Raw genomic sequence first — 56868 nt, 5'->3', positions numbered from 1 at the left:
ATGTGCAGCGCGAAACCATCAACGCGCTCTCCGAGGCCGTGGCGGTGTTTGGCACCAATGGCCGGCTGACCCTTTCCAATCCGCGCCTGTCGGCGCTGTGGAAGCTGCCGGTCAACGAGCTGGGGCAGAACCCCCATATCGACCAGATCGCCGAAGTCAGCGGCCGCGCCATTCCCGAGGATGGCGCCAGTATATGGCGGGATTTGAAGCGGGGGATAATCGATCTCAACCCCACGCGGTCGGACCAGACCGGGCGGCTCAACCGCTCCGACGGGCGGTTGCTCGACTATGCCATCACCCGCCTGCCCGACGGGCAGACTATGATGACCTTTCTCGATGTCACCGAAAGCGCCAGCTATTCCAAGGTGTTGAAGGAACGCAACGATGCGCTGGTGGCGGCCGACCTGCTCAAGGACGCCTTCGTCGAGAATGTGTCCTATGAATTGCGCTCGCCGCTGACCAATATCATCGGCTTTGCCGACCTGCTGGCGGGTAGCGAAGGCGGCTCGCTCAACGAGCGGCAGCGGGCCTATATCGACTATATCCGGGCCTCTTCGGTGACGCTGGGCGTGCTGATCGACAATATTCTCGACCTCGCCTCGGTCGATGCCGGAATTGCCGAATTGCGGCCCGAACTGCTTGATATTCCAACACTTATCGATAAGGCGCGCGCCGGGCTTTCGGCCACCTTCCCCGAGATTTCGGGCGAAAAGCCGATCAACCTGGTGGTCGATATCGAGGACGGCATGCCGCCCTTCATCGCCGACGGCACCCGCATCGTGCAGGTGCTCTACAACCTGCTGTCCAATGCCGCCCGCTTCTCCCCACCGGGCGGCGAAATCAGGCTGGCGGTGAGCCAGCGCCGTGACCGCATGCTCTTCGTCATCGAGGACGAAGGCCCTGGAATCACTGACGAAATGCGTGCCGCCATCCAGACCCGCATCGATACGCCCTCCGGCCGCCAGCGCGGCGCCGGGCTGGGGCTCGCCATCGTCAAGACCTTCGTCAACCTGCATGGCGGGACTATCTCGGCCGAGAAGCGCGAGCCGCGCGGCAGCCGCATCATCGTCAACCTGCCGCGCGACAGCGCCATGGCCGGCGTGGCGGAATAATCTCTTGCCGTGCAGCGCCCCAGGCGCGGCGTCATTCCCGCTTTCGCGGGAATGACGCTGTGTTAGTTAGAGTGTCTCGACGAAAAGGCTGGACATGCAAGACTTCCTCCCCGACGACGACGCCACGGCTGCACTGGGCGCCAGTCTCGCACGGGAACTGGGGGGCGGGGATATCGTGGTGCTGGAGGGCGATCTCGGGGCCGGCAAGACGGCCCTGGCGCGGGCCATTATCCGCGCTCTGGCGGACGATCCGGCGTTGGAAGTGCCCTCGCCCACCTTCGCGCTGGTGCAGCCCTATGAGACGGCGAAGGGCCCGGTGCTGCATGCCGATCTCTACCGGCTGGGCGACCCGCGCGAGGTGGATGAACTGGGGCTGACAGACAATCCCGATGCCATCGTGCTGGTCGAATGGGCCGGGCGCGCGCCCGAAATCGTGGCGGCGGCGACGCTGACGGTGACCCTCGCCATCCCGGCTGACGGGGTGGGGCGCGTGGTGACGGTGACGCGCTAACGCGGCAGCCTTCGCGTTAACACACTGTTAGCATCTGGTGTCACCGATCATCGCTTTGGGTGAGGCAAAGGCGCCTGCCGGGCGGGCAGGCGCCTTGCATTATCCGAACATGATTGCCGTCAGAGCCAGCGGCGTGTCGCGTGGGCATAGGCGGACCATTCGGTCCCGAAACCCTGCGCCAGCCTCGCCTCCTCATGCGGCACGACCAGCCGGTCGAGCAGCAGCCAGAGCAGCGGCAGACCCAGCAGCGCCCATTCGAGGCTGAGCGCCAGGCATGCCCCGGTGAGCACCAGCAGCAGCCCGACATAGAAGGGGTTGCGGCTCCAGGCGAAGGGGCCCGACGTCACCAGCGCCTGCGGCGATGCGTTGGGCTTCGTGGTCGTCCCCGCCGCGGTGAGCGCCCGTGCCGCCCGCATTTCGAGCCCGAAGCCACAGAGCGCCAGGGCGATGCCGGCCCAGGTGAGCGGCGCGGTTGGCCCGGCCGGCGGCAGCAGCGGCAGCGGCACGATGAAATCGAGCAGCAGCACGCCGGCAACCACCATGGCGGCATAGGCATCGGGGATAAGGGGCTGGTGCGCGGTCTCGGGCATGGCTCCATGATAGGCGCGGCGGGGCGTTGCGCGCAAACGGAGTGAGTATGGCATGGCAGCCGGGCGCGGGGATAAGCCGGCGGCCCTGCCTGGCAGGGCCGCTCAGTTCGCGGCGGCAAGGTGGGTTGATGGCTCAGTGGTGCCATGATTGTCTCATGGCATGGGGAAAAGCTACTTCGTCTACTTGGTCGCCAATCGCAGGCGCGGGGCGCTATACACCGGTGTCACCAATGACATCGTTCGGCGCACCTATGAGCACCGCGAGGGCCTGGTCGAGGGGTTTACCAAGACGCATGGCTGCAAGCATCTGGTCTGGTTCGCGGCGCATGAGGATATCGAGGCAGCCATCCGGCACGAGAAGCGCCTCAAGAAATGGCTGCGGCCCTGGAAGGATGCGCTGATCGAGGAGACGAACCCCGATTGGCGGGATTTGTGGTGGGAGATCATCAAGTAGGGCGCCGGACTCAGGGCGGCGACGTGCGGTATGGACACAGAACCTGCCTCACCCTCGATGCCATCCCGGCCTTGAGCCGGGATCCATCCTGAGATGATTGGTTGGATGCGGTGGTCGTTCGATCCACCTTGCGGCAGCGGCGCGATCTCGGGATGGGCCCCGGCTCAAGGCCGGGGTGACACTGTGGGTGGGGAGACGGCAGCGGGACTCGAACCCGCATCACCACAGCCGTGCATATACACGTCGAAACTGAGGGCTCTTTCCAGTTGAGCTATGCCGACACATCCGGGATGCAGGGACGTCTTTACCAGCCTTCAAAACGTCAGTGTTTAGCCAAATTCGTTAGATTGTCGCCTACTTAGCTCAATCGGCCTACGGCCCTCTGCAACTCGCCAATCCGAATTCGCAGTTCTCGCAACTCTTCCTCCCGGGCTCTTGCTTGGGCTTGCCACTCCTCGTTGCGCTTAGAAGGGATGTGGCTTGCCCAGACGATGAACGGGCCGATCTGACTCCGGCGTGACGCGGCTCGCGCCAGGAGCGAATTAGCAACCCGCAACAGTGCCTCAGAAGTCGACGACGTACCCCGGTAACTTCCCGCAGCGTCGTGATACCATCGAGCCGCTTCTATATCTGACTCTGCACCGACTTTCTGATGATAGAAGTTGTCCCCTGCGACATATGCTTTTTCATCACGTTCGATTTCCTCCTGATATTGATCCTCTTCACGGCGCTGCCTGCTTCGAGCGAAGTCTATGATTGCGCCAGCTAAGCCTTCTCCCGTTTTGCCAGTCGCAACTTCGTATATTAAGCTGCAAAGGTAGGAAAAATCGGAGCCGGGCGTGGTTACGAGCGGCGGCCCACTACAGTTAATGTGGAAGTCATAGGCTAGTGCGACCACATCCCGCTTTCCCATCCGATAATCCCGCAGAAACTCTCGTGGAGATTCGCTGGAAAGATCAAAGTGAACAACGTCGAGAGCGACGACCACCAGCCCAAGCATTATTTTAAGGGATTCAGAACTTTGGATTGGCCAATCGTCAGCACGTTCGAGGCCTGCGTCCGCCTGATAATCAAGAGCCCAACTCATCCGATGAAATTCACCCATGAACTCCGGCAGGGCCTCTTCCATCTCTGATAGGGCCACCAAAGCTTCCTCAAAAGCAGCCTTTGCTTTCTGGCTTTGTCGCAGTTTGTCCCTTAGCACCTTGTCGGGCCGACGCTTCTCTGTTGCCGGAACGTCAAAATCATTTGCCAGATCATGAAGCCGTTCAGCGGTGTATCGCAAAACGAAGTTTGTTTTCTTCGCAAATAGTCGAAGAATTTCTGGGTATAGTTCAGAAATCTTCTGGCAGCGATGCAGGCGATTTCGGGACAAGGTCAATGCCTGGTCTTCCGATATATCGGCTGAAATTATTCCGTCAATTTCCCATTTGGTCAGGTAAAGTGGGTCAGCCTGCGTTAGCTTTTTAACTAGCTCGATATCGCGAGCATCTATCCAATTGGATCTTTGAAGGACGAGGGCGATAGTTTCGGCGGGAACGCCTTCATCAAGCAAAAGTTTGTCCCGAAAACGATCTATCCAAGCGTCCATATTCAATCTGCGCTAGCTAATGCGCCCCATCCCAATCCCGCGCAGCATGGGCGTCCACCTGGATCGGCACAGTTAGCCTTACCGCCGGCTCCGCCGCCCCTTCCATCACACGCTTGATGACCGGCATGGCGGTCTCCTCGGTGCCCTCGGGCACTTCGAAGATCAACTCGTCATGCACTTGCAGCAGCATGTCGGCTTCGACGCCCGCCTGTTTCAGTTCCGGCTCCATGCGGATCATGGCGCGGCGGATGATGTCGGCGGCGCTGCCCTGGATGGGGGCGTTGATGGAGGCGCGTTCGACGAAACTGCGTTCGGCGGCGTGGGAGGAGTTGGCGTTGGGGAAATTGATCTTGCGGCCGAAGATGGTCATCACATAGCCATCGACTTTCACCCTTCGGCGCTGCTCGTCCATATAGTCCTTGATGCCGGGGAAGCGCTCGAAATAGGTCTTGATGTAGTCGCCGGCGACGGATCGCTCTATGCCGAGCTGGTTGGCGAGGCCAAAGGCGGAAATGCCGTAGATGATGCCGAAATTGATCGCCTTGGCGCGGCGGCGGACGTCGCTGGGCATACCCTCGACCGGGACGCCGAACATTTCCGATGCCGTCATGGCGTGAATGTCGAGGCCTTCCTCGAAGGCGTCCTTGAGCGCCTGGATGTCGGCGATATGGGCGAGGACGCGCAGCTCGATCTGGCTGTAGTCGGCGCTGATCAGCAGCTTGCCGGGGGCGGCGACGAAGGCGGTGCGGATCTTGCGGCCATCCTCGGTACGAACGGGGATGTTCTGCAGGTTGGGATCGTTGGAGGAGAGGCGCCCGGTCAACACGGAATGCTGGCTATAGGTAGTGTGCACGCGCCCGGTGCGCTGGTTCATGTATTCGGGCAAGGCATTGGTATAGGTGCCCATCAGCTTGGTGAGCTGGCGCCAATCGACGATGGTGCGGGCCAGGGGAATGCCCTTGAGGGCGAGGTCTTCCAGCACATCGGCGCCGGTGGACCAAGCGCCGGTCTTGGTCTTGGTGCCGCCTTCGAGCCCCATGCGGTCGAAGAGGATTTCCCCGAGCTGCTTGGGTGAGCCCAGGTTGAAATTGGAGCCGGCCAGTTCGTAGGCCTCGGCCTCCAAAGCGGCGGCGCGCTGGGAGAAATCGCCCGAGAGGCGGGCGAGAATCTGCCGGTCGACATTGATGCCGCGGCCTTCCATGCGGGCCAGGACCGGGGCGAGGGGGCGCTCAATGGTTTCATAGAGCGTGGTCATGCCCTCGGCGGCGAGGCGCGGCTTGAGGATGCGCCAGAGGCGCATTGTCATGTCGCTGTCTTCGGCGGCATAGCGGGCCGCCTTGTCGATATCGACCTGGGCGAAGGTGATCTGGCTCTTGCCCGAGCCGATCAGATCCTTGATCGACTGGCCGGGCACGCCGAGCCAGTGATCGGCCAGCTCGCTCATGGTGTTGAATTGCGGGCCGTCGAGCGAGTAGCTCAGCAGCAAAGTGTCATCGAGGCTGTTGACCACGATGTCATAGCGGGCAAGCAGGCCAAGATCGTATTTGGCATTGTGGAAAATCTTGAGAATGGATTTGTCGGCAAACAGCGGCCGCAGCATGTCGAGGGCGAGGCGGATATCCATCTGACCCTCGGCCTTGCCGCCGCCGAAAATATCGCCTTCGCCCACCGAATGGCCGAGCGGGAGATAGGCGCCGTTGCCGGGCTGGGTGGAGAAGCTGAGGCCGACGAGATCGGCGGTCTGGTTGTCGAGCCCGGTGCTCTCGGCGTCGGTGGCGACGCGGCCTTCGCGATAGGCCATGTCGATCCAGCTTTGCAGGTGTTCGGCGTCGCGGATGATCTCGTATGTTTCCGGCGTCCACGGAATGGCCTTGGTGGCCTCGTGCATAGCCGCGGCATGCAGCACGACGGGCGACGTGGCGCGGCCTTCGGCCTCCTGCCGGGCGGCGCGGGCTTCGGCACGCGCCTCGTTGTTGAAGCCGACCGGAGAGGCGGGCACTGCGGCAAGGGCCGGATCGGCCTCCCAGGCGTCGGGATCGGCGCCGATCAGCCCGGCAAGGCGCTTGGTGATGGTGGCAAATTCCATCGCCTTGAGGAAGGGAAACAGCTTGCCCGGCTCGACCGGCTGGCGCGCCAGGGCATCGAGATCAAGGCTGACCGGCACGTCCTGCGCCAGGGTCACCAGGCGCTTGGAAATGCGGGCCAGCTCGGCATTGGCGATGAGCTTTTCGCGGCGGGCATTCTGCTTGATCTCGCCGGCGCGGGCGAGCAGGGTTTCGAGGTCGCCATAGGTATTGATCAGCTCGGCCGCGGTCTTGACGCCGATGCCGGGCACGCCGGGGACATTATCGACGCTGTCGCCGCAGAGCGCCTGCACGTCGATGACTTTGTCGGGGGTGACGCCGAACTTGTTGAACACTTCCTCGACGCCGATCCAGCGCAAGGGCGGCTGGCCGGGGCGGGGGATGGTATCGAGCAGGCGGATGGAGCCATCGGGCTCGACCAGCTGCATCAGGTCCTTGTCGGAGGAGACGATGGTGACCTTGCCGCCGGCATTGCGCGCCTGGCAGGCATAGGTGGCGATGATGTCATCGGCCTCCCAGCCCTCCATCTCGATGGATTCGATATTGTAGGCGCGGGTGGCCGAGCGGGTCAGCGGGAATTGCGGCACCAGTTCGGGCGGGGCCGGGGGGCGCTGGGCCTTGTATTCGGCGTAGAATTCGTCGCGGAAGGTCTTGCCGGAATGGTCGAAGATGACGGCCATATGGGTCGGCTCGTCCTCGCCCTTGAGATCCTCCATCAGCTTCCACAGCATGTTGCAGAAGCCCTGCACGCACCCCACCGGCAGCCCGTCGGACTTGCGGTTGAGCGGGGGCAAAGCGTGAAAGGCGCGGAAGATATAGCCCGAGCCATCGACAAGCAGCAGATGCATGAAACCGATTCCGTCGTGAACGAAGCGTGACCTTAAAGCATCGTGCAGAAAAGTGGGAACCGGTTTTGCGGGAACCAAAGCCGGGGCAGGCGGCGGCGCGAAGGGCGGTCTCACTTCCTCCTTGTTTGCAGTCCAAGGATAGGCATCGCGGCCGCAAGGCAATAAGGTGGCTGTGATGGCCCATTTGCCGGTCAGAGCAGGTCGGTCCCAAGCAGATTTGATGGCAGGCGATGACGGCGTTTGTTATTGGCTGGGTTACACCCGTCTTGATGAAGGTCCGAGCATGGACACCCCCGCGATGAAACCCGCAACCGTGCTGGTGGTGGACGACGACGCTTTGATCAATATCGGCACCGTCGATATGGTGCAGGATCTGGGCTACCGGGCGGTGGAGGCCTATTCGGGCTCCGAGGCGCTCGATATTTTGGCCCGCAACAGCGAGGTCGGGGTCATCATCACCGACTATGCCATGCCCGGCATGACCGGGCTGGAACTGGCCGACCGCGCCCGAGCGCTGCGGCCGGGCCTGCCTGTCCTGCTGGCGACCGGCTATGGCGAATTGCCCAATGGCGACGTCAGCGACCTGCCGCGCCTCACCAAGCCCTTCCAGCAGGCCGACCTCGTCACCTATCTCAAATCGGTATTGGCGGGGGCGGGACCCGGCGCCTAGCGCAGGCCTGCGGCGTCGAGCAGGCCGGCCCGTTTGGCGTCGTAATAATAGCCGCGGGCATAAAAGCGGACGGCCTGGTCGGAATTGCCCCTGGCCGTCACATAGGCACCGGCCAGGTAACGCACGGCATAGCGCAGGTTGGTTTCGGCGTCGAGCAGGCCGGCGGGCGAACCGCGATAGCCCATGCCGGTCGCCGTGGCGTGGCTGATCTGCATAAGGCCATAATAGGGGCCGTTGCGGGCGGCGGCATTATAGCCGCTTTCGCGCACGATGACGCGGCGCACCAGCGCTTCGGGCACGCTGTATTGCTGGGCATAATGGGCGATCAGCCCGTCATAGGCGGCGCCGGCATAGCCCAAGGCCATCGGAGCGGCCGGCACCCCCGCCGCATCGGGCACATGCCCGGCCGGGGTGGCGGTTGGCGCGGCGAAGGAGGCCAGGGCCGCCGTGGCCGGACCGGGCGCGGGCTTGAACGAACTCATCGAGCAACCCGAGACCAGCACGGCCAGCATGGTGGCCGCGCCAAGCAGTCTTGCGCCATCGCCTATTGTCGTCGTTCTTGCCATGAAGTCACTCTAGCGGAGAAACCGTGCCCGCGCGATAGGAGCCAATAGCGGCAACCTGATGGCGATTTGGTGGCATCGGCTGTGCATGGCGCCGATTCTGCGTTGCCTTGGCCGGCGTCTGCGTAGACAATTTTCGTCAAAGGCCGGGGAAGCGGGCCGGGGGGACGGGGATGAACCAGCGCAATTCACTGGGCGCGCGCCTGCGCTATGCCTTCGACACATCCATGTCGGCCGGGCCGATCGCGCTGATCGGCTGGCTGGCTGTGCTCTCGCTCATCGTCATCGTGGTCGCCGGCGCGCTGATCGCGCTGTTGCGCATCACCCCGGATGGCGGCGAGGCGCTGGGATTTGTCGAGGCCATGTGGGCGTCCCTGATGCGCACGCTCGACGCCGGCACCATGGGCGGCGATGGCGGCTGGGGCTTCCGCGCCATCATGCTGGCGGTGACCATCGGCGGCATCTTCATCGTCTCGACGCTGATCGGCGTGCTCTCCTCGGGCATCGAGGCCAAGCTCGAACAATTGCGCAAGGGCCGCAGCCAGGTGCTGGAGGAAGACCACACCATCATCCTCAACTGGAGCCCGTCGATCTTCGACATCGTCGCCGAACTGGCGGTGGCCAACAGGAGCCGCCGCCGCCCGCGCATCGTCATCATGGCCGATCGCGACAAGGTGGAAATGGAAGACGAGATCGCGGCCAAGGTGCCCGGGCTGGGCAATACCCGCGTCATCTGCCGCAGCGGCGCCCCCACCGACCTCTACGACCTGAGCCTGGTTTCCCCGCAACAGGCGCGCTCCATCATCGTGCTGTCGCCCGAAGGCGCCGACGACGCCGACAGCCAGGTGATCAAGACCATCCTGGCACTGGTCAACGATCCGCGCCGCCGCGAGGCGCCCTATCGCATCGCCGCCGAAATCCGCGACGCCGCCAATGCCGAGGTGGGCCGCGTGGTCGGTGGCGAGGAAGCGCAGCTGGTGCTGGCCGACGACCTTATCGCCCGCATTATCGCCCATTCCAGCCGCCAGGCGGGGCTGTCGGCGGTCTATTCCGAACTGCTCGATTTCGACGGCTGCGAAATCTATACGCTCGAACAGCCCAGCCTGACCGGCAACAGCTTCGGCGACGCCCTGATGGCCTATGAGGGCTCGACGCTGATCGGGCTGGTGGACCGGACCGGGCAGGTCTGGCTCAACCCGCCGATGGAGACGCTGATCCCCGAAAGCGCCCGCGCCATCCTCATTGCCGAGGACGATGGCGCGATCGCCGTTGCCACCGCCGCCATCGCCATCGATGCCGCCGCCATCCGCACCGGCGCGCCGCGCCCCGATGCGCCCGAGCGCGTGCTGGTGCTGGGGTGGAACCGGCGCGCGCCCGTCATCATCTATGAACTGAGCCGCTACGTGGCGCCGGGCTCGGCCCTGACCATTGCAGCCGACACGCCCGATCTCGACGACGTGGTGGCCCGGCTCTCCATCGCCAGCACCAATCTCGCGGTCGAATACGGCCGCATCGACACCACCAGCCGCATTGCGCTCGAGGCGCTCGACATCCCCCGATATGACCATGTGCTGGTGCTGGGCTATTCGGACCTGCTGGCGCCCCAGCCGACCGATACGAGTACGCTGGTGACGCTGCTGCACCTGCGCAAGATCGCCGATGCGGCCGGCACCCATATCAACGTCGTTTCCGAAATGGTCGATGTGCGCAATCGCGAACTGGCCGAGGTGACCCGCGCCGACGACTTCGTGGTGTCCAACAAGCTGGTCAGCCTGATGCTGGCACAGGCCTCCGAGAACGACGCGCTCGGCGCCATTTTCGACGACCTGCTCGACGAGGAAGGCTCGGAAATCTACATGCGCCCGGCCGCGGACTATGTCGCGCTCGGCATGCCGGTCAATTTCTATACCGTCACCCAGGCGGCGCGGGAGCGCGGCGAAGTGGCGCTCGGCTACCACCGCCCGCGCCCGGGCGCCAAGGCCAACGGCATCGTGGTCAATCCGGGCAAGGCCGCCGCCGTGACCTACGAGGCCGGCGACCGGCTGATCGTCCTGGCGCGCGACTGAGCCGGGCCGGCGTACCATCGACCAAAAACGCCCGTTGCGCGGATCACCCGCTTTGGTTAGGTTGCGCCCTGTTCAGCCCGGGCCAGTCCCGCGCAACGGATGCACCCGTAGCTCAGCTGGATAGAGCGCTGCCCTCCGAAGGCAGAGGTCGGGGGTTCGAATCTCTCCGGGTGCGCCAATTTTTGTGTTATATTTCAATGCATTAGACCGATTTTTGCGAGCTTAATTTTGCCAGAGGCAAGGCGCCCGTAAGCAGTAGAGCTCACTTTAGTGCGAGCTGGCTGCCGCGAACGGGTGCAATTCCCCGTTGGATTCATTCATTTTTTGCGGAAGCGGTCGCGCGATGAGTGCTACCGCGCTGTTGAGCGCTGCCCGCGTAGGCAGCGGTCGGAGTTATGGTTCAAAAGCGGGTTGGACCAGCACAAACTGACGATCTCTGATCCAGTCTAGGGGCCTGGCCACGAGGTTCGCAGCTTCCCTCGCTTGAAGGGTCCATTTCGACGGCTCAGCCGCTCATATCTACGCCATTGCCTAGCGTAAGAGATTGATAATGCAAGATTATCGGTCATTATTGGCTGCCGACAGGCAGGGCGTATTTTTGGCATTATTGTGGCTTTAAGCGCCGTCAGGTGGTAGCCTGCCGACATGAAATCACGCGCTGATTTGCTCATGGCAGCCCCTTCTCCAGTGCCAAAAATACCGGTGTGGGCGCGGCCGCGCGGGCTGATGTTGCACGATGCCGATGCGGCTTACGCGGCGGGTGCGGCCTTGAATTCCTTGGATAATCTGGTGCGCCAGGACTTTTCCTGGGCCGGGGCCTGGCGGCAGCGCCTGGCCCTGCAGTGCGCCGCGGCGGCGGTGAACTTGACCGGGCGCCGCGAGGACGAATCCGCCCTGCGCGACGCCCATTTTCTGCGCGGAATGGGCGACGATCCTGGCCCTTCCGGTCACCTACTGATGGCCTGGCGCCGATTAGCCAGCCGCACGACCAATTGCGATGCGGAATCCGTGCGCCCGGTCGCCGAGCTGCATTTTGGCCTGCACTGGGATCACGCTCTCGCCGAGGTCGTCGCCAATGCCGAAGACATGGGGGTCTCGTCGCGGCCGGGCCCCGTGCTGGCGGCCGAAATTGCCGCTGCCGTCTATCGGGCCCGGCCCGATGCCGAATTGTTGGGCTTTTGGCTTGTCGACATGCTGCTCGCCCAGAAGTTCAGATGGCCCGTTCCGGTGCCGCTGCTGATGGGGCAGGTGTCGTCGGCCGTCTTCAAGTCCGGCGAGAACCGGAAGCGCATCCGGCCGGGAGGAGAAGGCTGGGCTAGGGCCGTGTTCCTGGCCTACGCGACCGCTGCGGCGGAGGCATGCGATCTCGGCGCGGATCTGGCCCAGCGAGCCGCAAAGCTAGCCGCGGTCGCGCCAAAGCTGCGGGCCAAGGGGTCGGCCGACGTCGTCAAACTGCTGCTCTCTGACGACGCCGTTCCGGGGTCCTGGTCGAGTCCCAAACTGTCGGCGCGCGGGGCCCGGCGCCTGTTCGATCGGCTGGGTGAGTTGGGCGCAGTTCGCGAGCTCACTGGCCGGCCTACGTTTCGACTGTACGGGTTGTGAAGGCAAAACAAATGGCCAGGCGCAAACGAACAGATGCTGAACTACCAATCTTCGATGCGGAGTTGGCCGATATGCCGGCCGACCTGCGCTGGCGCGAATGGATGAACCGCATCGAAGCCGTGCTGTTCGCGGCGCCCAGGCCAGTGGAACGTGAGGTCCTGGCGCGAGTGATCGGGCGCGACGCCAGCATTGAACTGCTGATCGATGACATCCGCGAAGCGTTGCGCGGCAAACCCTATGATGTGGTCGGTGTCGCTGGGGGCTGGGCGTTCCGCACCCGAACGGCTTACGCCGATGCGATTGCCACGTCTGCTGCCGTGCCGGACCGTGGAGTTGATCTGACCCAGAACGAGGCCATGGTGCTAGTGTCGATTGCCTATCATCAGCCGGTGACGCGGGCCGGGGTGTCGGAAATCCTGGGGCGGGATGTGTCGCGCGACGTCATCGGGGCGCTGCGGGACAAGAACATGATCACCGCGGGGCCGCGCAGCCCCACACCCGGGGCGCCGTTCACCTATGTGACGACCAAGGGTTTCTTGGAGCATTTCGGGCTGTCGAGTTTGCGTGACCTACCTGAGCTCGAAGCCCTTCAGGATGCTGGACTGTTGAACGGCGGAGCCGATGCAGAGGAGCGGACCCATGGCCAAGAGGCGCATGACATCCCAACCGATTTATGAGTCGGGTCGCTGACCGTTGCGGGCTTACCAACCGCAAGTGCGCCCGACTTCGGCCGTCAATCGTGGTTCCGCGCATCCTTCAAAGGGGCCGTTTGTTTGCGCCGTTGGCACCAAAGTGAGCGTCAGGGTTTGGGTTTCTCGCTAAGGCACGCTGTCGTTTCTCGCGACCGCATCTCTGGCCTCGAGTGGGGACATTCCAGTCTTGACCATTGCCAGAAACTCGTCCCGCATCCGGATGTGCCGGTGAGGGTCCTTACGCAGCGCCTCTGGCATCTCATGACCGTGACGGAACACTGTCTTGGACACGCCGTCATCCAGATAGCGCCACTCGATATGTGGGTCAGGGATGAAATCAAAGCGGCTGGGGGAAGCGACGAATTGGGGCGTAAGGCACAGCCATCTGCCTGCAATCTCCGCTATTGAATGAAGGATCAGGTCCTCACCATAGGGAAGCCAACCTACCACATGCCGGCTCGCAGTCTTAGGGTCGTTAGCAGCCTGGTCTGCGCAATTGCGGTGACAGTCATACGGCACAAATCCCGCCTCCAGTAGATCCTTTGTAGGCGGGCGCCTCGCGACCACGCGCGGCAGGGCAATCACTTCGGCGTAGGTTGCCGCTTCCCTGGCTGATGGCGGGAAGGCCATGAGTTCTATGTTTCTCTGGATAAGGTCCGTGAGATCACCGGGCGCAACGTCCATACCGACTTCGGTCCTCGATTCCGGGAATGAGCGCAATCCGCAATCCACGTATCCATGTCGGTTCATCTTGGTAACGGCAACCTTGAGATGGCCATAACAACCTATGCAATGGGGAAGCATCAGCCAGTTTGAGTGCCTGATTGAGGATTGACTTCGGACGTATCGACGACAGCAACAGTATCGATTGGACCGTTGATCCAGAGGTGAGTCAGACGATCCTCCGCGGGCAACACCTCTGGTTCCCACCGATATCCCAGGACTTCGGAAGAAATGACCGGCAGCCGAAGCTCATAGGCTGCAAGTAGCATCCCGACCGCAGTCGCCCTGGAACCCATTGGCGTCAGCACGATGGAAGATTGCGTCTCCCCAAAGACGTGCCTGCGTGCTTGCGAGAGCCTGATGATGGACCGGTAGATATCGAGCGGATTGTAGTCGGACGCGAGGAGCACGCTTCTGGGGTCCACGCCCCACACGTCGAACTCGGCAGCAAAGCCGGTCGCAATTTGATCGGCCGTTCGCGGATCTCGCGACGGGAAAGGAAGTATGGGACACACGTCGTCGGGATTAACGGCATCAAAGATGCGAGCGCATTCGGCGTTGGTATTCAGTCTGAGTTGAGGCAGCCATAATCTGCCCTCGTTCGGAGGCCGCGCGTCACCAATCATGTCGCTCTCGAATGCCATTCCGTGGGGACTGTCGATACGGTCGGAATAGGTGGGCACGGCGCGACGGTCAGAATTTGGATTGGACGCCAGCAGCAGATGCAGGTTTACCCCCAGGTGAGCCGACTTCTCCAGCAGCAGCGAAAAGACTGGATAATAGACGCCTACGGAGATTGAGCTCACATCGAGAAAGATGTCGCTAAAGCCGGTCAGGTCGACCTTGTTCAGTTCTGCCACGAACTTCCGACCACCGACGACCGCAAGATCGTCCGCGAAGATGGCGGCCTGGATCATCTCAGCACTGCCGAACATGTCCCTGAAGGCTTGCTCGTGCTTGTTGCCGCTCGCGACGAGTTCCTCTGGTGCGTCATCGCGCTCCTCCCGCAATGCTATCGCCTTGGTGCGATCGCCAGCGAGATCTGCGATCTTGCGCGGAAAGATAAGAGAGCGGGGGTCGAAACCTGCCGCTCCGATTAACAATGGCCGGCGTTTGGGATCGGCGAGGTATTCGTTCAGAAAATTGTCTACGGAACCTTCGTCGTGGCGCACACAGGTATTCCAACGCCCCGGCATCAGTCGTTCCCCCGCATGGACGCCTGCAGTTCTTTGAGCGTCTTATGCACGGTGCCTCCGCGGCGCAGCGGGAGCCCGTGCATCAAAACCAACGGCCCCCCAAGTTCGAGGATGGTCCACAACCGGTTCTTGATGGATCTCTTGGTCAGTATCGAGATTGCATTATAGGCAACCCCGTACTTCAGCACCGACAGCAATTTGTCGTTCGACTCCTTGAGAGCGTCGAACTGCTCCTGCGGAATGGCAACCGAGTTCGCGCCCGCAGAAAGCGGTGCGTTCGGCAGCATCGTTCGAGCCAATGCCACCTGGGCGATCCAATCAGTTAGAAGCTTAACCTCTGTACTGAAAGGGAAATTCCATTCGTCCACCAAAGAGCGTGCGACCTTACGAAGGATCTTGTTTTGCTCGGCGGCGTCTAAGATATGGCCGCGGTCACGGATGATCTTGGTCTCGATTGCATCCACTATGGCGGCTGCAAATGTCAGGAACTGTTGGGCGTTTTCCCAGCTACCGTCTGCCAGATCCGAGAACCCGTAGTAGAATGGGGCGCCCGTCTCGTGCATAAGCTGAAGCTTTGCCCCAACAATGACTTCCGGGCCAATACTGAGTTCGCGAGACGGCTCCGGATCCTCGTCGTCGAAAAGCGAGGTCTGGGTCCGGCCTGTATACCTATGTAGCAGGATCGAGGCCACCTTGAGCTTCACACCGTGGGTCATATCTGCCTTATTGGTGGCAAACGTCTCGACCTCGGATAGTATGGCCGTAACGCGATCGAGGTTCACGTTCTTCTCAAAGCGGTGTTTCTCGATGGCTGCTTCTAGGTCCGCCAGCGCTTTTTCTGACAGCTCGGGCATGTTCGTTTCGAGCAGTGAAGACAGGTTGACCAGACCCTTGCGGCTGAAGGTGTCCAGCTGCGTCAAAGCACGTTTTGAGATGTCGGCGGCCATGGACCTGAATTCGGACCGTTCTCCGCCTCGTCCCTTCTTGCCGCCTTGTAGTCTGATATAGGTCAACTCGCGCTGAGCTTCGAAACCAGCCTTGGCATCGGTTTCGTCTTCGTCCCCCAGGACCTCTTGCGAGCCAAGCACATCAAGTCTGGTCAAAATCCACCGGGCTGGGCCAATCTCCCGCTGGCGAAGCCAGCCTTCCATAAACTCGTACTGCTTGGGATGTAGGTCGTGTGCATCGTCCAGCAGAACCAGCGGTTTTATGTCGCGTGGCTTGCTGTCCTTCGGCGAATGTCGAAAGGCTTCGATCGCGCTAAACGGATCATAGGCGTCAAGCTCATCCACCGGCAGATCGGCCTCATTGGGAGGCACAAGGGCGCGCGTAATCTTGAAAATCGACGACTCGACTGATTTGGCGCGCCGGGCCAGTTCGCCAACGGTCTCGCCTCCGATGGATTCGAGGGTCGCCGAACCTGCGGCGCGAGGCACGACCGTCACCGTCTCCAGGTCTAGGCCAGCGTCCTTAAAGCCGCTGACCCATTCCTGAACCGCTCGGGCCTGGATAAGTCGGGCCAAAAACCTGTTCCGTAGTTCAGCGCTGTATGGCAGCTCCCAAATTTCCCGATACCGCGGATCCATGGGCAAGCGACTGCCGGCGATCTGCGGCAAACCATTGGCTGTTGCGCCAATCTGGGACATCGCATCGAGCAGTTCGCGATGTTCGGGTAATGTCGCGAGGCGATTAAGCGTTGCCAATGTGCTGAACCGCAACAGCTTGGCGAACGTGGTTTTTCCACTCCCCGGCGTACCAGTGAAGATCACCAGCCGATCGAACAGAGCCGACATCTTTGGCGCGACATAGGCCCTGACTGGCACGGCGCTGACGGTTGCTAGGAAAGCAACATCATCACGGAGGTGCTCGGAGGCACGTTTCAAAAAGGGATTGAACATTAGGTGTGCCGCTGCCTCCGGCGGAAAAGAGGTCGCATGGCGTGTCCAAGTGTGCCTTCAGACTCGGCCCATAGTATCGGTAGGCTGTTATTGGGCGTGTTGTGATCCAGCACAACCGTCAGCGCACAATCTTTATACCCGGCGTTGATGGCGGTGCTGCCACCGCCAGCCGTGTTATGTCGCGTCTCGATCGCTTTGTCGTAGTATTTGTAAATGAGCGTCTTAAGCGGCTCAGCCTCGACGTCATGCTTGGTCGTCGACGGTAGGAGGTACCCGTAGGACATGTCGAGCACATCCGGCATCTGGATTTTGCCCGCATCCCGACAGTCGGCGACCAGGCGATTCGAAGCTGCGTCGGCCTGGGCAGTGGAGATGTAGTGATGGACGCCTAGCGTCCAGCCCTCTTCGAATATGCTGGATCTACTTTCGGCCATTGCCACACGTTCAAGGAATTTGGGGATTTTGCCCTTCCAATCCCCATTGGCCTCACGTCGGATCAATGTTGTCCCCGATGCGGTGAAATCGTCGACCAGATATGCCCGGGCGAACAGGGCGTTGGGATCTTTTGTGTCTTCCCGCAGGTCCTTCACCAAACCAGCCCACTTTTCGTCGTCAACCTGATGGGAGACGATGATCTGCTCGTTGGAGAGACTAGGGGTTGCGTGTCGCATCGCGTCGGTGTGCGCCCCTTCGCTTAACGCCACAAACAGGGTTTGCCTCAAGAACTTCTTGAGTTCGTCAGGCTGTTGAGTTGAAACCAGCCAATCAGGGATTCCTTTGCGCCGGGCCACTTCGCTGACGGCCCACGGGAAAACGATGTCTGGATAGAAGGATTCGACCAGGCGGCGGATTTCAATCGGCCCGAAATAGACAAGCGTGTCCTTCATCAATGCGTAGGCTGCCGACCGGTCTTCCGGTGCAAACTGCCTGAGCCATCCCGCCAAGCTCTCGAGAAATCGGGCACCGGCAACGAAATCCCGATATCCATCGTATTTAAGCTTGGCCATGAAACCGAGCCACTGGTACTCCTCGCCCGCCGTGAGGTCGTCCCAATTCATGATCTCGCCGAGTAATCGAAGTGCCACCGTTCTATTCATTGGGTAATTTCTTGAACACTCGCCACGGCCTCATGCAGGTGGATGACAACATTAAGATGTTCACGTATTGTTCGCGTCGAACCAGCCGGCAGCACGATTCATAACTCAAGTTCGGACCACGAGATGACTGTCTTATCTAGCAAGATCGACAATCTTGGCGCTACCCTGGCGCTCGTCGTTTGCAATGATCTGACAGATTTCACCAAGTTTTTTCAGAACGGCCTTGATCGCACTGCTGTCGTTGTAGGTTCGGGCGGTTCAGTCGCTTCCGCGCTTTTCTTCTCGAGTTGTCGCGATTCTCGCGGCGCACCCCCAACGATAACTCGGACGCCGCTCGAGTTGGTCACGGACAACTACAGCCTAGCCGGAATACCGGTCTGGCTATTCACAGCGCGCGGTGAAAATCCCGATGTTGAGGCGGCATTGTCCGGCGCCGTGAGAAGAATGGCCACTGAAATCTATCTCGTAACGAGCAATGCCGAGACGCCGTTGCGAGATCGATTTCCGGCAATATTGCGCACGGTGATTGTGCCTGTCGCGGACCCTAAGGACGGCTTTCTATCTACCCATTCGTTGATGAGCGCAGTCTGGAGCGCTCTTTTTGCAGCGGCACCACCATCGTATCGCCATGAGAAGGAACTAGTTTTCTCGGTCGGCGACACACTCAAGACCAGGATTGACCAGGACCATCGTGTCGCACTCCGCGCCACTCTGTCCGACATCGGCATGAGTAGCAGCACAAACACTGTTTTCATTCTGCACGACCCTCGGCTCACCGCAGCAGCGGTGACCCTCGAGACCTCCATCTGGGAGGCGGCGCTCGGAAGTGTCCAAAGGGTAGATTTCCGCAACTTTGCCCATGGCCGCCACACTTGGTTTGCGCGGAACATCGAGAGCACAACCGTCGTCGCGCTAACTGGGCATTTGACGACACCCACCTGGGAAGACTTGCGGACACGCCTGCCAGCGGCACTCAGAAGCATTACCCTCGACTATGGGAACTGCGGGCGCCTGTCCGCAGCTTCAGCGGTGCTGGATGCACTATTGCTCGTTGAAGCAATGGGGCACATCCGCGACATCGACCCAGGCAAGCCCGGTGTGGGAGAGTTTGCCAAGGCGATCTATGAGGCTCCGTCCCTCATCCACATCGAAAGGGGTCTTTCAGCTGGCGCCCGCAAGAAGTTGGCCGCCGTGCTAAACTATGACCCACCGATTGCATTGCAGGCCGACATTGTAATGGCGCATTCCGCCGCGACTGACGCGCTGTCGCTGTCGCGCTTTGGCGGGCTTGTACTTGACTACGACGGGACCCTCGTTCCGACCGATCGCCGGCAGGAGCCCCCGTCCGACAAAATCATCGAGCGGCTTAGCGCCTTACTCGACGCAGGGATGCGGCTCGCATTTGCCACGGGCCGCGGGGGCTCAGGCTGCCGGGCGCTCAGATCAATCATACCGACCATCCATCACCAGAATGTCCTCGTTGGCTATTACAATGGGAGCTGGCTTCAGCCTCTGTCGGTGGACATCGAACAGAACCCGGCGGATCCAGATCCTGTCCTTACTCCAGCCATTGCCTGGCTGACCGAACATGCCGGACAGTTCCTAACAACAAGGCTGTTCGTGCCTTCTCGCCAATTCACGATACGGTTCTCCGAACTTAGCTCGCCCCAGACTTTCATTCGTGCTCTTGAGGAAGCACCGTTTATGCAAGATGGAACGGTCCGAATCGTGCGGTCTGGACACTCGATCGACATTATCTCGGCCGCTAGCTCCAAAACCAATGTCGTCCAGCAGGTCCAGGCCACCATTGGGTCGAATTTGTCTGTCCTGTGCATTGGGGATAGCGGGGATATCGGTGGTAACGACTTCGAGTTGCTGGGCTACCGTCACGGTATCAGTGTGGGCCGGGTATGCCATCGTGCGGACTGTTGTTGGCCTTTGTTTGGTGATCGTTTGACGGGGCCAGACGCTCTACTCGCCATCTTGAAAGGGCTTAACCAATCATCGCATGGTGTCTTTAGCCTGACCTTGGACGACACACTCGAATGAACACAGACACAAGCTACGACACAACAGCTGTCGATGTGGTCGGTACAGGGTTCATCACTCTGGACGTGATCTACGAAGACGGAAATCGGGCCGCCGAGGCCCTCGGAGGTTCGTGCGGAAATGTGCTGATTTCGCTCGCGCAGCTCAACCGGTCTGTCGCGCCTGTGGTAAAGCTGGGGTTGGACGACGTGGGCGGTTTCCTCGAGGAGGAGTTCCGACACGCCGGTGCTGTCACCAAATACATTAGCCGATCAGCAGACATTGGTTCGCCTGTGCTCTTGCAGGAGGTTGAGACGGCCAACGGTCGCCATAACTTCAGTTTTACGGCTCGGGGATCCGACGCCAGATTTCCGCGTTATTCGGCGATCGAAACCACCCATACAAGCGCTGCCCGAGGTCTCATCCAAAGCTGTGTCGTTTTCTACACCGACCGGCTGACAGAGACGATCGCTGATGCCATGGAGATGGCTTGGACCAGCGGCGCCATGGTGTTCTTTGAGCCGTCTGAGATCGAGGATGCAAAGCTCTTTCGGCGCGCCATGCAGTACGTCTCGATCTTGAAGTGCTCCGAGGAACGCATATCGAGCTGGGACGACGCGCCGGTCGGGGATCATGCACTCACTATCGTCACACATGGTGCCCTCGGCTTGCAGTTGCGCCAGGGGTCGCAGTCAATGTGGTGCGATGCAATGCCAGCTCCACGCTTGGTAGACACGAGTGGCTCGGGTGATATGGTCAGCGTGGGTTTGATCGACTGGCTGGTAAGCCACAAGCAGGCTCGCTTCGTCTGGAACATGGCGGAAATGGCTGCGGGCGTGCGCGCCGGACAGTTGCTAGCCGCCACCAATTGCGCGTACTTGGGAGCGCGAGGTGTATTCAACGCCATTGGGGTTGATGGCGTTCGGCGTCTTTTAGCAGGCTCTAACTAGTCCGATGTTATTCGGCGGCCTGTCGAGCGGCCCAAATGTCGAGCTTGCCAGTGGGAGACTGCAATTCGGCGCGCAGCTCCATGAGCATAACCCCGAGCATGTTTTGGCCCACGCCGTTCACTTCACCCCACAGCCGGTTGACTGGGTTGTCCTCGGCTGCTGTTTCAATCAGGCGCGCGTTGCCCGTAGAAAACAGCAATGCCCTGAGGTCATCGTGCTGCGTGAACTTAGCAGCTAAGACGCCGCGCATGCGGTCGAATTTGAACTTCGACCAACCAGGCGCCACGTCCCAGTAGTACAATCCATGAGCGGCCATAGCGAGTAGAGCGGGCGATGGTGCGTCCATTAGCCAACGCCGCACTTCGGGTTTTCGCGCTTTGCCCGCTTGGTAGGCGTGTTCCGATGTCTTGAACGTCTCGCCTTCGAACACGATCGGCCGACGGTAGAGATTGCTGAAGGCTCCGAAGGGCTTTTCGCTTGCGCGATAGAACCGTATCTCCGAGGTGCTCATGGATACTCCCTTGCAGCTAACCTAGAGTTCAGTATATGCATATTTGCATGAATCTCAATAGTTCTTTATCGAAAGAGCTTGGAAGGCGCTTGGAAATCCGGCGCCTAGAACAGGGTTTTAGGCACGTCGACATCGCGAATAGACTGGGCGTTAGCCAAAGCCAAGTAAGCAGGGCTTGTGCCGGGAAGTTCCAGTCACTCTCGCAGTCAATTATGCAGATATGCAAGTTTCTTGGCGTCGAAGTGTCTCTGCCGGGCCTTGCTGCAGAACATGAGGAACGCCTGAGCGCAGGTATCCTAAGGCTGTGGGACAAGACGCCTGAAGGTGCTGATCGTCTACTGCGGCTACTGGAAGCGCTCGACGACGTAAAAAGGGCTCAGGGAACCGAACCCCACTCAAACGGCCGGCGTAAGGCGACAGGGCGCGACTGAGCGCGACGGGCATAGCCGGAGACTAACCCTTGACTGGCACAGGGATTCGGTCGCGATCGCTGCGAAGTCGGCCTTCACGACGAGTTCAAATGCGCTCGCCGCGGTTCACGACGCGGTGGGACGGGCTGCCCTGCGCTTATTGATGCAGATGTAGTATCGTCGCGACCAGTGAATCAGTCGGGACAAGGAATGCAGTTCAAGTCGAGGAACATGCGGGCGCTGGCAGAGTGCGTAGTCGGGGATGCGAAGGGATTTCCTTATCGGTCCAGCTTCTACATCAGCGAGTTCTTCGAGGACTGCGATCTTCCATTTCGTCACGACGGAACCACTCGGGCGATATGGGCAAGCGATAGGTTGACGGAGCTCCTTGCCGAGCCCTGGTCCCAGGCCAACGGGCTGCCGCCCAGGTTCGTACATCTCTTTCGGGTCTTGATGGACCGCTCCGAGGCGATCGACGGCGATCCCGATCGAGCGGTGGCTCTCGACACTCTGAACGTGCCGTTTCGGAAGGAGGGCTACGAAGCATATTTTGACGAAGTCGGCACTCTCCAGTTCCGGCATATCAAGACGAACAAGGTCACGGAGGTATCGAACCCCCATCGCCCCTTCGCACCCGAGGAGATCAAGAGGCGCACGCAACTGGCTGAGTATCTGGACAGGTGCAGCGAAGACGAGCTCATCGAAGAGGTCCTGCTGCCGATGTTCAGGCAGCTCGGATACCACCGCATCACTGCCGCAGGCCACGCCGACAAGCAGTTGGAATACGGCAAGGACGTCTGGATGCGCTACACGCTGCCGACGCAGCACGTCATCTACTTCGGCATCCAGGCGAAGAAGGGGAAGATCGATTCCTCGGGGGTGACGAAGACGGGCAACGCGAACATCGCCGAGATCTACAACCAGGTCTCGATGATGATCGGTCATGAGATCTTCGATTCCGAGCTGAACCGCCGCGTCCTCATCGACCATGCGTTCATAGTCGCAGGCGGTGACATCACCAAGCAGGCCCGCAACTGGCTCGGCGGCAGGCTCGATCAGAGCAAGCGTGCGCAGATCCTATTCATGGACCGCGACGACATCCTCAACCTGTTCGTGGTGACGAATATTCCGCTGCCAGCCGGCGCCGTGCCCGAGGTCCGGCTCGTGCCGTCAGATGATATCCCGTTTTAGGCCGGCGGCTAGATCAGATCCTTGAACCCGAGATAGAGCCCTATCAGAAGGGCGACGATGCCCAACGCCGCAAAAACCCAATGCTCGGTGATCCACTCAATGACGGCGACGGGGTGGAAACCATGGAGATCGAACCAGGTCGCTTTGGTCTTGATGGACCCGTCTAAGGTGCGGTCCAAAAGGTTGGCGATGACGTCGGCTTTGCGAAGTGTCGATTGGTGCAGCTTGACGTATTCTTGGTTTTCGAACGCCTCGGCTTCGCCCTTCCCGTTCAGCGCATCCTTAGCGGTGATATGATTCATCTCCATCAGGCTGTGCATCCTGCCGGATGCGCCATGCGGGGCATACTTGACGCCAAACATCGCGACGAGCTCGCGAGCCAGGTCGAACTTCTTGTCGTCGGCTACAGTCACCGGTTTCCCTTTGAGAACCTTGAAACGGTGCTCGATGGCGAGGAATCCGTAGTTGATGTCGCGCATGTTCCAGTGGACGAAGGTGTGGTCGGGTTTCGTCTTCAAATAGGCGAAGAACTCGACCAGCATGTCCTTTTCGAGTTCGTCGTATCGAGCAGAAATGTCACCCTGAACAACGCCCTTTAGTTCAGCGGACTTGTGAATGGAGAAGGAGGTCGTCTGGCCGCTCGCAAACTGCCGAACCGCAATGGAGGTGACGCGGGGCGTCCTTCCATCCTTTATGTCGTAGAAGCTCTCGCATGAGTAATGGATGACCAACACCATGTCGCGGCGCTTGTTGATCTCCTCAAAGCGCTGCCGAACTTCTCTCCGCTCGCGTAGCTTGCTAAGTTCTTTACCCATTGGGTATTCCTGACGCTAACATGGGCCAGAAGATGCGGTGTTTCGGGTGCCCTGTCTACTTCTGCAGCTCGATCCACTCGACCTGCCAGACCAGGTCGTATTCTACGGCAAAGTCGTTCGCTAACGCCGGCAAGGCGTCTCGTGCACGGACGGTCAGGGGCTTGATACCAGTCGGGCATGGCGCGATCACCCGATGGTAGAGAACCTGGAGCAGTTGCCCTGGAGCATTGCGAGCTTCCCACGCCGCCAACTAATGGACAGGAGATCACTCACCCGATGGGATGGGTCTCGGCCGGACGGCAGGAGGACCTGCCGCTAGCCTGAGTTGCTGTCGCAGGTGCAGGCCGTATCGGGCCGGCGCAGCTCGATGAGCAGCTCGTCGTGATATCTTGAGGGCACGAGCGCCAGCCTGTCCTGCAGATAGGTCGCAAATGAGCCTGAACTGCCATTTGGGGCCATTTGAAGCGGGGCGGTGACAATTGTCTTCTTGGCCAGTGCAGCGGCGCCGGCGGTTACAGTAATGGCTCCCTTCGCCAATGGCTGCTCTGCCACTATCAGCGTGGGTATCGCGTAGCGGGTGCCTTGCCGGAACTCTTCACAACGCCAGGTGATCCTTTTCGTGCCGCCGGCGGCCTCAGGCTCGTCCTGAGAATGGAACTGGTCGGGTCGTTGTTGCCGATCGCCGAACAGGTCCCGAAGGTAGGGCTGCTCGAATGAGAAAGGCCTGGGCACATCTGGCGGCTCAAGCATGTCCTCGAGGAGTGTGTCGAACATGTCGAGCGGCCTGAAATGGAATGGTCCGTTCAACACGGCCTCGAGGTGAACACGGTCAGCTGCCTTGGTGCCGTCGTTACCAACTTCGATCGATAGAGGAAAGATGGCCTGCAGCATGGTGGGAAGCATTCCCACCCAGCTGCGCAGGTTCTTCTCGAACGCTGCATATCCGTCCTCATAGTCGTCCAGATCGGAACTGTTTACTTGCCCGGGAATGGGAAATGAGACGGTAAATCGGCCGTAATTGGAGGGTCGGCGGGCATCCGGATACCGTTCCTCCAGCTTGGATCTTGGGACTTGAGGATCCACACTCAGAGCCGCAGCAACGATCCGTTCTGTGCATTGGGGGCAGATGCCATTGGGTGGTTGCCGAAGATAATGGTGGCGCTCTTCCGTTTCGGCGCCGGGAAAGGCGATTACAAGCAGGGGTTGTGCACCAAGCTGGCGCTCATAGTCTGCAATTTTCTGGTCGCGTTCGTCGGCGTCATCCGGCCGTCGCCAAGTTGCAGGAGGCCGTATTCGCGGTAACCCCGCCTCATAAGCCAAATGAATTGGCCGACCATCATCGGCCAGCAAGACCAGGTCCCTGATTTCTGAGGAGATTTTTACCACCTCGGCGACAATTCGACTGTCGGGATCCGCTAGCTCGAACTGAGCGCTGTCCAGCTCTGTCGATTTGAAGGCCCTTCCAAACTCTACCGTTACTTTGGGACCATGATCCTTCAGTACCAGGGGAGCATAGTTGTTCTCCTCCAGCCTGCGCACTAGCTCGCTGAACTCGGCTGCGCGTTTGCGTAGGCGTCCGCTGCTGAATTTGTGCTGGTCCATCTCCGAAATGACCTTCTGGGGCACGATCACCCGGACCGTTGTCGCTGCCGGCGCCAGTTCTCGCCAAGGCAGAGCGGCCAGTGCATAGCACTGGACGATAATGTTGGTGTCGATCGCGATCGTGACCTGGTCCGCGGCCAGTAATTCGGTGACTTTGCTGGTCATGATCCTACGCACCCGCTTTGTTCACACATAGCCAACGGTGGGCACGAGTATCCCACAATTTCCGTGCAGCTCGCCGCTGGCTCCCTGCATTCTCGCTCTTTATCGCACTTGTAGGCGTCAACACTCCAATGACAGCATTGATGAGGGCTGACCATGGGCGCTTTCCTCCTGCGTCCGCTCCGGGCCACATAAAGGCGCTCCGGAAAGGGTCGCGCGTTTTGCCGTTGAGGCGAATAATTGCTCAGCTCTGGCGGTGAGGATCAGAGATATCTTGGACGCCTCTCGGCGTGATCTCCATCCATTGAACTTCGTTGTTGGCAATGGGCCATGCCAGGCAGATACCCCCTGCAGACAGGTGCCTGGAGATAGCTGCTCCTACTCCTAAACGGTTGGTAAGATTGGCGCGCGGGGTTGGCCCTGCTTCAATCCAAATGGATCTGTTTCCATAGGAGAAGCTCAGGCCAATCCGTTGGAGTTCGGGTTCTATGTTCAAATCTTCAATCGAAAGTCGCAATTCGGTTCCAAACATCTCCCGCGATATCATGTGAATTATCCTCTTGCGTAATAACGCGCTTCGTAGCTGCGAATAGAATGAAATAGCGGCCTCGATGTGGGGCCGCTATCAAGGTTTGGAGGGAGGAATTCCGAACGGGCCGAAGCCCATTTACTTTTCCCTGGTCGTATTGTTGCGGGGACCACTGGACACAAACAGGCCGGTGACAGCGCTGCGGCGAGCGCCGTTGACGCTGCCGCTGCGACCGGGTGCCTCATGCACCGTCGTGTGTGGACTGCGTTGTCCGTGAGCGGTCGTTACATAGCGACCGGAAATTGCGCTGCGGTAGGGCCCGCTGCCTTTTCCCTTTGACATGGGGAGTCTCCATAGATTACGCATCGATTGCCGACGCGGTTTTCAGTTGCGATGTTGCAACAGTCGTTTTATTGCGCAGTAGGAATTGAATTGCAAGAGAGCAACGAACTCATTTCCCCCAAATTTGACGGGGAGAGGTTTTTTTCCGCGCTGGACTCGGCGCGGAGCGCGCGCGGCCTGACCTGGAAGAAGGTTGCCGAACAGGCCAAGGTACCGGCGTCCACACTGACGCGCATGTCTCAGGGCCGGAAACCCGACGTCGACAGTCTATCTGCACTATGTGCTTGGTCCGGACTTAGGGCCGACGACTTCATCACGTCCGGAGATCGCCAAAAAACCGAGCCTCTTGCCGAGGTTACGGCATTGTTCCGCGCTGATCCTAACCTATCTAAGGAAGGGGCAATCGCGATGGAGGCCATCATCAAGGCTGCATACGAACAGATACGGAAGATTCAGGACTAGCGGCATGGTCTTGCGTCGGGGGTTTAAGACCGAAGCCAACGGCTGGGCTCGCGACCTGCGCGCGGAGTTAGGCGTTGCACCTGGTGGTCCCCTATGTCCGCGCACACTGTGCAGTCATCTCGAGCTGCCACTTCTGGAATTAAGCAAGCTTGAGGCCGACGCGATGCATGTCGCGTTCTATACGACGGGTCCGGGGCGTAAAGACTTCTCGGCTGTCACGCTGCAGCATCGTGGCAAACGCTGGATCGTTCACAACGACGCTCATGACGCCGGAAGGCAGGCCTCCAACATTGCCCATGAAATCGCTCACGCGCTGTTGGGTCACCCGATAGAGGCTCTGTTCGGCGCCGATGGCAAACGCAGCCATAATCAAGACCATGAGGACGAGGCCAATTGGCTCGGTCCGGCCCTCCTGATTTCCGATGAAGCTGCTCTTTTCATTGTGCAGACCCGCATGTCCGTCGGCGATGCGGCTGAATTCTATGGCGCCTCAAGAGAGGTGGTCCAGATGCGCATCAATGTGAGTGGCGCCCGCAAGCGCGTAGCGTAGGTAAAAGCGGCAAGTTGTCACGAGGGCAGGTGGTCCTTAGCCCAGACGAGCGCCGTGAGCGCGGCAACCTGTGCCTCCGATTCGAGCGAAAACTCTGTCCGCCCTGTCTGGCTGGCACCCGTCGCGCGGTTAGAAACCACAACACGCCACTTCCTGCCGCTCGGGACGATCACCAGATTGTAGCCTTCGGTGTTGAGGTACCAGTTGCCGCGCCCTGAGACTTTCCACTGGCGGCGGCGCCAAGTCTTGCGCCTAGCTGCCAGCGTCCGCAGGCGCTTTTCGCGCTCACGGGGCCGGACGTAGTCCTGCTCCATGTTTTCAGCGCAGATGCAGCCGACCGACAGATCTGCCGGGTAGTCCGGATGGTGCATGATGTGAACGTAACGGATCTCTGCGGTCCCACACATTTCGCAGGTCTGGGAAGGCTCGCCTAGATCGTCGACACCCACGCAGTTCCACCCCTTTTTGGGGACACCGGTTTCAGACCATTTGCCGTGATCAGTGTGATCGTAGCTCAAACCGTCCTCCTGGCAGGCAATTCAGTAAATGCTGTTACCGTTGCGGTTCTTGGGGTTGAGGGCTAGGTAGAAATTGATCAAGCCGTAATCCAAGACCTTGATCTGCCCTTCGGCGGTTCGGCCGAATGCGTTTGGCTTTTTATCCGTTAGCCACTGCGGAAATTTAGTCATGGGTACTCGATCGGTGGGTTCGAGGGGTAGCAGGCGCTCCATCATGAGATACCGGCCGTTCTGACTTATCGAGAAGCACCGCGCGAATAGCGTCAGGAGATCTGTGTTTTGCTGGTTGCCCATGATGTCTTCTGCCATCTTCTCGACGGCATTCCACACTGTCCATTCGGTAAAATTTCCCGATGGGAAAGGCTGGAGGCTTTCCTTGATGACGAGGTCGTCGCGTCCTAGCGCTGCGTGAACAAGGCGGGACCCGCCCTTTCCTAGGCTGGGGCTGTTTCGGTCGATCAGTGCCTCGAATTCAGCATCTGTCATTAGCGTCATGAATTCCGCCACGGTAGCTCCTCGTCCTCGAAAACTTAGGGGCGCGCCGCCAGCACGGCTGTGACTTTGCTCGTCTCGTCGAGCCAGACCGCCATATAAGGCGAGATCCAACCCACCACTTTCAGGATCTCGGCGTAGTCCTCAGCAAGGTTGCGATCGTGGATCGGCTCGTGGTGGGCGATCCGATTCCTGAAGCGGCGCAACCGTTCGATGGGGTCGTGAACAGTTTTACGCTTAAAGCCGGCCGGACGATCGGCAAACGCACGGAAGAAAATCGGGCGCCAGAGCGAGGTTTCATAGCGGCTCGACAGGAGCCCGCCCCAGAAACCAAAATTTAATTCGGCGAGAATACGGCCATGCTCGAGCGCGATGCCTCGCCTGGTCAGCTCTTCGCGTGCCTTGGCCAGCATCTCGGGGAGCGGGTACATAAGGGGTGGCACGCCGCCCTGCAGATACCAGTCCGCTCCGTATCGCGCCCGCAGCGCGTTGCCGAGCGCATTGCGCAAAACCACTTCCAGATTCTGCAAGGGGCTGTAAAAGGCCTCGGAAATTGCCATATTCCATTCATAGAGCGCTACGGCGGCAACCTGGTCGCCTCCCGTATCGTTGAGATACCGTGCGAGCCTTTCGGCGGACAGATTGCTCTGTAGGGCTGCCAGCCTGTCAGGTGTAAAAGGGGTTCGCACTTGCAAAATCTCTCGTTCTGTCCTATAAATATCTCGTGAGCCCCGGTACCGCCTCTGTGAAAACAAGCGGCCGGGGCATTGCTTTTCCCACCCTGACATAGATGCGTGCAACCCGCACGAGCCCTCGGCGCGTGTGTTTGCTTCGTTGCGTGGCAACATTTTACGCCTTGTCAGGCACTGCAGCTACCGGAGTAGGCAGCACAGGTGCCGCTGGCACATCGGGAACCGGCGCCCACGGGTCTGGCATATCCATATCCCCAGCGGAGATCTCGATCGCCCGATCAATCAAGGCATTGTACTTGTCGACCGGAATGTGGCTGCCGCCCACCGTAAAGAGGCGCCGAATGACCAGATAGGGGTTGAGGATCAAGGCATAGCTGTAGATGCCTGCCGAGCCCTCTGCAACTTCGATGAAGCCCAACTCATGCAGCTTCTTGATCTTTGACCGCCACGTCGATTCCTGCCGCTGGCCAGTGCTGCCGGAGTGGAAGGCGATTTCGCGCGGCTTGGAGAGGGTGACGAAAGCCTCATCGAAACTCCGGCACCAAAGCTCGAGATAGGTCGAACCCACCGGCATGCCGGCAAGATCATCCAAGATGCTCATGATCAGCGGCAACGTCCTGGGAATGGTGGTGAAGCCATGGTGCGTCTTGCGGTTCCACAGGTGAGCCTCGGTGATCCCCGGAAACAGCCTGGCCCGCAGCTCCAGCTGGCGCTGTGCGATTTTCTTGGTCGGTTTCAGGCTGAAAATGGTCATAGTAATTTCTTTCTCAAGGTTGGGTGGCCGGGTTTGGACGCCGGCCTATGCTGGTGTTGCTCTGGGGGCCAAGGGGTGATTTGTCAGGTTTGGAAGCTGAAAAATGCCCCTTGCATCAACATTCCCAAATTCTAAGACATTTGCTTAGCAATATCAAAGACTTAGATTTTTCTACTCGATATCCAGCGGCCCGAAACCATGACACTCAGCCGTTGAGTTGGCAAACGTTCCTACAACTCAGCGATAGGCTGCAAAAGCACGGTTCTTAAAATCTCGCAAAATCAGATACTTGGATCTCGATTACGGTGCTCGGGGTGCTCGCGTGCTCTGGCTGCTCCAGGGTGCTCGCCTGTGCTCGGGAAGAGAACCCCCACTCTTGGACCTTAGAAGAGATCGAGAACTTGACCTTGAGACGTTCGCTCAGGAGTTCACCCGGTAGGGTTCAGCGACCAATATGGAGGCGCAACCGGCCAATGGTTGATTCGCATAATATGCGGTATGGAACTGTGACCTTCCTCGGAGCGAGCATCTTGGACGATCGTGCTAAACTCTAGTTCTGGTGCCTCTCACTGCCCTTCTAACAGAAGCATTCCTGCAAATTTGACGTGACCGAGGGTACCTAGCTACGTGACCCTCTCCACCATTGTCGCAACTTGGCTCGGTCTGGAACTCGCTTGCCCCAGGAAGTGAGCGAGCGCCGACTTTCTGGAATCCCGGTCCAACGCATAGGCGGTATGAGTGAAGGCTACGCCGTCCAGCAGGCGCTGTATGTAACCAGCGATGCTGTCGGCCGCCATGATAAGCGCGGTGTCTACGGTATGGATGTAGCGGCTGGTCACCGTTCCTCGTGAATGCCCAACCAAGGCTGCTATCGTCGCCTCGGTGAAGCCGAGGTCGTTGGCGATACTGGCGAAGCTGTGCCGCAGAACATGTGGAGTGATGCCGGCCAAGTCGGTCTTCGCGAGTATCTTCGTCCATTGCCTGGGGAAGCTACCGAACGGCGTGTCATCCTCCCAGCCGGGAAAGACATAGTCTTCAGCACGGTGTTCGCGACGACCCTCGAGATATTCCAGGACCGGTAGGCCGATCGGACGCACCGACGCTCCTTCCTTGCTATCGGCCAAGCGCAGGCAACTGCCCTCGATGTCGACTTCGCCACAGCGCAGACCGATGATTTCGCTGCGCCGGCAGCCCGTCAGGGCGATCACTCGGATGATTTCAGCGGTGGTTTCGTACTGCCCGTCCTCAACCGCCTTCCGTAGAATATCGCCGAGCGCTCGATAGTCCTGCTCGCTAAGGCGGCGAGCGTTAACCTGGTCTTTCGGCTTGCGAACGCCATGAACGGGGTTCTGCTCGACGATGCCGAGTTCAACCGCGTAGGTCAGAATGCCGCCGAAGAGACCGATCGTTCGAGCTGCGGTACCAGCTCCGCCGCGTACGATCGCACGACCACGCAGCTTGTCCGTCTTGACGTTCGCACGTGTCTTGCCTGCCATGATGTCCTTCATCGCCTGCGTGATGTCGGACCTGACCAAATCTCTAACGCGCCGGCTGCCGAGCAGGGGAACGATGTGACGCTCGATGCGTCCGATATCGGTGGAGATCGTTGTGGCCTTCTTCGGCCTGCCTCGCTTTCCGAGCACCAGTCCGTTCCTCATATCTTGGAGGTAGCGAGCGCAAAGTTCCTTGACCGTTATCGCCTCGCGGTCGAGCTTGCGCTCCTCTGCGGGGTTGCCGCCTCGTGCGACTTGACCGAGCAGAACCTTCGCCTCGCGCCTGGCCTCTTCAGGAGTCCAGACTCCGTGCAGTCCGATCGTAATGCGACGTGAACGGCCGGCAGCCCGATACTGCACAACATAGCTTCGCTTCCCTGAACGGAAGACGCGCAGTCCGAAACCAGGCAATTCCTCGTCCCACATGACATAGTCCGAGGACTTGATTTCGGTGGCATCTACGGTTCGTTTAGTCAGCTTCGTCATTCAGGCAGGTTTCCTCGGTAGAATCCCCGCGTAAGCAAAGCGTAAGCGCTACGGGGAGGGTTTTGAACCGCTCTGTCGTACCGTTGGCGCTGGTCGATTTCAATTTTGTTTTGCGATTTCAGTGGTATAGCGCGTAATCGGACAGAAACGGATAGGTTCGGCGGAACCGATTTTCCATTCTCCGAAGGCAGAGGCCACAAGTTCGAATCTTGTCGGGTGCGCCAAATAATACAATGACTTGTCGGCCATCGTTCAAAATCAGTGTCCGATTATCGGCGCCTATTCCAGTGGGTTGGCGCCATCCGGACCGTCATCGATCAAGTGTCGTTTGCATGGTGCTCGGAACCGGCTTCCCCCATTTCAGATTTGCCTCCGCCAAATCCATCGGCGAACTTGCGAAGCAAGCGGACCAGATCGTCGAAGTCGCGACTGTTCCAATCCGAAAACAACGTCATCGCCATATGCTCTCGCGCCCTATCCAACGCGTCTGTGGCTTCCTTTCCGCCGGGAGTTATCAACGCTTCGTTCACCCGCTTGTCTCGAGGCGATCCGCGGCGAATTACGAGTCCAAGCTCCTCAAGTCGCGCAACCTGCCGGCTGACTGTCGAATAGTCCCGACCGACACCACTTGCCAGTTCAACAACACCAATCGGGCCAAGTCGCTCGATCGAGACAAGCAGAGGAAACAGCGCTCGCTCAAGTGACAGGCCCGCCGACGCCAACAAAGCCTGGTCGCGTTCGGGCTTGTTCATTGCCGCGGCAATATCCATTAGCGACCGATGCAGGCCGGGGAGCTCAGCTCGAATGTGCGCGTTCCGCAATTTGTCAATTGTCATGGGCTGTTCCCGAAATTATGTGTCTTATACACTTTATCCCCGGATTCAAAGGTTTGTCGCGGCCGCGTGGGACGTTCCGGCCCGCCCGGAACGAGGGAGCCCAATCTTTTGCGCTAGGTACGGCGCTCCAACATAAGACCAAATTGGCGGGCGAAACCAAACAGGGTATCGATCTCGCTCTGCTCGACAATGGCCGCGATATACCCGTCGGGCCGGACCAGAATCCAACTACCAGCGGCCACATCATAGGCTTGAGCAAAATACCCACCCATGTCTTTCAGGTCGCCGCCGCTACCAATCCGGTGTACGTGAACGCCTGCATGGGGCGCCGGCGCATCTTGCCAGGCCGCCTCGTAGCCGATGAGCGTCCAGTGAACGCCCGATAGTTTCTCAAACAGCCTGGTAGGTTGTTCTCCCGCTCCCAACAGCGGTGCATCTGGCGCTCTAGCGCCGGCGGCAAGGCCGGCAGCCCTCACGGGCGCCTCAAGGGTCAGACTCGATCCGACATAACCAATGTCCAGCTGATAACTCTCCCGACCGCGGCGGACGCTTCCGGACTGCGCTTCACCCAGGAGCCTGGTCGCCAACCCGAGCATGTCGGCTGCAACGGGCCGTCTTTCTTGTTCATACGAATTCAACAGAGCTTCGGAGGCCCCGCCGAGCACTGCTGCCAACTTCCACCCGAGATTATATGCATCCTGGATACTGGTATTGAGACCTTGTCCGCCGGTCGGTGGATGAACATGGGCAGCATCGCCTGCAATAAAAATCTTCTCTACGCGATAGCGGTCGGCCAATCGCGCATTCATTGAATAGGCCGAAGCCCATGACACCGAGCTGACCAGGACATCGCTGCGGCCGGTGCGTTCCGTTATCAAACGGCCAATACCGTCTGCCGACAGGTCGGCCTCGCCCTCATTTGGGATTGGTGCCTGGACCTGAAAAAGCGTGGTTCCCGCCAATGGGCAAATCGACAGCTGGTTCTCCCTGTCGCTCCCGTTGAACCGGTGCCAGGCATTGCGATCGAGACCGGTCAGCTCTACGTCGGCCACCATGGCGCGCACGCCCAGGGTCTGCCCGGGAAACGCCACGCCGAGAGCGCCGCGAACTGCACTGCGACCGCCATCGGCACCGACAAGGTAGCGGCCCCGAAGTTCTTCTTGCCCGTTTGGTCCTACGAGAGTTGCTGTGACGCCATCCAAGTCCTGCTCGAAGCCGACGAGCTCGCGGCCGAACAGAACGGTATGGCCCAGCTCAGCCAGCCGCTCGCGCAAGACGCGCTCCGTCAGGAACTGCGGCACCATAAGGGCCATTCTGTAGGGCTCGGCCGGGGTGGGCTCGGTGGACTCCGTGAGTTCAGTGATAACTGAGGTTCCGTCGGAATGGTAATCGCGGGCCGAAGGGTACAACCCTCCCGCTGCCACAGCACGATCGAGAATACCCAGGTCTTCGAAAACTTCCTGTGTTCTTGGCTGAATGCCTTTTCCTCGGGAGCCCCGGAACGACGCCTCCAGCTTATCGATCAGGCGAAACGAGACGTTCCGTCGGGCCAATTCTATTGCAAGTGTCAGTCCGGTAGCGCCCGCTCCGCAGATCAGGACGTCGACAGTAGCATTTTCGCTCACGGTGCTCTCCATATGTGTATAATGCACATATTGCAGCATGCTGCGCCGTCGTCAAGATTAATGTGTATTTACCACATTATCGCGATTGGCGGTCAGTTCGCTTCGCGACAGTGGCGTTTCGAGCCGCTTGGTCGGTCTTGGGAGAATGCTGTGGTTACCCCGCGCAAGGTTTCTGGTGACCCCGGCATTGACAGTGCACTGCCAACTCAATATTGGATACAATCATGGAATCGGATACGGACAAGACGCAGGCAGAGTCGGCTGCCGCAGAGATCAGGACATTGATCCTGAACGGCGCGTTTCTGCCGGGACAGCCATTGCGCCAGGAGGCGTTGTCGGACCAGCTCAGCATCAGCCGAACGCCCTTGCGGCACGCTCTCCAAGAGCTTGCCGGGGAAGGATTGGTCGAGGCGACTGGCTATAAGGGAGCAAGGGTCGCCAAGCCTGATCAAAGAATGGTCGATGACCTGTTTGACATGCGGCTGTTGTTGGAACCGCTGGCGCTCCAGTCGGCCTTTGGACACCATACAAAGCTTGATTTTGCCGTAGCCGAGATGGCGCTGGACGCGGCCGAGGCGGAACGAGAACCGGCGAAGCTTTCCAAACTGAACTGGGATTTTCACTACGCCCTTTATCGTCCGTCAAACCGGCAAACGCTGTTGCGGACCATCGAGCAATTGAACAAGGCATCGGCTCTCGCCGAGGTGATCGCCAGTTCCATTGTCGTCCGCCCGGAAAAATCGGCGGACGAACACCGGAAATTGCTTCAGGCCTGTCGAAATGAGGACGAAGCCGGGGCTATCGCAATTCTGTCCGAGCATCTGCGGCTTGCCTATCACGACGTACGAAAGGGAAAGTAAGAGATGCCCGTCCTCAACAGGATCGCCGAATTTCAGAACGAGATGACCCTGTGGCGGCACCATCTCCATGCCAATCCCGAGCTTTCCTACCAGGAACATCAAACCGCCAGCTTCGTCGCGGAAAAGCTTCGATCCTACGGGATCGAGGTGACCGAGGGCGTCGGCGGAACGGGCGTTGTGGGCGTGCTCCACGGCAACCGCGAAAGTGGGCGTTCCATCGGACTCAGGGCTGACATGGATGCGCTTGCGATCGAAGAGCGCAATGATTTCGCCCATCGATCGACGAACAGGGGCGTCATGCATGCCTGCGGCCATGACGGGCACACCACCATGCTGCTCGGCGCCGCTCGCTATCTGGCCGAGACCCGCAATTTCTCGGGCCGTGCCGTTTTTATCTTCCAGCCTGCCGAGGAGATGGGAGGCGAAGACGGCGGCGCAGCGCGCATGATCCGTGAAGGTTTGTTCGAGAATTTCCAATGCGACGAGATCTACGGGTTGCACAACTGGCCGGGAATGGAAGTCGGAACCTTCGCGGTGAAGGCCGGGCCCATGATGGCATCGGGCGATGCTTTTGAAATCGAGGTTGAGTCCACCGGGATGCATGCCGCCCAGCCGCACAAGGGAGCCGACGTGGTCCTAACCGCCGGACATATCCTCGTCGGGCTCCAGCAAATTTCTGCGAGAAACACCGACCCCCTGGACGCGATCGTTGTCAGCGCCACGCAAATTCATGGCGGTGACGCTTACAATGTTCTGCCGAACAGGGTCACCATCCGGGGCACCGTAAGGGCGTTTTCTCCCACCGCCCGGGCGGCGGCAGAGCCGTCACTGCGGCGCGTCGTCGAGGGTATGTGCTTGTCGACCGGCGCGCAGTGCAAGATCTCGTACGTCCAGCAATATCCGACACTTATCAATTCGGACGCCGCGGCCCGATCGGCGGAGGCCGCAGGCTCCTCGGTGTTCAACAAAGTCGAGACAAACCCACCGCAGACGATGATCGTCGAGGACTTCGCGTTCATGCTTGAGGATCGGCCCGGCTGCTACGGATGGATCGGCAACGGCCCCGATGACAATGGCCGCATTCTCCACAGCGCGTGGTTCGATTTCAACGATGAAGTGCTGCCGCTGGGAGCGTCCTACTTTGCAGCATTGGTGGAAGCGAGGCCTAAGGCCTAGCGAGCGTCGCATGGGAAGCCGCGGATAGACCCCAAAGGTCAGAGATGCACGAAACGCACGTCCTGTTGCTGACCGCATCCCGCATTGTCTGGTGGTGGTTTTTGGACAACAAGCCCCTCCTGGTGATGGGTTGGCAGAAGCACTTGGCGGGTGCCGTGCACTTTGCGTTCTATGTCGTCATTCTCGGCATGATCGCCAGCGGCGATCTCCTAGCGGGTAACTATGCGGGGATGCTCTCGCATGGATACAAGCGATCTCACGCGATCGGCATCATCGCTGGACGCCGGATTGTAGATCACCATGCTGAGCTCGGGTCGCCCATCGACGGCGAAGGCCGAGAATTCGAGTTCCAGCAGGCCGACGTCAGGATGGTGAAGGCGCTTGAGCCCTTCGCGATGTTCGGCGATTTCGTTGTCGCGCCATAGCCTGTCGAATTCTGCGCTCGTTCGGGAGAGCTCATCCACCAGTTGGGTGATCTCCTCGGTAGCGCCGGCGCGCGCCACGTCGGCGCGGAAAGAGCCAATGACGTAGCGGGCGACGCTCTCCCAATCCTCCTGTATGGTCCGGATCCGCGAATTGCCGAACATGAGCCGAAGGATATTGCGCTGTTCGCGAGGAAGCTGACCGTAGTCTGTCAGCACGGCTGCCGCGGCTCGGTTCCACGCAATCACATCCCATGTTGCCGTCTTGATGAAAGCCGGGCTGCTGCCGAGCGCATCAAGCACCCGCTGCAGCCTCGGCGTCACGCCGTCAATCGGCTTGTAGTGTACCTCCGGTGGCCTGCCGAGCCCGAGCATGAACAGATGTTCCCGTTCGGGCTCGGTCAGCATCAGGCCCTTCGATATCCGATCGAGTACGTCGGCCGACGGCGCCCCGCCGCGGCCCTGCTCAAGCCAAGTGTACCAGGTCGGGCTGATATTGGCGCGCTGCGCGACTTCTTCCCGGCGTAAACCCGCCGTCCGGCGGCGGCCGCCAATGAACCCGAACGTGGCTGGATCGAGCCGGGTGCGTCGATTGCGCAAATATGTCCCAAGTGGATTGGTGCCCTCGGAGGCCATGATTATCCTGTTTGCCGTTATACCATGATAAAGTCACTACTTTAACAGGAGGAAATATAGGTCCACTTGGCTGGTCGAACAATCAGAAAGGCACTTTCATGCAAGTTTTCCTGACAGGCGCGACGGGCTATATCGGCTCGAGGATCGTACCCGAGCTCATCGCCGCCGGACATGAGGTTCTCGGCCTGACCCGATCGGATCAAGGCGCGGTGGAACTCGCCCGCGCAGGCGCAAAAGTCCACCGCGGCAGTCTTGAGGATCCTGAAACTCTGGCCAGTGGAGCGGCGCAAGCCGATGCGGTGATTCACACCGCATTCGACCACGACTTCAGCAACTTCCTCGCGAATTGCGAAAAGGATCGCCGCGTGATCGAAGCTATGGGTGACGCGCTCGCCGGATCGGGCAAGCCATTCCTGATCACCTCCGGCGTCGGGATGGGGAATGGGGCGCCCGGTGAACCGGCGACCGAGCAACGTTTCGATCGCGACAATGTCAATCCTAGGCGCCTGTCCGAGCTGGCCGGAGAAGCTGTGGCGGCCAAGGGCGTCAGCGTTGCGGTTGTGCGCCTGCCTCAGGTGCATGATGTCGAAAAGCAGGGGCTGCTGACACCGATGATCGAGGTTGCTCGTGCCCGTGGTTTCTCGGCCTATGTCGGCGAGGGCAAGGAGCGCTGGTCCGCGGCGCACGTTGATGATGTCGCCCGCCTATTCCGCATGGCACTCGAACAGCATGAGCCTGGTGTGCGCTACCATGCGGTCGCCGAAGAGGGCGTCTCGAGTCGTGCGGTCGCCGAGGCAGTGGGACAAAGATTGGGTATCCCTGTGCGTTCTTTGTCGCCAGAGGAGGTTCCCGGATATTACGGACCGCTTGCCCCCTTTGCTAGCATGGACTTGCCTGCGTCGAGCGAATGGACGCGACGCAAGCTAGGCTGGCAGCCGACCGGCCCCAGCCTTCTCTCCGATCTCCAGAACATGAACGACCATATGGCAGCAGCCCATTAAGGAATGAGACGCAGCGACCAGTCGGTCGCTGCGTCACCGATCACCGGCTCCACTGGATGCCGACGATCTTGTGACAACGCGAGGCTGACCCTGTCCACCAGCACCATGCCGCTGCTGGGATTGCCGATATCATCCGCCAGCGCGTCGATATCGACGACAAAGCCATCTATCGAGACATTGCCGAGATCGGAAGTTTTTTGGTCATCGAGCGAACAGATCACTGATTCATATCGCGGTCTACGTTGCCTTCCGAGCAACATAACCTTCCCGCAATTGCATCTTTTTAAGTCATCCCGTTCTTCCTAACGTCCTGTTTCCGACATCAAACATAAGCGCCTCAAAGTTCATATACGTGATCGCTGGACGCCAAATGTTTTTTGCGCATGGAAATCAAGGGAGGAATAGCGACAATGAAGGTTTTTGTGAACGCAACTATTGTTGCCGCATTGGGTGTGTTCTTTGCGCTCGGCGCAAACAATGTCATCGCCCAGGAGCAAACTACGCTCGAAAAGGTAAAAGAACGCGGCCAGGTCAATTGTGGGGTTGGCACTGGCCTGGCGGGCTTTGCGCTGCCGGACGCTAATGGTGACTGGCAGGGCCTTGATGCCGATTATTGCAGGGCGCTCGCTGCGGCAATTTTCGATGGTGATGCGACAAAAGTTAAATTTGTAGCCCTCACGGCCAAGGACCGTTTTGCTGCAATTCAAGCTGGTCAGGTTGACCTGCTGGCGCGCACGACGACCTGGACCATGTCCCGTGATACGGCCAATGGTCTTAACTTCCGCGTTATCAACTTCTTCGATGGCCAGGGTTTTTTGGTACGCGAAGATTCCGGCATCACCTCTGCCAAGGAGCTTGACGGCGCCAGCATCTGCCTGACCCAGGGTTCGACGGCCGAGCAGAATACTTCAGACTATTTCCGTGCCAATGGCATGACCTACAATCCTGTGACTTTTGCGACCAGCAGTGAGACGGTCAAGGCGTATGAGAATGCACGCTGCGACAGCTATTCCAACGATTCCTCGGCGCTTTATGGCGAACGTCAGCGCATGGCCGATCCGGCGGCGCATATCGTGCTGCCGGACATTATTTCGCGCGAGCCGCTTGCGATCGGCACTTTGCAGGGCGATGACCAGTGGATGGATATCACCAGTTGGCTGCACTACGCGATGCTGACAGCTGAGGCCAATGGCGTCACGCGCGCGAACGTCGATAGCTTGTTGACCTCTGAAAATCCCGAAATTCGCCGGCTGCTTGGGGTGGAGGGCGATGTCGGCACGCTGCTCGGCCTCAGCAAGGACTGGGCTTACAACGCCATTAAAGCCGTAGGCAACTATGGCGAAGTGTTTGATCGCAACCTGGGTTCCGGCTCCAGCTTGAATATTTCGCGCAATCAAAATGCGCTCTGGAAAGATGGTGGCCTGCAATACGCTCCGCCGATGCGCTAAGCACGCTTCCAGCGTACAGATGAGCAGTTTGGGCTCATCTGTACGCGCCCCCAAACCTTGTAAACGAGCATTACTAGCGCCTGCCTGTGCCTCTTCGTCGACGGGCGGCCGTGGTGCGCACTCGCTATCAGTTGGTCCATGCTGGCGAGTGGTTTTTTGGGCCATAACCGGAATTGCTTATGTCTGTAAAATCGGATTGGCCCCATCACCAGCGTAAGCGATTTTCGCTGGGCGGATTTCTCTGGCAAGGCGCTCTGATCGTCGCTGTCTTGCTGGTTATTGGCGGCGCTGCATGGAACGCTGCCAATGGGCTGGCCCGGCAGGGCATCGCCTCGGGGTTTGGGTTTTTAAACAACACTGCCGGCTTTGATATCAGCCAGCATCTGATCGATTATTCCGCTGTGTCCACGTATGGGCAGGCCTTTTTGGTTGGTTTGCTCAATACCCTTGTCGTGTCTGTGATTGCCATTCCGCTGGCGACGATCCTGGGCTTTATCATCGGGATCATGCGGCGTTCAGACAACTGGCTGTTAAGCCGGGTTGCCGCGGGCTATGTCGAGCTGTTCCGCAACACGCCGTTACTGCTGCAATTACTGTTCTGGTACAATGCTGTGCTTGTGTCGCTGCCCAGTAAGGTGAGCGAAAGCCTGCATATTGGCGATGTTGTATATTTGAACCGACGTGGGCTCAGTCTTCCCCAGCCGGTACTTGGCACCCAGATCGCTGCGCCTCTGGTTGCCCTGGGCATTTCTGTTGTGCTGGCTCTGCTTTTGCGGGCATGGGCGATAAGGCGCCATCGCGAGACGGGGCGCGATTTCCCTGCATTTCTGATCGGGGCCGCGATAGTCTGTGGCTTGCCGCTAATAGCGTCGCTGCTGACGCAGCAAATGACAGGCGTGACGGCCGTCAGCTTTGACCTGCCGCAACCGGGACGGTTCGGCGTTACGGGCGGCTGGCAAATGCTACCGGAATTCGTGGCGCTATTGTTGGGGCTGATCATCTACACCGCAGCTTCGATTGCTGAAGTTGTTCGCTCAGGCTTGTCTGCAGTGAGCAAAGGGCAGTTTGAAGCCTCCCATGCGCTGCATCTTTCGCCAGTCCTGGTGCTGCGGTTGGTCGTCGTGCCCCAAGCGATCCGCATCATCATCCCGCCACTGACGAACCAGTATCTCAATCTGGTGAAAAATTCATCGCTGGCAGTGGCGATTGGCTATCCCGATCTCGTCCAGGTGTTTGCGGGCACTGTCCTCAATCAGACTGGGCAGGCCGTCGAGGTGGTTCTGATGACTATGGGCGTCTATCTGACCATCTCCCTTATTACCTCGGCCGCGATGAATTACTACAATGAACACGTAAAACTGGTGGAACGTTGATGTCCGATATCAGTTCGAACAATTCGATAGACTTGCCAGCAGAGTTACCGAGAGTTTTTGTACAAGAGAAAATTCTCAAGGACGCGCCGGCTCCGTTGAATGATTCAGGTGTTTTTGGATGGTTGCTTCGCAATCTTTTTCAAAATGTCTGGCAGACAACTGCTTCGATCGTCACCATTTTTTTCCTTGGGTGGCTTTTCTGGCAGATTGCTGAATTTGCAATTCTCAATGCGGTGTGGGTTGGTGATGATCGCGAAGCCTGCAGCGTGGAGATTGGTCGGTCATTAGGGGCATGCTGGGCTTTTGTTGGCGACCGCCTCGGGTATTTTATCTACGGGGCCTATCCTGTTGAGGAGCGGTGGCGTGTGAACGTATTTTTCTTCCTAGGCGCTGTGGTTTTGGGCCATGTGCTTTGGTTGAACGCGCCGTTCAAGCGGCTAGGTCTTCTGGCAGCCTTCGTGTTGTTCCCGGTTGTGGCGTTTGTACTGCTCAACGGCTGGCCAGCCCTTGGGTTGTCTGAGGTGACCACCGACCGCTGGGGCGGCTTGATGGTGACGCTGGTTGTTGCCGGCGTTGGCATCGTAGCCGCGTTGCCAATAGGCATCATTCTGGCGCTCGGCCGCCGCTCCAAGCTGCCAGTTGTGCGGCTTTTCTCGATCGCCCTCATTGAGCTGCCCAGGGGCGTTCCGCTGATCACGGTTCTGTTTTTGGCCAACACCATGTTGCCGCTGTTTCTGCCCGCAGATGTAAACCCAGACAAACTGGTTCGGGCGCTTGTCGGGATTACGTTTTTCGCGGCCGCATATCTGGCGGAGATCGTGCGTGGTGGGCTGCAGGCCATTCCGCTGGGACAATATGAAGCGTCACAGGCATTGGGGCTTGGCTATTGGCGTACGATGGCCTTCGTAGTTCTGCCGCAAGCAATTAAAGTCGCTGTACCAAATATTGTCAGCATCAATATTGGCTTGTTCAAGGACACTTCTCTGCTGCTGATTGTAGGCATATTCGACTTCCTGTCTGCAATTGAAACAGCACGTATTGACCCCCAATGGGCCGCGCCGACTGTGAGTGCAACGGGCTACGCCTTCGCCGCGATGGTCTACTTCGTCTTCTGCTTCGGCATGTCCCGATATGGCAGCTTTACGGAGAAGCATCTGTCCCGAGGCCACAATAATTAAATATGATCGGTGAATCAAAATGACGGCAGAACTTCGTAACGAAGCTGAACAGATTCCGTCTGTCCAGATGCGCAACTTAAGCAAATGGTACGGCGCGTTTCAGGTATTGAAAGACATCAATATTGATGTTCGCAAGGGTGAGAAGCTGGTAATTTGCGGCCCATCCGGCTCTGGCAAGTCGACACTTGTGCGTTGCGTCAATCAGTTGGAGCCCTATCAGCAAGGGAGCCTTTGGGTCCAGGGCGTGGACATGTCAGCAACGGCCAGGCAGACGGTTGCTGTTCAGCGCTCCGTCGGCATGGTGTTTCAGCAGTTTAACCTGTTTCCACATCTGACGATTTTGGAGAACTGCGTGCTGTCGCCCATCTGGGTCAAAAAAATGCCCAGAAAGGCAGCCGAGGAACTTGCGCATCATTACCTGACGAAAGTGCGTATTCCCGAGCAGGCCGATAAATATCCTGGGCAGCTTTCCGGCGGTCAGTCCCAGCGCGTTGCAATCGCCCGCGCACTTTGCATGGAGCCCGCCATCATGTTGTTTGACGAACCCACCTCTGCACTTGACCCGGAAATGGTCAAGGAGGTGCTCGACACCATTATTGATCTGGCTGAAAGCGGCATGACCATGATGTGCGTGACCCATGAGATGGGTTTTGCGCGCCAGGTTGCGGACCGTGTCGTATTCATGGATCGCGGACAGATCGTCGAAATAAATACTCCGGAGAACTTTTTCGATTCTCCCAAAAACGAACGCACCCAACAGTTCCTGGCTCAGCTTATTCACTAGAATATGCCGACGTATTTTCTGTGAATTAGCTGGAGAATGACGTGAGAATACTTGTTGCCGGGTTCGAGCATGAAACGAACACATTTGCGCCGAGTAAAGCTGCATATGAAAATTTCATAAAAGGGGAGGGTTATCCTTCACTAAAGCGGGGCGCCGAGCTTTTTGAGCTTGCCGAGGTAAATCTCGCCGGGGGTGGCTTTATTAAAGCCGCGCTGGCCGCGGGGCATGAAGTCATTCCGGTGATTTGGGCCGGTGCCAGTGCATCGGCTCATGTGACCGATGATGCCTTCGAGCGGATATTTGGCGAAATTGCCGAGGCGCTTGTGGCCAAGAGTTTTGACGCTGTGTTTTTAAATCTTCACGGCGCCATGGCCACTGAAAGCTATCCGGATGGCGAAGCTGAAATTCTTGCCAGAACGCGCGCCATTGTTGGCTCAAAAATCCCCGTGGTGGTGTCGCTCGACCTTCATGCAAATGTGACACGCGAAATGCTGGATCTGGCTGATGGCATGGTCGCATATCGTACGTACCCACACCTTGATATGGCCGATACAGGGGCAAAAGTACTGGGATTTCTTGAGAAATACATGGCGAGAACTCGGCCGCTATTTAAAGCGTTTCGCCGGCTGCCGTTTTTAATTCCCATAAATGGCATGTGCACATTGGTTGATCCGGCCAAGTCAGTATATGTTGAACTTGAAAATCTGGAGGTGGGTGAGGTTATGTCCCTGTCTTTTGCTCCAGGTTTCCCGGCATCCGATTTCGCGGGCTGCGGTCCCACAGTTTGGGGCTATGGCTGGAACCAGGATGCGGTGAATGCGGCAGTGGACAGGCTGCATGACATTATCGTGGGTTTGGAATCGGAATGGCGAATTGATTTTCTGTCACCCCGTCAGGCAGTTCGCGAAGCCATGCGCATTTCAGCGTCATCGGACAGGCCTGTCGTAATATCAGATACGCAAGACAATCCGGGCGCTGGTGGCGACGGCAACACCACCGGGATGCTGCGTGCACTACTTGACCTCGGGGCCGAGGATGCGGCTCTCGGCGTGTTTTATGACCCCCTGGCTTTTGAAGCCGCCAAACAAGCGGGCGTCGGCGCGGATATTGACCTAGCACTGGGGGGCACATCAGGCGTCGAGGGTGAATTGCCTTTCAACGGCACATTTCACGTCGAATTCCTCGGGGACGGGAAATGCGTCTTCGAGGGACCGATGTTCAACGGCAACCACGTGGACTTGAAAGGAGTAGCCTGCCTCCGAATTGAGGGTGTGCGTATTGTTGTCAGTGCAACCAAGGCCCAACTTTTCGACAAGGTGCTTTATCGGATTGCCGGAATTGAGCCGGAGAAAATGCGCATTCTGGTGAACAAGAGTTCGGTGCATTTTCGCGCCGATTTTACCGATATCGCAGCTGCCATTTTGGTAGCGAAAGCGCCTGGGCCGATGAAAGCAGATCCGGAAGATATCCCATGGACGCAACTGGCCGCCGGTATGCGTGTCGCTCCAGCGATGAATAAGTAAATCGATGCGCAACAACTTTGAAATGACTGAACGTGACCTGCGCCAGCGTGGGGGATTGAAGTGGCGCCAATACCCGACAGATGTGTTGCCCGCATTCGTTGCTGACATGGATTTTGCCGTTGCGCCGGCGGTGCACGACGCTTTGGTCAGCATCGTCGATGGACAGCAATACGGCTATCCCGCCAGAACGGGGGCAGGCACCCCAGACCATGCCGTCGAAGTCTTCGCCGACAGAATGACTCGCTTGTTCGGCTGGTCAATAATGCCCCAGGACGTTGTGGTCTGCTCTGATTTACTGCAGGCGATTTCGGCGACGCTTTTGTCATTTTCAACCCGGGGCGATGCCGTCATCGTTCAACAGCCATGCTACCCCCCATTCAGAGACGCCATTACGTCAAACGGGCGCGAGTTCGTGGCGATCGAGGCGAAGAACCTGGAGACGGGCGTCGTCTTTGATCTGGAAGCAGTCAAACGCTCCCTCTCGCCGAACACACGGATGTTGTTCGTCTGCAATCCGCATAATCCTACGGGGAGGGTTTTTACCAAGGCCGAGCTTGAAGGTTTGGCCAATATCGCGCTCGAACGCGATCTCATCATTGTCTCGGACGAGGTACATGCTGAACTCATCCTCTCGGCAAAAACCCACATTCCGATGGCGACCCTAGGTCCCGAGATAGCGCGGCGGACGGTGACACTTTGCTCGGGAGCCAAAACATTCAACCTGGCGGGATTGAAGTGTGCTTTTGTGCATTTTGGAAGCGCCGCGCTGCAGGAAACCTTTCTGACATGTTTTCCCAAACGGGTGATAACTCCCGGCCATCCATTTGGCGTACAGGCGACAATCGCAGCCTTTCTGCATGGGCAGTCATGGCTGGACGAAGTCACCGCTCATCTGCGTCAGATGCGCGACGTCTTAACCGCGCGAATTTCCGAGGAAATGCCCTTGGTGCGGTTTCATCCGCCGGAAGGCACCTATATGGCGTGGCTGGATTGCAGCAAACTCCAGCTTCCTACTTCTGCTTTCGAGCACTTCTTGAGCAAAGGCAGAGTGGCGCTGAGCGCCGGCGAAACCTTTGTGCCTGGAGGCGAAGCTTTCGTGCGGCTGAATTTTGCAACCTCCGCACACATCCTCAACGCCATTATCGACAGAATGGTCGTGGCCAGTCGGCAGTAATTCGACCTCGCCAAGCTGCGTCATCAACGGGGCGCTAGCCCCCCTTCAGTCGAGCTGCATACGGGCGCCGCAAAACCAGGGCCGAACTCCACTCGCCATACCCCAACAACCGTTTGGAAAAGCCGGCATATCTGTCGGCTCCTGATAAAAGGCTGCAGGTCACGGAGCGCCGAAAATCTCAGAGTACCTTGCTATGTAGTCAATGAGGGTGCTCATTGCTTTAGTCGGCGTGCGCTCCGCTCTGGCCACAACGTTGGCATAATTGCCCTCGAGCAGGGGATGCTTGACTTCAATGGCGGCAAGGGTGGTGTCGCCGAACTCAGCAACCACGTGACGCGACCCGAGGAAGCTAACGGCCGTTCCGTTGCGGATGAAATGAGCAATAGACCGGGCAGAGTTCGACGTGAACACGACATTGGCAGAGGTGCGTTCGGACTCCGCCAGCAATTCCGTCAATCGTCCCAGCCCGAAAATGTGAGGCATCGTCGCGATTGGATAGCGGAGCGCCTCTGCCACGGTGACTGGCCCCTTTGACTTCGCCAGGGGATGCTCTGTACTCGCAAAAAGCCTGATGGGGACGTTCGCGTGCAGGAAGGGCTTAATGTGCGGCGTGTTGGGAGGATTGAAGACAATACCGATATGGACAATATCGGATGCCACCTGCTCCACGATCTCGCCAACCGACAGCACATTCACAGCCAGTTCTATTTTCGGGAAATCCCGATTGAAACGCATCAGCACGTTATCGACGAAATCGTCCAGGAAACCTTCTGACAGGGCCACGAAGACGCGGCCGCGTTTCAACTCCTGAGTCTCTTCTATGCGCTCTTCCAGAATTTCGATGAGCACGCGGGACGAATGCCAGTAGTCAAGTAAAAACTGCGCGGCCTCTGTGGGTTTGCTTCCAGAAACATCCCTTTCGAACAGCTTTACGCCCAGCTCCTGTTCAAGGAGTCGCAACTGGCGAGTAATCACGGAGGGCGCTGTATTAAGGACTTCCGCGGCACCGCGGATCGAGCCGCTTACCACGACATTGTAGAAATACCGGAGCCGACGCTGGTTGACTTCCTGCATGTCCGCTCCTGCTTAGAAAGCCTGATCGACGGCAGTGAGCGGTCGACGAGGCTTCATGCCGTCAGACGAAAAACATTCAGCAGGGCAAGACAGTGGCGGGCATGCCTGCTCTTCGCGTGAATGCACCATAAGCTTTCCCCATTCAAGGCCAACGGCCTTCTGGTGCCCGATGTTTTGCCTCATGTCCTCGCATCCCGAGAAGCGCGTTGCTTAAAAAGCAACTGCACCGGGCTAAAATGGCCCCTATCGTGGCGCGCACATTCGGTCAAACTGGAAGGCATATGCATACCTGGAAGGGCGCTGAATGTCGCAAGGTTCTGGTTTATCGGTTGCTCTAATAGAAGAAGTGGAGACCTCGCTCAATTCTCATGCCGCACGCTTCATAGAGCTATCGGATGCCGTGTGGGGCTTTGCGGAAATGGGCTTTGCAGAAAAGCGATCATCGGCTGCCCAGATTGACGCTCTGCGCCGAGGGGGGTTCCAAATTAAGTCAGCAATAGGAGGGCTGCCCACTGCCTTTATAGCAGAACGAGGTGCAGGCCGACCAATAATCGGCGTCCTGGGGGAGTTTGACGCATTGGCGGGCATGAGCCAGGTCGCCGGTGCTGACCGGCCGGAGGCACTTGATCCCGGCAAGCCCGGGCATGGTTGTGGGCACAATCTTTTAGGAACAGGTGCTGCGTTAGCCGCTGTCATTGCCGCTGAAGTTTTGGAAAGAAATGGTTTGAAAGGCACTGTGCGCTACTACGCTTGTCCCGCTGAAGAAGGCGGTGGCGGCAAGGCCTTTATGGCGCGCGCTGGTGCCTTTGACGATCTGGATGCGGCATTTACCTGGCATCCCGCCTCTCATACCTCTGCACATGCCAATAGCACCAACGCCTTTTTGCAAATGAAGGTGCAGTTTGATGGGCGGGCCTCGCACGCGGCTATATCGCCGGAAAAAGGGCGCAGCGCTCTGGATGCAGCAGAGCTCATGAATGTTGGCGTCAATTATCTGCGCGAACATATGAGCGGTGAAGAACGCATTCATTATGCGTACCGCAGTGCAGGCGGCACGGCAGCCAATGTAGTGCAGTCCAGCGTCGAACTGGCCTATATCGTGCGGTCTCCCACCATTGAACGGCTGCAGTCCCTGACCGCGCGCGTGAAGAAGGTGGCGGAGGGTGCGGCGATGATGACGGAGACCAGCGTCGATTTTCAAATTGAATCGGGTATGTCGCCCTTTCGCCCAAATCCTGCATTGACCCAACTCATGTACCAGCAGCTTCTGACCTTCGGCGCACCCAAATTCGATGACGATGATATGCGGGAGGCTGGCCGCTTCGTCGACAAAGAAGGTCTATTGCGACAGAACGCAGCGCTCGACACCGACGTAACGCCGCTTGCCGTGCGAGCCAGCCCATCGCTGGGGTCAAGCGATGTGGGCGATGTGTCTGTGGTGGTGCCCACGGCGCAGGTCTGGGTAGCGGCGTTTGCCCGAGATACCGCGTTTCATTCATGGCAGCTGGTCTCACAAGGCAAGCTGCCGGCTGCCCATAAGGGTATGCTTCATGCCGCGAAGGTGATGGCGGCAAGCGTGATCGAAGCCGCTACGCAACCTCAGGTTCTGAAAAAAGCCAAGGACGACCATCGTCAATACTTTAACGGCGAGGTCTATCAGTGCCCCATTCCGGCCGACGTTCTTCCTCCGCTGCCTGCTGAATAGCCAGCCTCATCCTTTGGAACGATCAGCCCAGCGCTCCGGCGCCGCTGGGTGGTCGCTCCTGCCAATCGATCCTTTGTGCGCAGCGCTGCCCAGGGAGCAACATTGCCGGGTCAAATTTGACTGCATCGCCAACGCTCGTCCACGGGTAGGATCACCGAAATTGTAGCGGTTCTACCGTCTTGTTTTTACGCGTCACTCGATGCCGAAGGAATTCGGCGAATTGAAGGAGCATGCATTGAGCAAAACCTATAATATCGAAATAGAACCGCTTACCGCAGAGGCATTTGAGCCTTTTGGTTTGATTTTAGAGCCCTTGCAGACTCCGAGTTTCGACCTCCCAACCAAAAGCCTGCATAGATTTCCCTGGCAATGCGACGCTCCTGTTATTGTTCAGATCCTGAGCTTCAAGCAGCAGCCGATGAAGGTCGGGAAAATCGAGAAGCATATGCATGTCACAGAGTCGCGCATGCACATTGGCGGGTCGCCAACTGTTATTGTCGTAGCGGCGCCAACTGATGATGTCCCGACACCCGGAGACCTGCGGGCATTCAGGATTGATGGACAAGGCGTTATGTTCAAAACGGGAACGTGGCACGCCGTCGACGCCTACCCACTGGGCCAGGATCCGGGCCTATTCTTGTTCTTGTCCGACAAGGAAACCCAAAGCGAGTTGTTTGATAGTCCCGTGGCAGTCCCGGAACGAAGTGTTCTGTACGACTTTGCCGCCAGTGGCGAAGATATTCAGCTCGTCTGAAACGCAAGTCTGACTCCTTCCAGCGAAGGCAGTCGCAGCAGCGTTTGCCTAGATAAAGTTCTCCCGTTACGCGATTTGTGAGTGGGTATTAATGCCGTCCCTGCCTAAAGAAATGTCTGTTGTTTTTCTCGATAGGGGCAGCATCGCGTCGCACATACAAATTCCTGCGTTTCGATTTCCCCACGTGCTGACAACCTATGACCACACAGAGCGCGAAGACATTCTGTCACGCATAGGCGATGCGGAAATTGTTATTACCAACAAAGTGCCACTTCACCGCGCAACCTTGGAGCACGCAGGAAACCTCAAGATTATCGGAGTCGCCGCCACGGGCACGGATGTCGTCGATTGCGTGGCCGCTGCAGAGCTTGGCATCCCGGTGCTCAATGTCCGCGGCTATGCGGCTACCTCTGTGCCCGAACATGTTATGGCGCTTATGCTTGCGTTGCGCAGGAGCATCGATGCCTATCACCGTTCGGTTGCAAGAGGGCGCTGGACTAGTTCGCGCAACTTTTGCTTCCACGACTACCCCATTCGCGACCTGGCCGGCTCTACCCTGGGGATTTTCGGGCGTGGGACATTAGGTCAGGCTGTAGGAAGGCTGGGCCAGGCGTTTGGCATGCACGTTGTATTTGCCGCGCGTCAGGGGGCCGAGCAGATTCCGGAGGGATATACCGCGTTTGAGGATGTCTTGAGCCAGTCTGATGTCATCAGCTTACATTGCCCGCTCACACCGGAAACCAGGGGCCTATTGGGAAGTGCCCAGTTCGCAAGAATGGTGCGAAAGCCTCTGGTCATCAATACGGCGCGGGGGGCGTTGATTGACGAGCCTGATCTGGCGCGCGCTTTGGAGTTGGGGCATGTGTCCGGTGCCGCCCTTGATGTGCTCACGATGGAGCCTCCTGCGCAAGACAATCCCCTGTTGGCGCTGACCGACCGGCCGAACGTACTGATCACGCCGCATGTGGCCTGGGCCAGTGACGAAGCGATGCGGACGCTCGTGGTTCAGCTGGTCGCAAATATCGAGGCTGCTGTGGGCACAGGCGGTGCGAGCTGGTAGCCGAACGACTATCGGCCGAAGCTGTTCGCCATTCCGTCGGGGCTATCCACACGCTTTAGCTGCACCGCTCCGTCAGCACCAACACTCTCGCTGCGACAGTCGTGTCGCAGGCAGGGCAAAACCGCAGCGACAATTACTTCGGCGGTAAAATCCGGTGAGAGCAGTCTCCATCAGCCTCGGATTCAAATATGAATCGCACCCTCTTGGAAGCACTGTTCACGCATGCTGTAGCCAAGGCGCAACCCGCCTCGGCAGTGCTCCGCAATCTGCCCCATAAGCCTGCTGGCCGTACCGTCGTCATTGGCGCCGGGAAGGCGTCCGCGCAAATGGCCAAAGCCTTTGAAGAAGCCTGGGATGCCCCCTTAAGCGGTCTTGTCGTTACCCGCTATGGTTACGCTGTGCCTTGTGAGCGCATTGAGATCGTCGAAGCCGCTCATCCGGTGCCCGATGAAGCTGGTTTTATAGCCGCCCGTCGTATTCTGGAAATTGTCTCTAATCTGGAGCGCAACGACCTGGTGGTGGCCCTGATGTCGGGTGGTGGCTCTGCCTTGTTGCCCGCGCCGGCGCCTGGCCTGAGCCTGGGGGATGAGCAGGCCATCAACCGGGCTCTATTGGCCTCAGGCGCGCCCATAGCGGTAATGAATCTCATTCGCAACCAGTTCTCGACCATAAAAGGCGGCCGTCTGGCGGTGCATGCAAGCCCGGCGCGCGTAGCGACTTTGGCGGTGTCCGACGTGCCAGGCGACGACGCGGCCACTGTTGCGTCCGGGCCCACCATTGCCTTGGCGGGCACACGTGAACTGGCCCGAAAATATGCCGCCCTGTATCGCTTGACGCTGCCGCCTGCCGCCGTGGCCTTGCTGGACAGTGGGGACAACGCTGCGCCGCGCGCGGACCATCCCGCTTTTGCCGCCAATAGCGTGAGCACGATTGCCTCGGCCGCCCTGTCGCTGGAATCTGCGGCTGACCTGGCGCGGGCGCAGGGCGTTGAAGCTGTCATTCTGTCCGACAGCATCCAGGGCGAGGCGCGCGATGTCGCCCAGGTTCATGCTGCTATCGCCCGTGAAATTGCCTCCCGCAATCGCCCGTTCAAGAAGCCCGTCGTTCTGCTCTCGGGTGGAGAAACAACCGTCACGCTGCGCGGAAATGGCCGAGGTGGACGCAATAGCGAATTCCTGCTGGCCTTCGCCATTGCCATTGATGGACACGAGGGGATTTCGGCGCTTGCTGCTGACACGGATGGTATTGACGGCTCAGAAGACAATGCCGGCGCCCATGCCGACGGTACCACGGCCTCGCGACTCAGAAAGGCCGGAATCGATCCGCTAGCGGCGTTGGCCAATAACGATGCTTACAGCGCTTTCGCCGCCATTGGAGATTTGGTGATGACTGGACCAACAGGGACCAATGTCAACGACTTTCGGGCCATCGTCGTGCGCTAGGTGTCGACGCCATGAAGGGCTGTCGCCACGTCAGCGACCGAGCGCCTTTGGCCGATGCAGCGAGCGTTTGCGGCCTGGATACTCGCACTGCTCGCAGTTGAAACCGTCACTCTATGATGGGGACGACAGATCAGTTGGAAAGCAGTCGACTGATCCCGGGCGTGGCCAGCAGTTCGCGCGTCATGCCACCCAGGAGCCATTCCCGCAACCTGCTGTGACCGTAGGCTCCGCTGACAACGAGGTCCGCTGCAGCCGCCGTTGCCGCCCGACAAATGGTCTGCGCGGCCCCGCCCGTGTCAGGGAGCACGTCACCCCGGGCCTTGACCTCATGCGATTGGAGCCAGGCGACCGCATCGAGCATGCTGGCGCGTTCAGTTGCCAGGTTGCCTTCATCGACCACCACAACGAGCACCTCGTCGGCGGCCTTCAGGAAGGGCATCGCGTCAACGATTGCGCGGCGAGCTTCCTTCGTGTCCTTCCATGCCACGACGATCTTGCCGGCCCTCAGCCTCCGCTGTCCGGTTGCCGCAATGAGAACCGGGCGGCCGGATCCAAGGAGTACAGCGCCGATGTCGATGGCTTGGCCAATTGGAGCCGGTTCGGCCGGGGAGCCGACGATTATCAGGTCGACTCTGCGGGCCAGCCCGATAACCGCAATGTCGGGTCGTTGCACCTCACCGGCCCACTGGTGCTTCACCCCGGAGGAGACAAGCGCCGCGAAGTTCTGCTTGGCGACGCCCAGGGATGCCTCGATCTGGGAGCGCTGCTCGATGTAGAGCGCTGCCGCAGCGTCACCGCCGTCCGGGCCCATCAATAGGAGGGGTGGTTCGGCTGCTGCCATGCCGATCAGCGTTGCATGATTGCGGCGCGCAAGATCGCTCGCAAGGGCCACCAAGTCCGCGTCAATCGCGTCCACATCAAGCACAACTGCAATATTCCGGATTTCCATGTCCAACTCCCAATCGCGTTGAAGCCATCCTATCGGCGGATAGAGCCTCCGTTTTGATGTGCATCAAGCTCGCAGCCGGCGACGGCCTTCGATCCCCGATTTGCGATAGATCAAAATTGGAGGGGCGTCGGCATGCTTTGAGAGAGTGCCGACGAACGGCGACGCCCCTGGTTCGTGCGGCCTGGAGCATGATCATGGAACGCATCAAGGTTACCCAACACACATCTCTGGGTGCTTTCTGGTTTGCAGGCTGGCTGTTCACGATCGGCTACCTGCATCTCAATTTCTGGATGGGCCTGCTCGGCCTGATCGTGTGGCCCTATTTCGTCGGCGCCCACTTCGCTCCAGCGCTCACCTGACCATCCCGCATCCCAGGAGATTTCCTATGGCCTACGATTTCAAGAACAGGGTCGCCATCGTCACCGGCGCAGCATCTGGCATCGGTGCTGCCATTGCCCATACGCTCGCCCGCTCTGGCGCCAAGGTCCTGGTTGCCGACCTTGACGCAGATGGCGCGAGGAAGGTCGCAGAAGCCATCATCGCCCAAGGTGGCGCGGCCACCGGCATTGCGGTCGACGTCAGTGACGCGGTGGAGGTCGAGGCGATGGTCGATACGGCTCGGCGCCAGTATGGCGGGCTGCATTTTGCTGTCAACAACGCCGGCATAGCAGGCGCCAGCGCGCCGACGGGCGAGTATCCGCTCGACAGTTGGCACAAGGTGATCGCCACCAATCTCGACAGCGTGTTCTACGGTATGCGCTACCAGATCCCGGCCATACTGGCCTCCGGCGGGGGAGCCATCGTGAACATGGCCTCCATCCTCGGCACAGTCGGATTCGCCAACGCACCGGCATATGTCGCAGCCAAACATGGTGTTGTGGGCATCACCAAGGCGGCGGCCATCGAATATGCGCGGCACGGCATCCGCATCAATTCGATCGGCCCGGCATTCATCGACACGCCGCTCCTATCCAAGAACCTCGATGCGGCGACACTGACCGCGATCGCTGGAATGCATCCGGTGGGCCGCCTTGGGACGGCAACTGAGGTCGCGGCTTTGACAGCGTTCCTGCTGTCGGATGAGGCGTCGTTTATCACGGGTAGCTATCACCTCGTCGATGGTGCCTACACAGCGCAATAGTGCAAGGAGCTTCAAGATGACCACCAAGGCAACCCTCCATCGCATCGAACTTGAACTGGCCCGTGAACCCGGTCACCCGGCCGGCGACCAAAATCACAGATACCGCCTCTACCTGCCATTGACCGGCGAAGGGTATATCGATGCTGCCGGCCATCGCGACATGTTGGACTGGTGCCGGGTGGTCAGGAACAGGCCAGGCGAGGAGCAGGCTCGCGGCCGCATTGTGCGGGGCCCGGGTGGGCGCTGGGTGTTCGACTATTCCGACGCGAGCACGCGCGACGATGAGGTGGGATTCAGGCTTTCCGAGGAGCGGTTCGTCCCCGGAGAATATGTCTCCATCCGAGAGGACGATGGCAAGACGCATGCGTTTCGTGTCGTTTCGGTACAACCCGACTAACCGCCGCCCTTGCACGCCTTGGGCTGCCCGCTCAGGAGAATGAGTTGTTGGAATACTCGATTACCGCGGAACGTTTGGGGCCTGTCGGCAGTCTGGCCATGGTCAGGCAGGCGAAGGTTGCGCTTGATACGTCATTGGAAGGGCGCGTCGACGCCCTCAATCCCGTGGAACTTTTGCTGGGCGCGCTGGCGGCCTGCATCATCAAGAGTGCGGAGCGGGCCGTGCCGCTGCTCGGGTTCGATCTGCAAAGCATGAAGGTCCAACTGCATGCGGTGCGTCAAGACACGCCTCCGCAGATCACCGCCATCAACTACCTCGTGACGGTCGAGACCGACGAAAGCGAACATCGGCTCGAGCTGCTGCACAGGAACATTCGACGCTACGGCACAATATCGAACACGCTTGCTCTGGCTCTAGCGCTGGATGGCCGCATCACACGGAAGTCCTGATGGCCTCGGTCATCCGCCAGCATGTCCAGGACACGGTCGGAAAGGCCTTCCGACGCCGAGGTCAGGCAGGCGCATTGGCGCATAACGCCGGCGCTGGGAGCTACGCACTTCGCTTTATCGTGCTGTGGGCCAGCATGGTGCCGGTCTCCTTGCGCCTGAGGTGCCATGAAAAGGCTTCCTCCAGGACATGAGGCGTATGCCCCCCTCGACGGAGCGCCCGCTCGAAATAGTCGCCAAGCTGCTCGCGGTAATCAGGATGCACACAGTTGGAGATGATCATCCGAGCGCGTTCCCTGGGCGCCAGCCCGCGCAGGTCGGCAAGGCCATTCTCGGTCACGAGAATGTCGACGTCGTGCTCGGTATGATCCACATGCGATACCATCGGCACCACCGACGAAATCGCCCCATCCTTGGCTACGGACTTGGCCACGAAGATCGAGAGGTAAGCATTTCGGGCGAAGTCGCCGGAACCGCCTATTCCGTTGACCATGTCCGTGCCGTTCACGTGGGTCGAGTTGACGTTGCCATAGATATCGAACTCGAGTGCGGTGTTGATGGCCACTATGCCCAGGCGCCGGATGACCTCGGGGTGGTTGCTGATCTCCTGCGGGCGCAGCACCAAACGGTCTCTGTATTTCCCCAGGTTCTTCAGCACTCGGCCGGCATATTCCTCGCTGAGCGTCATCGATGAGGCCGAAGCGAAGACCAGCTTGCCGGAGTCGAGAAGGGCGAACGTGCTATCCTGCAGCACCTCGCTGTACATCTGCAATCGTTCAAATGGTCCCGATGCCAGCCCTGAGAGCACTGCATTCGCAATGTTGCCGATGCCCACTTGCAGGGGGCTGGCGCGAAGATCCAGACGCCCCTTGGCGGTCTCACGGACGAAGAAGGCGATGAGGTGTTCGGCGATTGTATCCGTTTCGGGGCCGGGCGCCTCGAGCACTGCGGCACTGTCGGCCTGCTCCGTGATGACGATCGCCGCCACCTTCGATGGATCGATCCTCATATAGGCAAGCCCAATCCGACTGTCGCAAGCCACGATTGGGATCGGCTCCCGTGTAGGTCGCCTTGTGGGAGTGTAGATGTCGTGCAGACCCTCCAAGGCGAGCGGCTGGCTCAGGTTGATCTCGATGATCAGGTTCTCGGCAAGGGCCGCAAAGCTTGTCGAGTTGCCTACCGAAGTCGTCGGCACGATCCCGCCTTCCTCGGTGATCGCCGTCGCCTCGATGATCGCGTAGTCCATTGGGCCCAATTGCCCGGACCGCAGGTGTTCCACCGTTTCGGAAAGGTGTTGGTCGACGAACATGACCTCGCCGCGATTGATGGCGGCGCGGAGCGTGGGGTCGGATTGAAAGGGCATGCGCTTCTTCAGGATTTTGGCCTCGGTCAGAACACGGTCCACGTCCTTGCCAAGCGATGCTCCCGTCACGAGCGTTATCTGGAAGGGCTCCTTCTGCGCCCTCCGCGCCATCGCCAGCGGTACTGCCTTTGCGTCGCCGGCCCGAGTGAAGCCGCTCATGCCCACCATCATCCCGTCCTTGATCAGGGCCGCCGCCTGGTCGGCGGTGACGATGCGCTCCATCAATGGGAACAGGCGAATTCGGTCGGTGAGCATTGGAGGTCCTTGGATGGCCTGCCCCATCCTACGCCCAAGGTTTTCTGGCGATTTGACTTCGGTCAAAAGCACTTCCGAGCGATCGGCTAGGATCCGACTTGTTCCGGGCGATGACCAGGGAACGACAGGAATGGAGATCGAAGATCATGACCGACTGGAACGGCGAACTCACTACCCACACCGGTTTCAAGTTTCGCGTGCGGACCGCTGGTCCGGCCGACGAGGCGGCCTTGCATGGCTTCTTCGAACACGTCACGCCCGAGGATCTGCGATTTCGTTTCCTCACCAGCGTCAAGGAGGTGGGACACGACCGTCTCGCCCAGATGACCGATGTCGATCATCGCCAAGCGGAAAGTTTCGTCGCCTTCGAGAAGGATGGGGGCCCTATCATAGCGACCGCCATGCTCGCGTGCGACGCGGGTCTTGAGACCGGGGAGGTCGCGGTATCCATCAGCGCCGGCTACAAGAACCGCGGCATAGGCTGGGAGCTGCTGAGACACGTGACCCGCTATGCGGAGGCCAAAGGCGTGACGCGCCTCCAGTCATTGGAGGACCGGTCCAA

Annotated in this window: 52 protein-coding genes, 2 tRNA genes and 1 pseudogene (2 of these 55 cut by a window edge); 31 read left to right on the top strand and 24 right to left on the bottom strand. The window is 59.2% G+C overall.

The genetic code is table 11. From position 1 onward, the window contains the following. Window positions 1–1112, top strand: partial view of a PAS domain-containing sensor histidine kinase gene (locus ASD04_RS12475; RefSeq protein ID WP_056257300.1) — the 3' portion only. The gene continues 1276 nt to the left of window position 1, outside the view; the window shows 1112 of its 2388 coding nt (coding positions 1277–2388); its start codon lies off the left edge, out of view; it ends in the stop codon at window positions 1110–1112. A gap of 94 nt (window positions 1113–1206) precedes the next feature. After that, window positions 1207–1623 carry a tRNA (adenosine(37)-N6)-threonylcarbamoyltransferase complex ATPase subunit type 1 TsaE gene (tsaE, locus tag ASD04_RS12470; RefSeq protein WP_056257296.1) on the top strand — a complete coding sequence of 139 codons (417 nt, stop codon included), beginning with the start codon at window positions 1207–1209 and terminating at the stop codon, window positions 1621–1623. Between the two features lie 119 nt (window positions 1624–1742). Here the strand turns inward: tsaE and ASD04_RS12465 are convergent, their stop codons facing one another. After that, window positions 1743–2213, bottom strand: a complete 471-nt coding sequence (locus ASD04_RS12465) for an isoprenylcysteine carboxylmethyltransferase family protein (RefSeq protein WP_056257294.1) — start codon at window positions 2211–2213, stop codon at window positions 1743–1745. A 160-nt stretch (window positions 2214–2373) separates the two neighbouring features. Here ASD04_RS12465 and ASD04_RS12460 point away from each other — a divergent pair, with 160 nt between their 5' ends. After that, window positions 2374–2667, top strand: coding sequence for a GIY-YIG nuclease family protein (locus ASD04_RS12460; RefSeq protein WP_056257291.1), 294 nt, complete (start codon window positions 2374–2376; stop codon window positions 2665–2667). Window positions 2668–2860: 193 nt separating this feature from the next. On the opposite strand, the gene ASD04_RS12455 is transcribed toward ASD04_RS12460, so the two are convergent. From ASD04_RS12455 to polA, 3 genes are all read right to left on the bottom strand, one after another. Further along, window positions 2861–2948: transfer RNA gene (locus tag ASD04_RS12455), tRNA-Arg, on the bottom strand. 77 nt (window positions 2949–3025) lie between these two features. Next, the gene (locus ASD04_RS12450; RefSeq protein WP_056257289.1) at window positions 3026–4258 is read right to left on the bottom strand and encodes a hypothetical protein; all 1233 of its coding nucleotides are present in this window, start codon (window positions 4256–4258) and stop codon (window positions 3026–3028) included. A gap of 16 nt (window positions 4259–4274) precedes the next feature. Beyond that, window positions 4275–7190, bottom strand: coding sequence for a DNA polymerase I (gene polA, locus ASD04_RS12445; protein WP_056257286.1), 2916 nt, complete (start codon window positions 7188–7190; stop codon window positions 4275–4277). Window positions 7191–7473: 283 nt separating this feature from the next. On the opposite strand from polA, the gene ASD04_RS12440 reads away from it, so the two are divergent. After that, window positions 7474–7860 carry a response regulator gene (locus ASD04_RS12440; RefSeq protein ID WP_056257282.1) on the top strand — a complete coding sequence of 129 codons (387 nt, stop codon included), beginning with the start codon at window positions 7474–7476 and terminating at the stop codon, window positions 7858–7860. Here the strand turns inward: ASD04_RS12440 and ASD04_RS19865 are convergent. After that, window positions 7857–8195: pseudogene (locus tag ASD04_RS19865) on the bottom strand (lytic transglycosylase domain-containing protein); the annotation flags it as partial. The gene ASD04_RS12440 and the pseudogene ASD04_RS19865 sit on opposite strands and share 4 nt — an antisense overlap. Window positions 8196–8596: 401 nt before the next feature. On the opposite strand from ASD04_RS19865, the gene ASD04_RS12430 reads away from it, so the two are divergent. The 4 genes from ASD04_RS12430 to ASD04_RS12415 all read left to right on the top strand — a co-directional run bounded on the left by ASD04_RS12430 (window position 8597) and on the right by ASD04_RS12415 (window position 12768). Continuing rightward, a complete protein-coding gene (locus ASD04_RS12430) occupies window positions 8597–10489 on the top strand; it encodes a hypothetical protein (protein WP_056257281.1) in 1893 nt (630 codons plus the stop codon). Between the two features lie 101 nt (window positions 10490–10590). Continuing rightward, window positions 10591–10667: transfer RNA gene (locus tag ASD04_RS12425), tRNA-Arg, on the top strand. Between the two features lie 467 nt (window positions 10668–11134). Next, window positions 11135–12091 (top strand): DUF1403 family protein, encoded by a 957-nt coding sequence (locus ASD04_RS12420; protein ID WP_156461235.1) that lies wholly within the window; start codon window positions 11135–11137, stop codon window positions 12089–12091. Window positions 12092–12102: 11 nt separating this feature from the next. After that, a complete protein-coding gene (locus tag ASD04_RS12415; protein ID WP_082531183.1) occupies window positions 12103–12768 on the top strand; it encodes an SMC-Scp complex subunit ScpB in 666 nt (221 codons plus the stop codon). Window positions 12769–12909: 141 nt separating this feature from the next. On the opposite strand, the gene ASD04_RS12410 is transcribed toward ASD04_RS12415, so the two are convergent. The 4 genes from ASD04_RS12410 to ASD04_RS12395 form a co-directional block, all read right to left on the bottom strand. Next, a complete protein-coding gene (locus tag ASD04_RS12410) occupies window positions 12910–13467 on the bottom strand; it encodes a hypothetical protein (RefSeq protein WP_056257277.1) in 558 nt (185 codons plus the stop codon). Between the two features lie 119 nt (window positions 13468–13586). Beyond that, window positions 13587–14678 carry a hypothetical protein gene (locus ASD04_RS12405; RefSeq protein ID WP_156461234.1) on the bottom strand — a complete coding sequence of 364 codons (1092 nt, stop codon included), beginning with the start codon at window positions 14676–14678 and terminating at the stop codon, window positions 13587–13589. Window positions 14679–14701: 23 nt separating this feature from the next. After that, entirely contained in the window at window positions 14702–16600 is a 1899-nt protein-coding gene (locus ASD04_RS12400; RefSeq protein WP_056257270.1) for a hypothetical protein, read from the bottom strand. Next, window positions 16600–17697 (bottom strand): hypothetical protein, encoded by a 1098-nt coding sequence (locus ASD04_RS12395; RefSeq protein ID WP_056257266.1) that lies wholly within the window; start codon window positions 17695–17697, stop codon window positions 16600–16602. The genes ASD04_RS12400 and ASD04_RS12395 overlap by 1 nt, the downstream gene beginning before the upstream one ends. 123 nt (window positions 17698–17820) lie before the next feature. Between ASD04_RS12395 and ASD04_RS12390 the strand changes: the two genes are divergently transcribed. Both ASD04_RS12390 and ASD04_RS12385 read left to right on the top strand, forming a co-directional pair. Continuing rightward, window positions 17821–19746 carry an HAD hydrolase family protein gene (locus tag ASD04_RS12390; protein WP_162245130.1) on the top strand — a complete coding sequence of 642 codons (1926 nt, stop codon included), beginning with the start codon at window positions 17821–17823 and terminating at the stop codon, window positions 19744–19746. Next, window positions 19743–20675 carry a PfkB family carbohydrate kinase gene (locus ASD04_RS12385; RefSeq protein WP_056257260.1) on the top strand — a complete coding sequence of 311 codons (933 nt, stop codon included), beginning with the start codon at window positions 19743–19745 and terminating at the stop codon, window positions 20673–20675. The genes ASD04_RS12390 and ASD04_RS12385 overlap by 4 nt, the downstream gene beginning before the upstream one ends. A gap of 7 nt (window positions 20676–20682) precedes the next feature. On the opposite strand, the gene ASD04_RS12380 is transcribed toward ASD04_RS12385, so the two are convergent. Then, complete coding sequence (locus ASD04_RS12380; protein ID WP_056257256.1) at window positions 20683–21186, bottom strand: NADAR family protein; 504 nt, start codon at window positions 21184–21186, stop codon at window positions 20683–20685. Window positions 21187–21806: 620 nt separating this feature from the next. On the opposite strand from ASD04_RS12380, the gene ASD04_RS12375 reads away from it, so the two are divergent. Further along, window positions 21807–22787, top strand: a complete 981-nt coding sequence (locus ASD04_RS12375; protein ID WP_056257254.1) for a hypothetical protein — start codon at window positions 21807–21809, stop codon at window positions 22785–22787. A gap of 8 nt (window positions 22788–22795) precedes the next feature. Here ASD04_RS12375 and ASD04_RS12370 read toward each other — a convergent pair whose 3' ends face one another. Further along, window positions 22796–23602: a hypothetical protein gene (locus ASD04_RS12370; protein WP_056257250.1), complete on the bottom strand. Its 807-nt coding sequence runs from the start codon at window positions 23600–23602 to the stop codon at window positions 22796–22798. Window positions 23603–23917: 315 nt separating this feature from the next. Further along, window positions 23918–25369, bottom strand: coding sequence for a PIN domain-containing protein (locus ASD04_RS12360; protein ID WP_056257246.1), 1452 nt, complete (start codon window positions 25367–25369; stop codon window positions 23918–23920). A 919-nt stretch (window positions 25370–26288) separates the two neighbouring features. Between ASD04_RS12360 and ASD04_RS12355 the strand changes: the two genes are divergently transcribed. Together ASD04_RS12355 and ASD04_RS12350 are read left to right on the top strand one after the other, a co-directional pair. Beyond that, window positions 26289–26699 carry a helix-turn-helix domain-containing protein gene (locus ASD04_RS12355; RefSeq protein WP_200940262.1) on the top strand — a complete coding sequence of 137 codons (411 nt, stop codon included), beginning with the start codon at window positions 26289–26291 and terminating at the stop codon, window positions 26697–26699. A gap of 4 nt (window positions 26700–26703) precedes the next feature. After that, window positions 26704–27249 carry an ImmA/IrrE family metallo-endopeptidase gene (locus ASD04_RS12350; protein WP_056257243.1) on the top strand — a complete coding sequence of 182 codons (546 nt, stop codon included), beginning with the start codon at window positions 26704–26706 and terminating at the stop codon, window positions 27247–27249. Between the two features lie 17 nt (window positions 27250–27266). Here the strand turns inward: ASD04_RS12350 and ASD04_RS12345 are convergent, their stop codons facing one another. The 7 genes from ASD04_RS12345 to ASD04_RS12315 all read right to left on the bottom strand — a co-directional run bounded on the left by ASD04_RS12345 (window position 27267) and on the right by ASD04_RS12315 (window position 34145). Then, window positions 27267–27767, bottom strand: coding sequence for a hypothetical protein (locus tag ASD04_RS12345; RefSeq protein WP_056257241.1), 501 nt, complete (start codon window positions 27765–27767; stop codon window positions 27267–27269). A gap of 21 nt (window positions 27768–27788) precedes the next feature. Then, a complete protein-coding gene (locus ASD04_RS12340) occupies window positions 27789–28274 on the bottom strand; it encodes a hypothetical protein (protein WP_156461230.1) in 486 nt (161 codons plus the stop codon). Between the two features lie 23 nt (window positions 28275–28297). Further along, window positions 28298–28819: a hypothetical protein gene (locus tag ASD04_RS12335; RefSeq protein ID WP_082531181.1), complete on the bottom strand. Its 522-nt coding sequence runs from the start codon at window positions 28817–28819 to the stop codon at window positions 28298–28300. A 289-nt stretch (window positions 28820–29108) separates the two neighbouring features. After that, window positions 29109–29705 carry a hypothetical protein gene (locus ASD04_RS12330; protein WP_200940261.1) on the bottom strand — a complete coding sequence of 199 codons (597 nt, stop codon included), beginning with the start codon at window positions 29703–29705 and terminating at the stop codon, window positions 29109–29111. 623 nt (window positions 29706–30328) lie between these two features. Then, window positions 30329–31684, bottom strand: coding sequence for a site-specific integrase (locus tag ASD04_RS12325; protein ID WP_056257232.1), 1356 nt, complete (start codon window positions 31682–31684; stop codon window positions 30329–30331). Window positions 31685–32001: 317 nt separating this feature from the next. Then, window positions 32002–32520, bottom strand: coding sequence for a MarR family transcriptional regulator (locus ASD04_RS12320; protein WP_056257229.1), 519 nt, complete (start codon window positions 32518–32520; stop codon window positions 32002–32004). Window positions 32521–32633: 113 nt separating this feature from the next. After that, entirely contained in the window at window positions 32634–34145 is a 1512-nt protein-coding gene (locus ASD04_RS12315; RefSeq protein WP_056257601.1) for an FAD-dependent oxidoreductase, read from the bottom strand. Window positions 34146–34369: 224 nt separating this feature from the next. Between ASD04_RS12315 and ASD04_RS12310 the strand changes: the two genes are divergently transcribed. Next, the gene (locus ASD04_RS12310) at window positions 34370–35005 is read left to right on the top strand and encodes a GntR family transcriptional regulator (RefSeq protein WP_056257227.1); all 636 of its coding nucleotides are present in this window, start codon (window positions 34370–34372) and stop codon (window positions 35003–35005) included. Between the two features lie 3 nt (window positions 35006–35008). Continuing rightward, window positions 35009–36181, top strand: a complete 1173-nt coding sequence (locus tag ASD04_RS12305) for a M20 aminoacylase family protein (RefSeq protein ID WP_056257225.1) — start codon at window positions 35009–35011, stop codon at window positions 36179–36181. A gap of 209 nt (window positions 36182–36390) precedes the next feature. Here the strand turns inward: ASD04_RS12305 and ASD04_RS12300 are convergent, their stop codons facing one another. Further along, entirely contained in the window at window positions 36391–37239 is an 849-nt protein-coding gene (locus tag ASD04_RS12300) for a helix-turn-helix transcriptional regulator (protein WP_056257221.1), read from the bottom strand. A 98-nt stretch (window positions 37240–37337) separates the two neighbouring features. Between ASD04_RS12300 and ASD04_RS12295 the strand changes: the two genes are divergently transcribed. Continuing rightward, window positions 37338–38240, top strand: a complete 903-nt coding sequence (locus ASD04_RS12295; protein WP_056257216.1) for an SDR family oxidoreductase — start codon at window positions 37338–37340, stop codon at window positions 38238–38240. Here ASD04_RS12295 and ASD04_RS12290 read toward each other — a convergent pair. After that, window positions 38237–38461: a hypothetical protein gene (locus ASD04_RS12290; RefSeq protein WP_056257213.1), complete on the bottom strand. Its 225-nt coding sequence runs from the start codon at window positions 38459–38461 to the stop codon at window positions 38237–38239. The genes ASD04_RS12295 and ASD04_RS12290 overlap by 4 nt on opposite strands. Before the next feature lie 189 nt (window positions 38462–38650). Between ASD04_RS12290 and ASD04_RS12285 the strand changes: the two genes are divergently transcribed. The 6 genes from ASD04_RS12285 (at window position 38651) to ASD04_RS12260 (ending at window position 45720) form a co-directional block, all read left to right on the top strand. Continuing rightward, complete coding sequence (locus ASD04_RS12285; RefSeq protein ID WP_056257210.1) at window positions 38651–39688, top strand: amino acid ABC transporter substrate-binding protein; 1038 nt, start codon at window positions 38651–38653, stop codon at window positions 39686–39688. Window positions 39689–39867: 179 nt separating this feature from the next. Continuing rightward, entirely contained in the window at window positions 39868–41061 is a 1194-nt protein-coding gene (locus ASD04_RS12280) for an ABC transporter permease subunit (protein ID WP_056257207.1), read from the top strand. Continuing rightward, window positions 41061–42239, top strand: coding sequence for an amino acid ABC transporter permease (locus ASD04_RS12275; RefSeq protein ID WP_056257204.1), 1179 nt, complete (start codon window positions 41061–41063; stop codon window positions 42237–42239). The genes ASD04_RS12280 and ASD04_RS12275 overlap by 1 nt, the downstream gene beginning before the upstream one ends. 19 nt (window positions 42240–42258) lie before the next feature. Then, the gene (locus ASD04_RS12270; protein WP_056257201.1) at window positions 42259–43023 is read left to right on the top strand and encodes an amino acid ABC transporter ATP-binding protein; all 765 of its coding nucleotides are present in this window, start codon (window positions 42259–42261) and stop codon (window positions 43021–43023) included. A gap of 41 nt (window positions 43024–43064) precedes the next feature. Beyond that, window positions 43065–44546 carry a M81 family metallopeptidase gene (locus ASD04_RS12265; RefSeq protein WP_056257199.1) on the top strand — a complete coding sequence of 494 codons (1482 nt, stop codon included), beginning with the start codon at window positions 43065–43067 and terminating at the stop codon, window positions 44544–44546. Between the two features lie 4 nt (window positions 44547–44550). Continuing rightward, complete coding sequence (locus ASD04_RS12260; protein WP_056257196.1) at window positions 44551–45720, top strand: aminotransferase class I/II-fold pyridoxal phosphate-dependent enzyme; 1170 nt, start codon at window positions 44551–44553, stop codon at window positions 45718–45720. Between the two features lie 159 nt (window positions 45721–45879). On the opposite strand, the gene ASD04_RS12255 is transcribed toward ASD04_RS12260, so the two are convergent. Beyond that, a complete protein-coding gene (locus ASD04_RS12255; RefSeq protein WP_056257193.1) occupies window positions 45880–46794 on the bottom strand; it encodes a LysR family transcriptional regulator in 915 nt (304 codons plus the stop codon). Window positions 46795–47098: 304 nt separating this feature from the next. Between ASD04_RS12255 and ASD04_RS12250 the strand changes: the two genes are divergently transcribed. The 4 genes from ASD04_RS12250 to ASD04_RS12235 all read left to right on the top strand — a co-directional run bounded on the left by ASD04_RS12250 (window position 47099) and on the right by ASD04_RS12235 (window position 51755). Continuing rightward, entirely contained in the window at window positions 47099–48499 is a 1401-nt protein-coding gene (locus tag ASD04_RS12250; protein ID WP_056257191.1) for an amidohydrolase, read from the top strand. 235 nt (window positions 48500–48734) lie between these two features. Beyond that, window positions 48735–49253 (top strand): ureidoglycolate lyase, encoded by a 519-nt coding sequence (locus ASD04_RS12245; RefSeq protein WP_162245128.1) that lies wholly within the window; start codon window positions 48735–48737, stop codon window positions 49251–49253. 184 nt (window positions 49254–49437) lie between these two features. Continuing rightward, entirely contained in the window at window positions 49438–50313 is an 876-nt protein-coding gene (locus tag ASD04_RS12240; protein ID WP_348271020.1) for a D-2-hydroxyacid dehydrogenase, read from the top strand. A gap of 188 nt (window positions 50314–50501) precedes the next feature. Beyond that, the gene (locus tag ASD04_RS12235) at window positions 50502–51755 is read left to right on the top strand and encodes a glycerate kinase (RefSeq protein ID WP_056257185.1); all 1254 of its coding nucleotides are present in this window, start codon (window positions 50502–50504) and stop codon (window positions 51753–51755) included. Window positions 51756–51885: 130 nt separating this feature from the next. On the opposite strand, the gene ASD04_RS12230 is transcribed toward ASD04_RS12235, so the two are convergent. Beyond that, window positions 51886–52704, bottom strand: a complete 819-nt coding sequence (locus ASD04_RS12230; protein ID WP_056257182.1) for a universal stress protein — start codon at window positions 52702–52704, stop codon at window positions 51886–51888. A gap of 194 nt (window positions 52705–52898) precedes the next feature. Here ASD04_RS12230 and ASD04_RS19435 point away from each other — a divergent pair, with 194 nt between their 5' ends. Genes ASD04_RS19435 through ASD04_RS12215 form a run of 4 tightly spaced genes read left to right on the top strand, consistent with a single transcriptional unit; the run spans window position 52899 to window position 54691 of the window. Next, the gene (locus ASD04_RS19435; protein WP_162245122.1) at window positions 52899–53063 is read left to right on the top strand and encodes a hypothetical protein; all 165 of its coding nucleotides are present in this window, start codon (window positions 52899–52901) and stop codon (window positions 53061–53063) included. 26 nt (window positions 53064–53089) lie between these two features. Further along, window positions 53090–53845 (top strand): SDR family oxidoreductase, encoded by a 756-nt coding sequence (locus ASD04_RS12225; RefSeq protein ID WP_056257179.1) that lies wholly within the window; start codon window positions 53090–53092, stop codon window positions 53843–53845. A gap of 16 nt (window positions 53846–53861) precedes the next feature. Further along, complete coding sequence (locus ASD04_RS12220) at window positions 53862–54242, top strand: hypothetical protein (protein ID WP_056257177.1); 381 nt, start codon at window positions 53862–53864, stop codon at window positions 54240–54242. A gap of 47 nt (window positions 54243–54289) precedes the next feature. Continuing rightward, a complete protein-coding gene (locus tag ASD04_RS12215) occupies window positions 54290–54691 on the top strand; it encodes an OsmC family protein (protein ID WP_348271019.1) in 402 nt (133 codons plus the stop codon). Between the two features lie 100 nt (window positions 54692–54791). Here the strand turns inward: ASD04_RS12215 and ASD04_RS12210 are convergent, their stop codons facing one another. Beyond that, on the bottom strand, window positions 54792–56306 hold the full coding sequence (locus tag ASD04_RS12210; protein WP_056257172.1) for an acetyl-CoA hydrolase/transferase family protein: 1515 nt from the start codon (window positions 56304–56306) through the stop codon (window positions 54792–54794). 146 nt (window positions 56307–56452) lie between these two features. On the opposite strand from ASD04_RS12210, the gene ASD04_RS12205 reads away from it, so the two are divergent. Beyond that, window positions 56453–56868, top strand: the 5' portion of a protein-coding gene (locus ASD04_RS12205; protein WP_082531180.1) for a GNAT family N-acetyltransferase. 106 nt of this gene lie beyond the right edge of the window; the window shows 416 of its 522 coding nt (coding positions 1–416); it begins with the start codon at window positions 56453–56455; the stop codon falls past the right edge of the window.

This window comes from Devosia sp. Root436, assembly GCF_001426345.1.
GTDB lineage: Bacteria > Pseudomonadota > Alphaproteobacteria > Rhizobiales > Devosiaceae > Devosia.
This window is presented reverse-complemented; position numbering and strand designations above follow the sequence as displayed.

Excerpts from the sequence above, each read along its gene's own strand:
- ASD04_RS12230 (WP_056257182.1), bottom strand. The coding sequence starts at position 52,704 with ATGGAAATCCGGAATATTGCAGTTGTGCTTGATGTGGACGCGATTGAC.
- ASD04_RS12305 (WP_056257225.1), top strand. The coding sequence starts at position 35,009 with ATGCCCGTCCTCAACAGGATCGCCGAATTTCAGAACGAGATGACCCTG.
- ASD04_RS12395 (WP_056257266.1), bottom strand. The coding sequence starts at position 17,697 with ATGAATAGAACGGTGGCACTTCGATTACTCGGCGAGATCATGAATTGG.
- ASD04_RS12255 (WP_056257193.1), bottom strand. The coding sequence starts at position 46,794 with ATGCAGGAAGTCAACCAGCGTCGGCTCCGGTATTTCTACAATGTCGTG.
- ASD04_RS12440 (WP_056257282.1), top strand. The coding sequence starts at position 7,474 with ATGGACACCCCCGCGATGAAACCCGCAACCGTGCTGGTGGTGGACGAC.
- ASD04_RS12330 (WP_200940261.1), bottom strand. The coding sequence starts at position 29,705 with ATGACCATTTTCAGCCTGAAACCGACCAAGAAAATCGCACAGCGCCAG.
- ASD04_RS12420 (WP_156461235.1), top strand. The coding sequence starts at position 11,135 with ATGAAATCACGCGCTGATTTGCTCATGGCAGCCCCTTCTCCAGTGCCA.
- ASD04_RS12350 (WP_056257243.1), top strand. The coding sequence starts at position 26,704 with ATGGTCTTGCGTCGGGGGTTTAAGACCGAAGCCAACGGCTGGGCTCGC.
- ASD04_RS12295 (WP_056257216.1), top strand. The coding sequence starts at position 37,338 with ATGCAAGTTTTCCTGACAGGCGCGACGGGCTATATCGGCTCGAGGATC.
- ASD04_RS12450 (WP_056257289.1), bottom strand. The coding sequence starts at position 4,258 with ATGGACGCTTGGATAGATCGTTTTCGGGACAAACTTTTGCTTGATGAA.
- ASD04_RS12250 (WP_056257191.1), top strand. The coding sequence starts at position 47,099 with ATGTCGCAAGGTTCTGGTTTATCGGTTGCTCTAATAGAAGAAGTGGAG.
- ASD04_RS12320 (WP_056257229.1), bottom strand. The coding sequence starts at position 32,520 with ATGACAATTGACAAATTGCGGAACGCGCACATTCGAGCTGAGCTCCCC.
- ASD04_RS12270 (WP_056257201.1), top strand. The coding sequence starts at position 42,259 with ATGACGGCAGAACTTCGTAACGAAGCTGAACAGATTCCGTCTGTCCAG.
- ASD04_RS19435 (WP_162245122.1), top strand. The coding sequence starts at position 52,899 with ATGGAACGCATCAAGGTTACCCAACACACATCTCTGGGTGCTTTCTGG.
- ASD04_RS12325 (WP_056257232.1), bottom strand. The coding sequence starts at position 31,684 with ATGACGAAGCTGACTAAACGAACCGTAGATGCCACCGAAATCAAGTCC.
- tsaE (WP_056257296.1), top strand. The coding sequence starts at position 1,207 with ATGCAAGACTTCCTCCCCGACGACGACGCCACGGCTGCACTGGGCGCC.
- ASD04_RS12260 (WP_056257196.1), top strand. The coding sequence starts at position 44,551 with ATGCGCAACAACTTTGAAATGACTGAACGTGACCTGCGCCAGCGTGGG.
- ASD04_RS12410 (WP_056257277.1), bottom strand. The coding sequence starts at position 13,467 with ATGGACGTTGCGCCCGGTGATCTCACGGACCTTATCCAGAGAAACATA.
- ASD04_RS12335 (WP_082531181.1), bottom strand. The coding sequence starts at position 28,819 with ATGGCAATTTCCGAGGCCTTTTACAGCCCCTTGCAGAATCTGGAAGTG.
- ASD04_RS12465 (WP_056257294.1), bottom strand. The coding sequence starts at position 2,213 with ATGCCCGAGACCGCGCACCAGCCCCTTATCCCCGATGCCTATGCCGCC.
- ASD04_RS12370 (WP_056257250.1), bottom strand. The coding sequence starts at position 23,602 with ATGGGTAAAGAACTTAGCAAGCTACGCGAGCGGAGAGAAGTTCGGCAG.
- ASD04_RS12210 (WP_056257172.1), bottom strand. The coding sequence starts at position 56,306 with ATGCTCACCGACCGAATTCGCCTGTTCCCATTGATGGAGCGCATCGTC.
- ASD04_RS12400 (WP_056257270.1), bottom strand. The coding sequence starts at position 16,600 with ATGTTCAATCCCTTTTTGAAACGTGCCTCCGAGCACCTCCGTGATGAT.
- ASD04_RS12390 (WP_162245130.1), top strand. The coding sequence starts at position 17,821 with ATGACTGTCTTATCTAGCAAGATCGACAATCTTGGCGCTACCCTGGCG.
- ASD04_RS12385 (WP_056257260.1), top strand. The coding sequence starts at position 19,743 with ATGAACACAGACACAAGCTACGACACAACAGCTGTCGATGTGGTCGGT.
- ASD04_RS12310 (WP_056257227.1), top strand. The coding sequence starts at position 34,370 with ATGGAATCGGATACGGACAAGACGCAGGCAGAGTCGGCTGCCGCAGAG.
- ASD04_RS12430 (WP_056257281.1), top strand. The coding sequence starts at position 8,597 with ATGAACCAGCGCAATTCACTGGGCGCGCGCCTGCGCTATGCCTTCGAC.
- ASD04_RS12355 (WP_200940262.1), top strand. The coding sequence starts at position 26,289 with ATGTTGCAACAGTCGTTTTATTGCGCAGTAGGAATTGAATTGCAAGAG.
- ASD04_RS12375 (WP_056257254.1), top strand. The coding sequence starts at position 21,807 with ATGCAGTTCAAGTCGAGGAACATGCGGGCGCTGGCAGAGTGCGTAGTC.
- ASD04_RS12275 (WP_056257204.1), top strand. The coding sequence starts at position 41,061 with ATGTCCGATATCAGTTCGAACAATTCGATAGACTTGCCAGCAGAGTTA.
- ASD04_RS12220 (WP_056257177.1), top strand. The coding sequence starts at position 53,862 with ATGACCACCAAGGCAACCCTCCATCGCATCGAACTTGAACTGGCCCGT.
- ASD04_RS12280 (WP_056257207.1), top strand. The coding sequence starts at position 39,868 with ATGTCTGTAAAATCGGATTGGCCCCATCACCAGCGTAAGCGATTTTCG.
- polA (WP_056257286.1), bottom strand. The coding sequence starts at position 7,190 with ATGCATCTGCTGCTTGTCGATGGCTCGGGCTATATCTTCCGCGCCTTT.
- ASD04_RS12360 (WP_056257246.1), bottom strand. The coding sequence starts at position 25,369 with ATGACCAGCAAAGTCACCGAATTACTGGCCGCGGACCAGGTCACGATC.
- ASD04_RS12460 (WP_056257291.1), top strand. The coding sequence starts at position 2,374 with ATGGGGAAAAGCTACTTCGTCTACTTGGTCGCCAATCGCAGGCGCGGG.
- ASD04_RS12380 (WP_056257256.1), bottom strand. The coding sequence starts at position 21,186 with ATGAGCACCTCGGAGATACGGTTCTATCGCGCAAGCGAAAAGCCCTTC.
- ASD04_RS12285 (WP_056257210.1), top strand. The coding sequence starts at position 38,651 with ATGAAGGTTTTTGTGAACGCAACTATTGTTGCCGCATTGGGTGTGTTC.
- ASD04_RS12300 (WP_056257221.1), bottom strand. The coding sequence starts at position 37,239 with ATGGCCTCCGAGGGCACCAATCCACTTGGGACATATTTGCGCAATCGA.
- ASD04_RS12415 (WP_082531183.1), top strand. The coding sequence starts at position 12,103 with ATGGCCAGGCGCAAACGAACAGATGCTGAACTACCAATCTTCGATGCG.
- ASD04_RS12235 (WP_056257185.1), top strand. The coding sequence starts at position 50,502 with ATGAATCGCACCCTCTTGGAAGCACTGTTCACGCATGCTGTAGCCAAG.
- ASD04_RS12225 (WP_056257179.1), top strand. The coding sequence starts at position 53,090 with ATGGCCTACGATTTCAAGAACAGGGTCGCCATCGTCACCGGCGCAGCA.